Origin of the sequence: Streptomonospora halophila (assembly GCF_039542725.1) — a bacterium.
In the GTDB taxonomy this organism is placed as follows: domain Bacteria; phylum Actinomycetota; class Actinomycetes; order Streptosporangiales; family Streptosporangiaceae; genus Streptomonospora; species Streptomonospora halophila.
Map to the genome: position 1 here is coordinate 1 of NZ_BAABIK010000031.1, position 57093 is coordinate 57093.

General features: G+C 74.0%; 49 protein-coding genes, 1 tRNA gene and 1 pseudogene (1 of these 51 only partly in view). 16 read left to right on the forward strand and 35 right to left on the reverse strand.

Annotation, left to right across the window (positions count from 1 at the left end):
- The 7 genes from ABEA15_RS21325 to ABEA15_RS21355 all read right to left on the reverse strand — a co-directional run.
- Positions 1 to 1065, reverse strand: a 1065-nt coding sequence (locus ABEA15_RS21325; protein WP_345558559.1) for a DUF2157 domain-containing protein, incomplete at its 3' end; no start/stop codon positions are given.
- A 166-nt stretch (positions 1066 to 1231) separates the two neighbouring features.
- A complete protein-coding gene (locus ABEA15_RS21330; RefSeq protein WP_344146673.1) occupies positions 1232 to 2209 on the reverse strand; it encodes a fatty acid desaturase family protein in 978 nt (325 codons plus the stop codon).
- A gap of 421 nt (positions 2210 to 2630) precedes the next feature.
- Positions 2631 to 3674 carry a 4-hydroxythreonine-4-phosphate dehydrogenase PdxA gene (gene pdxA / locus ABEA15_RS21335; protein ID WP_345558561.1) on the reverse strand — a complete coding sequence of 348 codons (1044 nt, stop codon included), beginning with the start codon at positions 3672 to 3674 and terminating at the stop codon, positions 2631 to 2633.
- 95 nt (positions 3675 to 3769) lie between these two features.
- On the reverse strand, positions 3770 to 5158 hold the full coding sequence (locus ABEA15_RS21340; protein WP_345558563.1) for a four-carbon acid sugar kinase family protein: 1389 nt from the start codon (positions 5156 to 5158) through the stop codon (positions 3770 to 3772).
- A gap of 11 nt (positions 5159 to 5169) precedes the next feature.
- Entirely contained in the window at positions 5170 to 6579 is a 1410-nt protein-coding gene (locus ABEA15_RS21345; protein WP_345558565.1) for a GntP family permease, read from the reverse strand.
- Between the two features lie 19 nt (positions 6580 to 6598).
- Positions 6599 to 7384, reverse strand: coding sequence for a DeoR/GlpR family DNA-binding transcription regulator (locus tag ABEA15_RS21350; protein WP_345558567.1), 786 nt, complete (start codon positions 7382 to 7384; stop codon positions 6599 to 6601).
- Positions 7385 to 7788: 404 nt separating this feature from the next.
- Entirely contained in the window at positions 7789 to 8634 is an 846-nt protein-coding gene (locus ABEA15_RS21355) for a helix-turn-helix domain-containing protein (protein ID WP_345558569.1), read from the reverse strand.
- Between the two features lie 234 nt (positions 8635 to 8868).
- Here ABEA15_RS21355 and ABEA15_RS21360 point away from each other — a divergent pair, with 234 nt between their 5' ends.
- On the forward strand, positions 8869 to 9240 hold the full coding sequence (locus tag ABEA15_RS21360; RefSeq protein ID WP_345558571.1) for a nuclear transport factor 2 family protein: 372 nt from the start codon (positions 8869 to 8871) through the stop codon (positions 9238 to 9240).
- Positions 9241 to 9400: 160 nt separating this feature from the next.
- Here the strand turns inward: ABEA15_RS21360 and ispH are convergent, their stop codons facing one another.
- From ispH to ABEA15_RS21390, 6 genes are all read right to left on the reverse strand, one after another.
- Positions 9401 to 10744 (reverse strand): 4-hydroxy-3-methylbut-2-enyl diphosphate reductase, encoded by a 1344-nt coding sequence (ispH, locus tag ABEA15_RS21365; protein WP_345558573.1) that lies wholly within the window; start codon positions 10742 to 10744, stop codon positions 9401 to 9403.
- Positions 10745 to 10773: 29 nt separating this feature from the next.
- Entirely contained in the window at positions 10774 to 11814 is a 1041-nt protein-coding gene (locus ABEA15_RS21370; RefSeq protein ID WP_345558575.1) for a family 2 encapsulin nanocompartment cargo protein polyprenyl transferase, read from the reverse strand.
- A gap of 36 nt (positions 11815 to 11850) precedes the next feature.
- Positions 11851 to 13245 carry a family 2B encapsulin nanocompartment shell protein gene (locus ABEA15_RS21375; protein WP_345558577.1) on the reverse strand — a complete coding sequence of 465 codons (1395 nt, stop codon included), beginning with the start codon at positions 13243 to 13245 and terminating at the stop codon, positions 11851 to 11853.
- A 240-nt stretch (positions 13246 to 13485) separates the two neighbouring features.
- On the reverse strand, positions 13486 to 14886 hold the full coding sequence (locus tag ABEA15_RS21380) for a family 2B encapsulin nanocompartment shell protein (RefSeq protein ID WP_345558579.1): 1401 nt from the start codon (positions 14884 to 14886) through the stop codon (positions 13486 to 13488).
- Between the two features lie 740 nt (positions 14887 to 15626).
- Positions 15627 to 17489, reverse strand: coding sequence for a transketolase (locus ABEA15_RS21385; protein WP_425579431.1), 1863 nt, complete (start codon positions 17487 to 17489; stop codon positions 15627 to 15629).
- 53 nt (positions 17490 to 17542) lie between these two features.
- Positions 17543 to 18691, reverse strand: a complete 1149-nt coding sequence (locus ABEA15_RS21390) for a carboxylate-amine ligase (protein ID WP_345558629.1) — start codon at positions 18689 to 18691, stop codon at positions 17543 to 17545.
- Between the two features lie 413 nt (positions 18692 to 19104).
- Between ABEA15_RS21390 and ABEA15_RS21395 the strand changes: the two genes are divergently transcribed.
- The 3 genes from ABEA15_RS21395 to ABEA15_RS21405 all read left to right on the forward strand — a co-directional run bounded on the left by ABEA15_RS21395 (position 19105) and on the right by ABEA15_RS21405 (position 23182).
- Positions 19105 to 19779, forward strand: coding sequence for a phosphoribosyltransferase (locus ABEA15_RS21395; protein WP_345558583.1), 675 nt, complete (start codon positions 19105 to 19107; stop codon positions 19777 to 19779).
- A 25-nt stretch (positions 19780 to 19804) separates the two neighbouring features.
- The gene (locus ABEA15_RS21400; protein ID WP_345558585.1) at positions 19805 to 20581 is read left to right on the forward strand and encodes a maleylpyruvate isomerase family mycothiol-dependent enzyme; all 777 of its coding nucleotides are present in this window, start codon (positions 19805 to 19807) and stop codon (positions 20579 to 20581) included.
- A gap of 357 nt (positions 20582 to 20938) precedes the next feature.
- The gene (locus ABEA15_RS21405; protein WP_345558587.1) at positions 20939 to 23182 is read left to right on the forward strand and encodes a rhamnogalacturonan lyase family protein; all 2244 of its coding nucleotides are present in this window, start codon (positions 20939 to 20941) and stop codon (positions 23180 to 23182) included.
- A gap of 187 nt (positions 23183 to 23369) precedes the next feature.
- Here the strand turns inward: ABEA15_RS21405 and ABEA15_RS21410 are convergent, their stop codons facing one another.
- The 5 genes from ABEA15_RS21410 to ABEA15_RS21430 form a co-directional block, all read right to left on the reverse strand.
- Positions 23370 to 23876: a MarR family winged helix-turn-helix transcriptional regulator gene (locus tag ABEA15_RS21410; protein ID WP_345558589.1), complete on the reverse strand. Its 507-nt coding sequence runs from the start codon at positions 23874 to 23876 to the stop codon at positions 23370 to 23372.
- A 309-nt stretch (positions 23877 to 24185) separates the two neighbouring features.
- Positions 24186 to 24258, reverse strand: a tRNA-Val gene (locus ABEA15_RS21415).
- A gap of 75 nt (positions 24259 to 24333) precedes the next feature.
- A complete protein-coding gene (locus tag ABEA15_RS21420; protein ID WP_345558591.1) occupies positions 24334 to 24795 on the reverse strand; it encodes a peroxiredoxin in 462 nt (153 codons plus the stop codon).
- A 127-nt stretch (positions 24796 to 24922) separates the two neighbouring features.
- The gene (locus ABEA15_RS21425; protein WP_344146482.1) at positions 24923 to 25354 is read right to left on the reverse strand and encodes a DUF3052 domain-containing protein; all 432 of its coding nucleotides are present in this window, start codon (positions 25352 to 25354) and stop codon (positions 24923 to 24925) included.
- Between the two features lie 182 nt (positions 25355 to 25536).
- Positions 25537 to 25950: a YjbQ family protein gene (locus tag ABEA15_RS21430; protein ID WP_345558593.1), complete on the reverse strand. Its 414-nt coding sequence runs from the start codon at positions 25948 to 25950 to the stop codon at positions 25537 to 25539.
- Between the two features lie 159 nt (positions 25951 to 26109).
- On the opposite strand from ABEA15_RS21430, the gene ABEA15_RS21435 reads away from it, so the two are divergent.
- Positions 26110 to 28149 (forward strand): DUF7800 domain-containing protein, encoded by a 2040-nt coding sequence (locus ABEA15_RS21435; protein ID WP_345558595.1) that lies wholly within the window; start codon positions 26110 to 26112, stop codon positions 28147 to 28149.
- 53 nt (positions 28150 to 28202) lie between these two features.
- On the opposite strand, the gene ABEA15_RS21440 is transcribed toward ABEA15_RS21435, so the two are convergent.
- From ABEA15_RS21440 to ABEA15_RS21460, 5 genes and pseudogenes are all read right to left on the reverse strand, one after another.
- A complete protein-coding gene (locus ABEA15_RS21440; protein ID WP_345558597.1) occupies positions 28203 to 29027 on the reverse strand; it encodes a putative hydro-lyase in 825 nt (274 codons plus the stop codon).
- Positions 29028 to 29153: 126 nt separating this feature from the next.
- A complete protein-coding gene (locus tag ABEA15_RS21445) occupies positions 29154 to 30008 on the reverse strand; it encodes a 5-oxoprolinase subunit C family protein (RefSeq protein WP_345558599.1) in 855 nt (284 codons plus the stop codon).
- Positions 30009 to 30144: 136 nt separating this feature from the next.
- A pseudogene (locus ABEA15_RS21450) lies at positions 30145 to 30747 on the reverse strand (5-oxoprolinase subunit B family protein); the annotation flags it as partial.
- A gap of 97 nt (positions 30748 to 30844) precedes the next feature.
- The gene (locus tag ABEA15_RS21455) at positions 30845 to 31627 is read right to left on the reverse strand and encodes a LamB/YcsF family protein (RefSeq protein ID WP_345558601.1); all 783 of its coding nucleotides are present in this window, start codon (positions 31625 to 31627) and stop codon (positions 30845 to 30847) included.
- Between the two features lie 159 nt (positions 31628 to 31786).
- The gene (locus ABEA15_RS21460) at positions 31787 to 33034 is read right to left on the reverse strand and encodes an NRAMP family divalent metal transporter (RefSeq protein ID WP_345558603.1); all 1248 of its coding nucleotides are present in this window, start codon (positions 33032 to 33034) and stop codon (positions 31787 to 31789) included.
- 249 nt (positions 33035 to 33283) lie between these two features.
- Here ABEA15_RS21460 and ABEA15_RS21465 point away from each other — a divergent pair, with 249 nt between their 5' ends.
- Complete coding sequence (locus ABEA15_RS21465; RefSeq protein WP_345558605.1) at positions 33284 to 33985, forward strand: GntR family transcriptional regulator; 702 nt, start codon at positions 33284 to 33286, stop codon at positions 33983 to 33985.
- A gap of 155 nt (positions 33986 to 34140) precedes the next feature.
- Here ABEA15_RS21465 and ABEA15_RS21470 read toward each other — a convergent pair whose 3' ends face one another.
- The gene (locus ABEA15_RS21470) at positions 34141 to 34929 is read right to left on the reverse strand and encodes a hypothetical protein (protein WP_345558631.1); all 789 of its coding nucleotides are present in this window, start codon (positions 34927 to 34929) and stop codon (positions 34141 to 34143) included.
- An 899-nt stretch (positions 34930 to 35828) separates the two neighbouring features.
- The gene (locus ABEA15_RS21475; RefSeq protein WP_345558606.1) at positions 35829 to 37052 is read right to left on the reverse strand and encodes a PucR family transcriptional regulator; all 1224 of its coding nucleotides are present in this window, start codon (positions 37050 to 37052) and stop codon (positions 35829 to 35831) included.
- A gap of 221 nt (positions 37053 to 37273) precedes the next feature.
- On the opposite strand from ABEA15_RS21475, the gene ABEA15_RS21480 reads away from it, so the two are divergent.
- The 5 genes from ABEA15_RS21480 to ABEA15_RS21500 all read left to right on the forward strand — a co-directional run bounded on the left by ABEA15_RS21480 (position 37274) and on the right by ABEA15_RS21500 (position 42496).
- The gene (locus ABEA15_RS21480; protein WP_345558608.1) at positions 37274 to 38233 is read left to right on the forward strand and encodes an ACP S-malonyltransferase; all 960 of its coding nucleotides are present in this window, start codon (positions 37274 to 37276) and stop codon (positions 38231 to 38233) included.
- Positions 38233 to 39186, forward strand: a complete 954-nt coding sequence (locus tag ABEA15_RS21485; protein WP_344146455.1) for a beta-ketoacyl-ACP synthase III — start codon at positions 38233 to 38235, stop codon at positions 39184 to 39186. The genes ABEA15_RS21480 and ABEA15_RS21485 overlap by 1 nt, the downstream gene beginning before the upstream one ends.
- Positions 39187 to 39269: 83 nt before the next feature.
- Positions 39270 to 39509 (forward strand): acyl carrier protein, encoded by a 240-nt coding sequence (locus tag ABEA15_RS21490; RefSeq protein ID WP_311546008.1) that lies wholly within the window; start codon positions 39270 to 39272, stop codon positions 39507 to 39509.
- A 110-nt stretch (positions 39510 to 39619) separates the two neighbouring features.
- Positions 39620 to 40858, forward strand: a complete 1239-nt coding sequence (fabF, locus tag ABEA15_RS21495; RefSeq protein ID WP_344146451.1) for a beta-ketoacyl-ACP synthase II — start codon at positions 39620 to 39622, stop codon at positions 40856 to 40858.
- A gap of 483 nt (positions 40859 to 41341) precedes the next feature.
- Positions 41342 to 42496: an EAL domain-containing protein gene (locus ABEA15_RS21500; RefSeq protein WP_345558633.1), complete on the forward strand. Its 1155-nt coding sequence runs from the start codon at positions 41342 to 41344 to the stop codon at positions 42494 to 42496.
- Between the two features lie 97 nt (positions 42497 to 42593).
- Here the strand turns inward: ABEA15_RS21500 and ABEA15_RS21505 are convergent, their stop codons facing one another.
- Positions 42594 to 43568 carry an SGNH/GDSL hydrolase family protein gene (locus ABEA15_RS21505; RefSeq protein ID WP_425579432.1) on the reverse strand — a complete coding sequence of 325 codons (975 nt, stop codon included), beginning with the start codon at positions 43566 to 43568 and terminating at the stop codon, positions 42594 to 42596.
- A gap of 281 nt (positions 43569 to 43849) precedes the next feature.
- Here ABEA15_RS21505 and ABEA15_RS21510 point away from each other — a divergent pair, with 281 nt between their 5' ends.
- Together ABEA15_RS21510 and ABEA15_RS21515 are read left to right on the forward strand one after the other, a co-directional pair.
- Complete coding sequence (locus ABEA15_RS21510) at positions 43850 to 44287, forward strand: SseB family protein (protein ID WP_344146448.1); 438 nt, start codon at positions 43850 to 43852, stop codon at positions 44285 to 44287.
- A gap of 435 nt (positions 44288 to 44722) precedes the next feature.
- The gene (locus tag ABEA15_RS21515; protein ID WP_345558611.1) at positions 44723 to 46864 is read left to right on the forward strand and encodes a hypothetical protein; all 2142 of its coding nucleotides are present in this window, start codon (positions 44723 to 44725) and stop codon (positions 46862 to 46864) included.
- 187 nt (positions 46865 to 47051) lie between these two features.
- On the opposite strand, the gene ABEA15_RS21520 is transcribed toward ABEA15_RS21515, so the two are convergent.
- The 8 genes from ABEA15_RS21520 to ABEA15_RS21555 are packed head-to-tail and all read right to left on the reverse strand — an operon-like array spanning position 47052 to position 53726.
- Positions 47052 to 47405, reverse strand: a complete 354-nt coding sequence (locus ABEA15_RS21520; protein WP_344146443.1) for a metal-sulfur cluster assembly factor — start codon at positions 47403 to 47405, stop codon at positions 47052 to 47054.
- Entirely contained in the window at positions 47402 to 47887 is a 486-nt protein-coding gene (gene sufU / locus ABEA15_RS21525) for a Fe-S cluster assembly sulfur transfer protein SufU (RefSeq protein ID WP_344146440.1), read from the reverse strand. Before sufU ends, ABEA15_RS21520 begins: the two co-directional genes overlap by 4 nt.
- 23 nt (positions 47888 to 47910) lie before the next feature.
- The gene (locus tag ABEA15_RS21530; RefSeq protein WP_344146438.1) at positions 47911 to 49200 is read right to left on the reverse strand and encodes a cysteine desulfurase; all 1290 of its coding nucleotides are present in this window, start codon (positions 49198 to 49200) and stop codon (positions 47911 to 47913) included.
- Positions 49197 to 49964: a Fe-S cluster assembly ATPase SufC gene (sufC, locus tag ABEA15_RS21535; protein ID WP_311546019.1), complete on the reverse strand. Its 768-nt coding sequence runs from the start codon at positions 49962 to 49964 to the stop codon at positions 49197 to 49199. Before sufC ends, ABEA15_RS21530 begins: the two co-directional genes overlap by 4 nt.
- A 7-nt stretch (positions 49965 to 49971) precedes the next feature.
- Positions 49972 to 50304, reverse strand: coding sequence for a non-heme iron oxygenase ferredoxin subunit (locus tag ABEA15_RS21540; protein WP_344146434.1), 333 nt, complete (start codon positions 50302 to 50304; stop codon positions 49972 to 49974).
- On the reverse strand, positions 50297 to 51466 hold the full coding sequence (gene sufD, locus ABEA15_RS21545; RefSeq protein WP_344146431.1) for a Fe-S cluster assembly protein SufD: 1170 nt from the start codon (positions 51464 to 51466) through the stop codon (positions 50297 to 50299). Before sufD ends, ABEA15_RS21540 begins: the two co-directional genes overlap by 8 nt.
- 2 nt (positions 51467 to 51468) lie before the next feature.
- Positions 51469 to 52881 carry a Fe-S cluster assembly protein SufB gene (sufB, locus tag ABEA15_RS21550; RefSeq protein WP_344146428.1) on the reverse strand — a complete coding sequence of 471 codons (1413 nt, stop codon included), beginning with the start codon at positions 52879 to 52881 and terminating at the stop codon, positions 51469 to 51471.
- On the reverse strand, positions 52881 to 53726 hold the full coding sequence (locus ABEA15_RS21555) for a helix-turn-helix transcriptional regulator (RefSeq protein WP_345558615.1): 846 nt from the start codon (positions 53724 to 53726) through the stop codon (positions 52881 to 52883). Before ABEA15_RS21555 ends, sufB begins: the two co-directional genes overlap by 1 nt.
- Before the next feature lie 444 nt (positions 53727 to 54170).
- Here ABEA15_RS21555 and ABEA15_RS21560 point away from each other — a divergent pair, with 444 nt between their 5' ends.
- The 3 genes from ABEA15_RS21560 (at position 54171) to ABEA15_RS21570 (ending at position 56462) form a co-directional block, all read left to right on the forward strand.
- On the forward strand, positions 54171 to 55148 hold the full coding sequence (locus ABEA15_RS21560; protein ID WP_344146422.1) for an ABC transporter ATP-binding protein: 978 nt from the start codon (positions 54171 to 54173) through the stop codon (positions 55146 to 55148).
- On the forward strand, positions 55145 to 55942 hold the full coding sequence (locus ABEA15_RS21565) for an ABC transporter permease (RefSeq protein ID WP_345558617.1): 798 nt from the start codon (positions 55145 to 55147) through the stop codon (positions 55940 to 55942). The genes ABEA15_RS21560 and ABEA15_RS21565 overlap by 4 nt, the downstream gene beginning before the upstream one ends.
- 85 nt (positions 55943 to 56027) lie before the next feature.
- A complete protein-coding gene (locus tag ABEA15_RS21570) occupies positions 56028 to 56462 on the forward strand; it encodes a hypothetical protein (protein ID WP_345558619.1) in 435 nt (144 codons plus the stop codon).
- 61 nt (positions 56463 to 56523) lie between these two features.
- Here ABEA15_RS21570 and ABEA15_RS21575 read toward each other — a convergent pair whose 3' ends face one another.
- Positions 56524 to 57093: the end of an arginine deiminase gene (locus tag ABEA15_RS21575; protein WP_345558621.1), read on the reverse strand. Its footprint extends 660 nt past the window's final position; 570 of the gene's 1230 nt are visible here — the last part of the coding sequence; its start codon lies beyond the right edge, outside the window; its stop codon occupies positions 56524 to 56526.

Here is a 57093-nt window from a genome sequence, read left to right on the forward strand (position 1 = left end):
GGCGCCGGCGGGGTCGGCCGGGACGGGACCGCCGTCGGCCGGGCGGGCGCCGGCGCCGGGCGCTCCCCCGCCCTCCGGCCCGGCCCGGCCGTCGGCCTCGTTGCGGCGCCGGTGCACGAGCAGCCCGGTCCAGCTGGCCGCCAGCAGGACCGCCCCCGCGATCAGCAGCACCGTCGCCGTGCCGATCGCGCCGTCGGTCAGGTCCCAGACCATCTCCGGCACGCCGACCGTGACCCCGATGACGCCCATGACCAGGAGCACGGCAGTGCGGTCGAGGAAGTAGTAGGCGATGCACGCCGCCGCAACCAGCAGGGTGGCGGCGTACCCCCATGCGTTCTCGTCGGTCCAGGACAGCAGGGTCTGGCCGGCCGCCAGCGCCAGGCCGGCCCCCAGCCCCAGCCCCAGCCGGCGCTCGGCGGCGGCGCCCAGGGCCGACAGCACCGCCCACACCACGCCCAGCGCCAGCCAGCTTCCTCCCAGCAGGAGGGTGTCGTCGCCGGAGGCGAACTCCTCGACGAGCGTTCCGACCACGCCGACGCTCATCCCCCACACCGCGACCTGGCCCACGGCCGAGGGCAGTGCGGCATAGCCGGCGGCGGCGACGGCCAGCCCGACCAGGGGCGGCAGGTAGGCGGGGTCGCCGTCCTCCGCGACGTCGACCGCCACCGCCACCGCGAAGGCCGCCAGGACGGCGGCCAGCGCCAGGAGCACCCCGGCGATCCGGCGCCGGACGTCGGGCACCCGGTTGCGGCGCCCGAGCATCTCCTGCGGGCCGCCGCTCATGAGCATCGCGCCGCCCGCTGCCGCGGCCGCCAGCACCGCCAGAAGGGTGATGCGGGCGTCGTCGCCCAGTTCCTGCCAGGAGGCGGCCGCCAGCGCGACCGCTCCGGCCAGCACCAGGCCGCCGCCGATGTAGCCGACGATCTCCATCCAGCGCACGCGCCCGGGCGCGGGTTCGGCCGCGGCCAGCGCCATCCGCACCTGGTCGGCCTGCCAGGCCGAGATGACGCCGCGCTCGACCAGACCGCTCAGGGCCGTGTCGCGGGACGGCTTCGACTCGCTCACCTGTGTCCTCCTCCCGCACTCGCAAAGCCGCCGGCGGACTTCGCCGGACGCCTCCATCCCATCGTGCCGGGGCCGGGAGGACCTGAGTACCGGTACTCAACGCGCACGGGGGGCGACCGTGCCGCGGTGGGACACGCGGGGGCGGCGCGGGAGCGCGGGGCCGCCGTCACCGGCCGCCGGGAGCGGCGGCCTCGGAGGTCCGGCCCGGGCGGCGCAGAGGCGCTCCGGCGCGGTGCATGTGGGTCAGCGCCTCGACGTGCGAGCGCACGAAACCGGTCTCGTGGTAGGACAGCCCGATCTCGGCGCAGTAGGCGCGCACGATGGGGCGGGCGCGGCGCAGGTGGGGAGAGGGCATGCTCGGGAAGAGGTGGTGCTCGATCTGGTAGTTGAGCCCGCCAAGGGCGAGGTCGGTGAACACGCCGCCGGTGACGTTGCGGGAGGTCAGCACCTGCTTGCGGAGGAAGTCGGGCTTGTCGCCGCCGGTGAGGGTGGGCATGCCCTTGTGGTTGGGCGCGAAGACGCTGCCCAGGTACACGCCGAACAGGCCCTGGTGGACGGCCAGGAACAGCAGCGCCTTGCCCGGGGAGAGCACGGTGAACAGGGCGCCGAGGTAGAGGGCGAAGTGCGCGGCCAGCAGCGCCGCCTCCAGCCACCGCAGGCGCAGGCGGGGGCGCAGCAGCGAGCGGACGCTCTGCACGTGCAGGTTCAGGCCTTCGAGGGTGAGCAGCGGGTAGAAGAGCACGGCCTGCCACCCGCCGATGATCCGCGCCGGCCCCGACGCGCGCTCGGCCTGGTCGTGCGACCAGACCAGCAGGTCGGGGGCGACGTCGGGGTCGAGGTCCTCGTGGTTGGGGTTGGCGTGGTGCCTGGTGTGCTTGTCCTGCCACCAGCCGTACCCCATGCCGATCCCGAGGTTGCCGACGATCCGCCCGGCCGCCTCGCTGGGGCCGCGCGTGCGGAAGACCTGGCGGTGGGCGAGGTCGTGCGCCGCCAGTGCCACCTGGCCGAAGACGGCGGCGAGGTAGACCGCCACCGCCATCTGCCACCAGGAGTCCCCGATCAGCACAAACGCCGCCCACCCGGCGATGAAGAGGACGGCGAGCGCGCTCAGCCGCACCGCGTAGTACACGGGTCGGCGGCGCATCAGCCCCGCCTGCTCGATCCGCCGCGTCAGTGCCGCGAAGTCGCTGGGGGTGCGGGACGCACCCCTGCGCCCGCCCCCGCGCGGCGCTCCGCGCTCCGCGCTCGATCCTGTCGTGGTCATGCTGGCTCCTCCACGCGTCGATCCGCTGCCGGAACCCTCGCCCGACAGGGCTCAGCGTGGTGCAGGGCTGACCGTCCGCCATCGCGTCGACCGGGGGATACGCCGCGCACCGCGCTCCGCCCGGTTGCGGCGGAGGTCGGAACCGCTGCCGAACCGGTTCCTTCAACCTAGGCGATACCGGAAGCCGCCACGATGGTGCGGGCTTGCTAACCGAAGGTGGAGCCCGCACCACCCCCTGCACTACCACAAAGCGCCCGCCCTCGGGCAACGGGGCGAATGCGCGCCGTCCGGTGACGCGACATCAAGAACCGTACTCGGCGCGGATGCGCTCCGCGAAGTGGGAAAACTCGCATCCGTGCAGGAACGCGGACCGCATCGTGCCCGGGTCGGCGGCGCCGGAGCCGGCGATGTCGAAGGCCGTTCCGTGGTCGACCGAGGTGCGCAGGATCGGCAGCCCCACGGTCACCGAGATCGTACCGTCGAAGTCGAACGTCTTCGCGGCGATGTGCCCCTGGTCGTGGTACTGGGAGAGGACACCGTCGTAGCGGTCCTGCAGGAGCTGGTGGAACACGGAGTCGGCGGGCACCGGGCCGGCAACGTCGGCGCCGGAGCCCCGCACCCGCTCGACGGCGGGGGCGAGGTGGTCGATCTCCTCGGTGCCGAACGCGCCGTTCTCGCCGCCGTGCGGGTTGATGGCGGCCACGGCCAGGCGCGGCTCGTCGTGGCCGAAGACCCGCAGGGCCGTGAGCGCCTCCTCGATCGCGGCGACCTGGTGGTCGGCGCCGACCTGGTCCAGCGCCGTGCGCAGCGACACGTGGCGGGTGGCGAAGAAGATCTTCTTGCCGCGCACCACGAACATGGTGTTCTGCCGGGTGACCCCGGTGAGCGCGCCCAGCATCTCGGTGTGGCCCAGGTGCTCGCTGCCGGCGGCCCAGATGGCCTCCTTGTTGATGGGGCCGGTGACGACGCCCGCCACGCGGCGGTCCATCGCCGCGCGGGTGGCGACCTCGACGGCGCGCACGGCGGCCGCGCCGGCGCGCGCGTCCACCCGCCCCCAGGGCAGCTCGGTCTCGCCCAGCTCGCCGATGTCGAAGCAGTCGAGGACCCCTTCGCGCTCGGCGGGCAGATCCCAGGAGTCCAGCGCGCGGACCTCCACGTCCAGGCCGCACACGGCGGCCGCGCGCCGCAGCACGGCGGGGTCGGCGACCACCACGCCCCGGGCGGAGGCGGTGCCGCCGACCTCGCTGAGCGTGCGCACGGTGATCTCGGGCCCGATCCCCACGGGGTCGCCGACGGTGACGGCGAGGGCCGGACGGCCGGTCGCGGTGTGGGCGGTCTCGGACAATTGGCTTCCCTCCCAGGATGCGCCGGCCGCGGCGGATAGCGCGGCCGGGCTGTTCGGATTCGTCTGCCGCGGCGCCGGAGGTCCCCGGCGCGCGGTCACACCCGCGGCGGTGTGCGCAGCGGGCCGGGGGGATCGGGCGCCTGCGGGGCGTTGGGAGCGTGCGGGGCGTGGTGCTCGGGCACCTCGGCCGGGACCGTGCGCATGCGGGCCTGCACCGCGCGGCGCAGCTCGCCCAGGCACGCGACCAGGGTGGAGTCGTCGCCCACCAGGCCGCCCTTGGTCACCACCGGAACTCCGTCGAGTGCTCCACCGCTGAGCCTGCCGTGCACGGCCAGCGGCACCACCTCTCCGTCCACCTCGAAGGCGCGCACCTCCAACGCGTCGAGGACCGCCGAGGTGACTTCGCCGCCGCTGGTGTAGAGGCCGCTCGGCGCAGCGCCGCCGATCCCCCGCACCGCCTCGGCGACCAGTCCGGCGAGCAGTCCGGGCAAGGCGAGCTTGGCGGCTTCGGGCAGTTCGACGACGTCGCGGGCCGCCCCGGAAGTCCGCAGCACCACGGGTTCGGGGAAGGCGCCCGCGGCGAGGGTGTCGGCGAGCTCGCCGGCGAGCCCCGCGCGGTAGCCGGGCTCGTCGCGGGCCAGGCGGGCGGCGTCGGCCTCGACGAACCGCACGGGGCCGCTGCGGGCGGCCGCGTCGAGCTGGCGACGGGTCAGCTCGGTGGCGCTGCCGACCACGCCCAGCAGGGGACCCGCCGCGGCCGCGCTCCCGCGCAGCCCGAGCGCCTCGGCCAGCAGCGCTCCGGCGGGCCCCGGGTCGACGGCCACCCATACGGTGCCGTGGTCGCGGTGCGCACGGGCGGCGGCCCGGGCGATGTCGGCCAGGTGCTGCTCGGTGAGCGCGTCGCAGAGCACGACGGGTTCCGCGCCCGCCGCCAGTTCCGCGTCGAGCGGCCCCTGCGCGACGCTGCGCAGCGGGACGTGGCGCAGCGGTAGGGCCGTCTGCTCGGCGAGCAGGTCGGCCACGACGCTGGTGCGCATCGGGCTGAGCGGGTCCAGCGCGAGCTCGGTGCGCTCCAGCGGGACGCCGTCGAGCAGCTGGACGCCGTCGACGGTGACCCGCCCGGAGGCCGGGAACGCGGGCGCGAGCAGGGCCCGCACCGGGGTGGGCTCGGCGACCCGCGCGCGCACCCGGCGCCACGCCGCCTCCAGCTCCGCGCCGACGTTGCCCCGCAGGGTGGTGTCGGTGCGCTTGACCACCAGCGCCACCGGCCAGACCGCGTCGATCGCGGCGGCGACCGCTTCGGCGGCCCGGCCCGGTGGCATATGGCGGCTGTCGAGGTTGACCACGACGGCGTCGTAGTCGCGGGCCGCGCGCGGGGCCTGCTCGGGTGTGACCGTGGCCACGCGCATCCCGGCGCGCGCGAACCGGGCGCCGGTGGCGTTGGCGCCGGTGAGGTCGTCGGCGACGACGAGTACCTGGGCCACGGTGGTCTCTCCTATCCCAGAACGAGGGCGGCGATACCCAGCAGCGGGATGCTGGCCAGCCACAGTGTCGTGGTGGCGCCGGTCCACATCTTCATCGCCGGAGCGCCGGAGAGCCCGGTGAAACGGGTGACGACCCAGAAGAAGGAGTCGTTGACGTAGGAGAAGACGAAGGAGCCGGAGCACGCGGAAAGAACGGCGAGCGTGGGATCCACCCCCGCCGACTGCACCAGCGGCGCGCCGAGCGTGGCGGCGGTGATGATGGCGACGGTGCCCGAGCCCTGGGCGATGCGCACGAAGGTGGCGATGAGGAAGGGCATCAGGAACAGCGGGACGGGCCAGGTCGAGACCTCCTCGGCCAGGGCGTCGCCCACGCGGGACTGGCGCAGCACCTCGCCGAAGGCGCCTCCCGCGCCGGTGATGAAGACGATCATGCCGGCGGAGGCGGCCGCGGAGGTGAGCCAGCCCACGACGGTCGTGCGTTCGATGTCGAGGCGCGGCAGCAGGTAGACGGCGATGACCAGGCCGATCAGCAGTGCGACGGCGGGTTCGCCGATGAAGGCGAACACGTCGGCGACACGGCTTCCCTCGGCGGCGGCGCCGCTGACGGTGTTGCCGACGATGAGCAGGAGCGGCAGGAGCAGCGGGATCGCCGCCAGCGCCGGGTGCACCCGCGGCTTGGCGTCGTGGCCGGGTCCGTCGGCGGCCGCATCCGCGGGGCTCCCCGCCGACGCGGAGCCGCCCGGCGCCCCGCCGGAGGCCGCGGCGCCGGCGGCCGCCGGCTCGGGCAGCAGCTCGGGGTCGAGGTGGCGCTCCAGGCGCTGACCCATGATGCGGGCGTAGGCGACAACGACGGGCACCAGGATCACGGCCATCACCAGGCCGGCCACGACGACGGTGCCCAGGTCGGCGCCCAGCAGCCCCACCGCGGCCAGCGGCCCGGGCGTGGGCGGGACCAGGTGGTGGGTGACCGCCAGACCGCCGGCGAGCGCGAGGGAGACGCCCACCAGGGGCTTGCCGTAGCGCCGGGCCAGCGAACGGGCGAGCGGGTGCAGGATGACGAACCCGGAGTCGCAGAAGACCGGGACCGAGACGACCGCGCCGGTGGCGGTCATGGCCACGTCCTCGCGGCCCTTGCCGAAGGCGCGGACGAACATCCGCGCCAGGGCGTCGGCGCCGCCGCTCTCCTCCAGGACCTTACCGATCATGACGCCGAGTGCGATGACGATACCGATCCCGGCGAGGGTGTCGCCGAACCCGGAGGTGATGTAGCCGATCAGGTCGTTGATGGGGACTCCGGCGACCACGCCGGTGACCAGCGCGCCGGCCAGCAGGCCGACGAACGCGTCCAGTCGCGACCACACGATGATCGCGACGACAGCGGCGACGCCGAGGACCAGCGCCGCGAGCAGCTGCACATCCATGTCCGCCCCTTTCGTGGGGTCAATCGGTTGCCGCAGGCGTGATGGGGCCGCCTGCGGTCGCTGCGACGCGGAGCCGGCAGGAGGGGTCCGCGTCGAACGCGCGGGCGTCCTCGTCGCTGATGCCGTCGTCGGTGACGAGGACGTGGGGGCCGGGCACGACCGCCCAGTAGGGGTGCTCGCCGGTGTGGAGCTTGCTGGAGTCGGCGACCACGACGACCTCGCGGGCGCTGCGCATCTGCAGCTCCTTGACCGCCGCCAGTTCGGGGCTGGGGCAGTTGACGCCGCGGCCGGGGAGCAGCCCGTCCGCGCCGATGAAGGCGATGTCGGCGGTGATCCGGTCGAGGACGCCGCGCGCGTAGTCGCCCACGATGGAGCCGCGCCGCCGCCGCACCCGCCCGCCGACGACGATCAGCTCGACGCCTTCCGCGTCGTGCAGGGCGGTCATCGGCCCCAGCCCGCTGGTGACCACGGTGGGACCCGAGCGGGCGGCCAGCCGCTCGGCGATGAAGGTCGTGGTGCTGCCCGCGTCGAGCAGCACCACGTGGTCGTCCTCGACGAGGTCGGCCGCCAACGCCGCGATCCGCCGCTTGGCGGCGGCGTTGCGCTGGCTCTTCTGCGCCCAGGACAGCTCACCGCCCCCGGGCGAGGGCACGGCGCCGCCGTGCGTGCGCACGATCTTGCCGGCCTGCTCCAGCTCGGTCAGGCCGCGACGCACCGTCGACGGGCTGATCCCCAGCGCACGGGCGAGGTCCTCGACCCGGTGGACGCCGTCGACGACCGCGTCCAGGAGCTCCTGATGGCGCACGCGGCACTCCCGATTGCTTGCTCATTTCACGCAGATGAACGGCATAATAATGACTCAAATGAGCATTACAAGCAACAGGTAGACCAGATCGTGACTGAACTGCGCAATTTCACCTGGGACCCGGCGGGGGCGCCGAGCGCACCGGCCCTGTTGGACCAAGCCGCCGAAGGGGCCTCGGGCGTGTTGGCGGGTCCGTCCGGAGGGTGCGCACGCGGGCGCGCCCCGCTCCCGGGCGCGAAACGCCGCTCCTCCGGCGCGGGGCGGTCGGCGCTGCGGCAGGGACCGGTGCCGCTCCCGCGCGGCCGGGGGAAGGGGCCGGGGCGGGTCCCGGCCGACAGGACGGGAACGCGGCGGGAGCGGTGCCGGGGCGCCGCGCAGGAGGACGGCGACCCGGCGAGCACGCCTCAGCCCGCGGGCGGGGCGGCGACGGCGCCCGTGCGGCCGCGGGCGGCCAGGAATTCGGCGGTGCCGGCGTCGGCGGGGAAGAAGGACTCGACGACGAGCTCGGCGAGGGTGACGTCCACGGGTGTGCCGAGTGTGGCCACCGTGCTGAAGAACGAGAGCTCACGGTCGCCGTGGCGCAGGCGCAGCGGCACGACGAAGTCGCCGGGGCCGCCAGGACCGCCCGGGGCGCTCTCGGCCGCGGAGCCGTCGTCGCCGGGATAGGAGCGCAGCTCGGCGTAGAGCTCGCGCAGGTCGGCCGCGTCGGTGACCTCCGCCTGGCGCCGCAGGCGCCCGAGCAGGTGCGCCCGCCACTCGCCCAGGTTGGCGATCCGCGGCGCCATCCCCTCGGGGTGGAGACTGGCCCGCAGCACGTTGACGGGCGGGCTCAGCAGGTGGTCGGCGACGGTCTCGGTGAGCAGGGCGATGCCGGCGTTGGCGTCGAGCAGGTCCCACCGCCGGTCCACGACCACCGCGGGGTAGGGCTCGTGGCCGGTGAGCATCCTGCCCACGGCCGTGCGGACCTCCGCCATCCGCGGGTCGTCCAGTGAGGTCTCCGGGTAGGCGGGCGCGTAGCCGGCGGCGAGCAGCACCCGGTTCCGTTCGCGCAGCTCCAGGTCCAGGTGGTCGCACAGGCGCAGGACGAGGTCGCGGCTGGGCCCCGAGCGCCCGGTCTCGACGAAGCTCAAGTGCCGGGTGGACACCCCGGTCAGGCCGGAGAGCGCGAGCTGGCTGAGGCCGCGCCGCGCGCGCCAGTGCCGCAGCAGGGCGCCGACGGGCTCTGCCGTACGCGCCGACACCATCACCATTGCGCCGCCTCCTCTGGTCGGGCCGAACGCTCCCGCGCCTCGCCTGCCCCGCCACGATGCCCGCATTGTGCGGCCGTGTCCATTACCCGCCGGGTAACGCCCGCGGACGCCGGCCCGCCGCTACCTCGCGCGTAATCGACGGGCGCGGTGTCCCGTGACAGCTTTCTCGGCACCGGCCGGGGCGATCGACGCAGTCTGCGCCCCGCACTCGGACCCGACTATGGAGGACACACCATGCAGGACTTCGACGACCTGGTGAAACGCTACATCGCCGCATGGAACGAGGCCGACCCCACCGCCCGGGCCGACGCGGTCGCCCGACTGTGGACCGAGGACGGCCGCTACACCGACCCGCTGGCCGACGCCTCCGGGCACGAGGCGATCGCCGCGGTCATCGCCCAGGTGCAGGAGCTCTTCCCCGGCCACGTCTTCCGCGCCCTGCCGGAGGTGGACGCCCACCACCACGTCGCCCGGTTCGGCTGGGAGCTCGTACCCGAAGGCGGGGGTGAGCCCGTCGCGGTCGGCTTCGACGTCGCCGAAGCGGCCGACGACGGGCGGATCAGCGCCGTCTACGGCTTTCTCGACAAGGCGCCCGCGATGGGGTGACCGGCGCCCCGGCCGCTCCGGCCCGCAGGGGGCGTTGCCATCCGGGCGGGAGCGGCCGGCGCTCGGCCACGGGGCGTCGGCGGTCCGGCCGCCCCCTCTCGGCCGGGCCGCGCCGCCCGCGTCGCCGAAGCGGCCGGCGACGCGGTGCCGGCGGCGGCCTTCAGGACCGCCGCGCCGCCGAGGGCAGCGCGAAGTGGACGGTCTCGCGGGTGACCTCGCGCTCGTGCACGGTGACCGGCCCCAGCCCGCCGAGCGCGGCGACCACCTCATCGACGAGCCCGGGCGGCGCCGATGCGCCGGCGGTCAGCCCGACCGTTCGCACGCCCGCGAGCCACTCCGGCCGGATCTCGCCCGTGTCGTCGACCAGATGGGCCGGGACGCCGCGGCGCTGGGCAAGCTCCACCAGCCGCACGGAGTTGGAGGAGTTGGCCGAGCCGACCACCAGCACAACGTCGGACTCCCCGGCGATCGCGGCCAGCGCGTCCTGGCGGTTAGTGGTGGCGTAGCAGATGTCCTCGGAGGCGGGCCCGCGCAGCGACGGGAAGCGGGCCCGCAGCGCGTCGACGACCTCGGCGGTCTCGTCGACGGCGAGGGTGGTCTGGGTCAGATAGGCGACCCGCTCGGGGTCGGCGACCTCCAAGGCCGCGACGTCCTCGGGCGCCTCGACCAGGACCGTGCGCGCGGGCGCCTGTCCGAGGGTGCCCTCCACCTCCTCGTGGCCGCCGTGGCCGATGAGCACCACGGTGTCGCCGCGGGACGCGAACCGGCGCGCCTCGGTGTGCACCTTGGTGACGAGCGGGCATGCGGCGTCGACGACGTGCAGACCCCGCTCGGCCGCCTGCCGGTGCACCTGCGGCGAGACGCCGTGCGCGGAGAAGACCACGGCGGCCCCCTCGGGGACCTCGTCGAGCTCGTCGACGAACACGGCCCCGCGCGCTTCGAGCCCGGCCACGACGTGGGAGTTGTGCACGATCTGCTTGCGCACGTAGACGGGTCCGCCGCGCTGCTGGAGCACCTGCTCCACCACCTCGATGGCGCGCTCGACCCCGGCGCAGAAGGACTGGGGAGCGGCGAGCAGGACGGTGCGCGCCGCTCCCGCGACGGCGAGCCAGGCGTCGACGGCCTCGCGGAGGGCACTCTCGCCCGCCTGCCCCGGCACCGTCGCCGCGGTGGGGGCCGCGCCGAACCCGCGCGGCGGGTCGGACCCCGGGACCACGGCGGTGTAGCCGCCGCCGTGGACCGCGCCGGCCGCGCCTTCGCCGCCGCTCGGCGGGGTTACTCCTCCCCCGGCGGCCGGGCGGCGGCTTCCGGGCAGCCGCAGTGCGCCCCGGACCGGGCGGGCGCCGCGGCGGCTCAGTTCGCCGGCGACCAGGTCGGCAGCAGGGCAGGGGACGTCGGGACCGTGCGGGGGGACGAGGCGGTCGGCGACCAGGACCTCGCCCAGGGGCGGGTCCCCGCCGCCGGGCGCCGTGGCCGGTGCTGCAGTCTGAGGGGTCCGGGACATGGCTGTGTGCCTCCTCGGCTCGGCCGTGGTCAGTGGTCGCGGCGGACGGCCAGGCGGGCCAGCTCCGCCAGTTCGGCGGCGGGGGCCGCCGCCGCGGCCGCGGAGCGCAGATGCTCCAGCGCGCTCTCCAGCAGGGCGGCGGTCTCGCGCTCGGCCCAGGAGCGCCCTCCCGCCAGCTCGACCAGCTCGGCGGCGCGGACCAGGTCGGGGCCCTCCAGAGGCCGGCTGCGGGCGAACAGGGCCGCCAACTCGCCCGACTCCGCGGTGCCGGCGGCCAGCGCGGCCACGACGGGCAGCGACTTCTTGCGGTTGCGCAGGTCGGAGTGGACGGGTTTGCCGGTGGTCGCCGGATCGCCCCAGATGCCCAGCAGGTCGTCGGCGATCTGGAAGGCGAGGCCGAGCAGCTCGCCGAAGCGGTGCATCCCTTCGGCCCGCCCCGGCGCGGCTCCGCCGAGGGAGGCACCGAGGCCGCAGGCGCAGCCGAGCAGCGCGCCGGTCTTGGCCTCGGCCATCGCGCGGCATTCCGCGGGGGCGATGTCGGCGCGCCGCTCGAAGTCCATGTCGGCGCTCTGGCCGGCGATGAGCCGCTGGACCGTGCTGTTGAGCCGCCGCACCGTGTCGCTGCCGGCGGGGTCGCCGCCCGCGGCCAGGGTGTCGAACGCCAGCGACAGCAGCGCATCACCGGCGAGGACGGCGCCGCCGGTCCCGAAGACGCGCCAGGCGGTGGCCCGATGCCTGCGGGTGGCGTCGCCGTCCATGACGTCGTCGTGCAGGAGCGAAAAGTTGTGCACCAGCTCGACGGCCACCGCCGCCGGGACCGCGCCCTCCCCGGAGCCCCCGGCCGCCCGGGCGCTGAGCAGCGCCAGCGCGGCGCGGAACAGCTTGCCGCCCGCACCGCCCACCGGGTTGCCGTGCTCGTCGCACCAGCCGAAGTGGTACTCGGCGATCGCTCGCGGCGCGGAAGGAAGGGTCGCGACCGCCGCCCGCAGTGCGGGGTCGACGACGTCGCGGACGCCGGCGAGCACATCGGCGGCCGGTCGGCCGCCCGTCGTCTCCTCGATTGCCACCATGGTCGCAAGTCCCTTCTGTGCGTAGCGCCGATCGGGTCAGCGTCCGGTCTCGACGTGCTCCAGAATCCCGAGGGCGTCGGGGACCGGCACGGCGGCCGAGTAGTAGGTGCTGACCAGGTAGGACATCAGGGCCTTGTCGTCGATGCCCATGAACCGCATCGACAGCCCGGGCTCGTACTCGTCGGGCAGGCCGATGTGGTGGAGGCCGACGACGCCCTGGTCGTCCTCGCCGGTGCGCATCGCGAGGACGGAGGTCGTCCCCGCGCCCGTGACGGGGATCTTGTCGCAGGGCAGGATCGGGATCCCGCGCCAGCCGGCGACCGCGTGGCCCTGGTGTTCGACGGTGTCGGGGTAGACGCCGCGGCGGCTGCACTCGCGGCCGAACGCGGCGATCGCGCGGGGGTGCGCCAGGATGACGCGGGTCTTGCGCCGCCGGGAGACGAGGTCGTCGAGGTCGTCGGGGGTGGGCGGACCGCTGCGCGTGGGAATCCGCTGCCGCAGATCCGCATTGTGCAGCAACCCGAAATCGCGGTTGTTCACCATCTCGTGCTCCTGGCGCTCCCGCAGCGCCTCCACCGTCAACCGCAGCTGCTCCTCCAACTGGTTCATCGGCTGGTTGTACAGATCCGCCACCCGCGTATGAACCCGCAGCACCGTCTGCGCCACACTCAGCTCGTACTCCCGCGGCGCCGCCTCATAATCCACGAACGTCCCCGGCAGCGACGGCTCACCCGCATGCCCCGACGCCACCGCGATGTCGGCTTCGCCGTACTTGTTGGCGGGACGGAAGGCGCGCCCGCGCGCCTGCTCGATGTGCGTGCGCAGCGCGGCGGAGGCGTCTGCGGTCTGCAGGAAGCGCTCGCGGCTCAGTGCGAGCACGGTGCAGGCGGTCCTGGCCCTGACGGTCTCGCCCCAGGTGCCGGGCGCGGCCTCCAGCGCGGCGCCGCCGAAGTGGTCCCCGTCGGCCAGCTGGTCCACCACCGCGTCGTCGCCGTAGTCGCCGGTGCGCAGCACCGCGGCCTTTCCGTGCGCCATCAGGTACACGTGGTCGACGGGGTCGCCGGCGGCGGCGACGACGTCGCCGGGACCGTACTCGCGCTGCTCGAAGCGGTCGGCGAGCGCCTCCAGGACGCCCTGGTCGCCGAAGCCGCGCAGCGCGGGCAGCTCGGCGAGCTCGGGCGGCAGCACCCGGACGTCGGCGCCGGTCGAGACGAAACTGACCCGCCCGTCGCCGACAGTGCAGGTCAGTCGGCGGTTCACCCGGTAGGCGCCGCCGTCGACCTGCACCCAGGGCAGGGACCGCAGCAGCCAGCGGGAGGTGATCCCCTGCATCTGCGGGGGAGTCTTGGTCGTCGTCGCGAGGTTGCGCGCCGCCGCGGTACCGAGGCTCCGCTGCTCGGGCCGCTCGTTCTCGACGCTTGGGTCCGTCATCGGGTGCACCACCTGACTCGGTTCGTGTTTCTCGGGTTCGTGCCGGGGCCGCGGGGGTCGCGGTCCGTCCGGCGGTCGCGGCCGGGCCGCCACCGGGCGGGGTCGCCGTCGGCGCTCCACCCGGCGCCGGCGGGTCCGTGCGGGCGGAAGGGGGCGGGGAGCCTCGATGCGGTCGGCGCCCGTGCGGCCGGATCGGGGCTGCGGGGGGTGCCGCACGGGCGGGTCCGCGGGGCGGGAGCCTCAGTCCTCGCGTCCGACCTCGACGTTCTCCAGAATCCCGAGGGCGTCGGGGACCAGCACGGCGGCCGAGTAGTAGGTGCTGACCAGGTAGGACATCAGGGCCTTGTCGTCGATGCCCATGAACCGCACCGACAGCCCCGGCTGGTACTCGTCGGGCAGACCGGTCTGGTGGAGGCCGATGACGCCCTGCTTCTCCTGGCCGGTGCGCATGAGCATGATCGAGGTGCTGCGGGTGTCGCTCACCGGGATCTTGTTGCAGGGGAACATGGGCACGCCACGCCAGGCGGGCACGCGGTGCCCCTCGATGTCGGCGCTTTGGGGATAGACGCCGCGGCGGCTGCACTCGCGGCCGAACGCGGCGATCGCGCGGGGGTGGGCGAGCAGGAAGTCCGGCTGCTTCCACACCGTGGCCAGCAGCTCGTCGAGGTCGTCGGGGGTGGGCGGACCGCTGCGCGTGGGAATCCGCTGCCGCAGATCCGCATTGTGCAGCAACCCGAAATCGCGGTTGTTCACCATCTCGTGCTCCTGGCGCTCCCGCAGCGCCTCCACCGTCAACCGCAGCTGCTCCTCCAACTGGTTCATCGGCTGGTTGTACAGATCCGCCACCCGCGTATGAACCCGCAGCACCGTCTGCGCCACACTCAGCTCGTACTCCCGCGGCGCCGCCTCATAATCCACGAACGTCCCCGGCAGCGACGGCTCACCCGCATGCCCCGACGCCACCGCGATCGCCGCCTCGCCGCCGGGGTCCGCCTGGGGCACGTCCCGGGAGCCGATCTCCGCCAGATGCGCACGCAGCGCCTCGGAGCGCCCGGCGACCTCCTCGAACTCCGACCGCCGCAGGGTGAGCACGGTGCAGGGGGTTAGCGCCTTGGCCGTGGCGTCCCAGGTGCCCTGGTCCTCGACCAGGGCGGCCGCACCGAAGTGGTCGCCGTCGATCATGGTCCCCAGGACCGCATCGTCGCCGTACTCGCCGCTGCCCAGTCGGCTCACCTTGCCGTGGGCGATCAGGCACACCCGGTCGGCCGGGGAGCCGCGCTCGACGATGACGTCGCCGGGCGCGTATTCCTCCTGGGTGAAGCGCTCGGCCAGCGCCTCCAGCGCGGCTTCGTCGCCGAAGTCGCGCAGCAGCGACAGCTCGCACAGCTCGTGCGGGATCACCCGCACGTCGGCGCCGGTCGAGACGAAGCTGACCCGCCCGTCGCCGACGGTGTAGGTGAGCCGGCGGTTCACGCGGTAGGAGCCGCCGGCGGCCTCGATCCAGGGAAGCAGGCGCAGCAGCCAGCGGGAGGTGATCCCCTGCATCTGCGGGGGAGTCTTGGTCGTCGTCGCGAGGTTCCGCGCGGCCTCGGTTCCCAGGCTCAGCCGCTGCTGCCCGTTATCCACACCGGACTCGGTCATGGAGTTTCCACCCAATCCTTGCTGAGGGTTGATTCTGTGCCGATTGTTCGTCGACCGGCGATCCCGGCACACGGAATCCGACCGGCGCCCGGATCAACGGTGGACGTTCGTTATCCGAGCACCATTCGTGCGCGGATGTCGGGGAAATCCGATCTCGCCTTCCACGGGGATGCTCGGACCGTCGTCCGCCGCGGGGGACGGGAGACGCACCGGAGAACTCCGCTTCGCACGCCGCTTTGTCGGGACCGGCTTCTTCGGCGGTCACGTTCGGTGTCCGGTCGATCGCACACCTGGTCGGCACCTCACGTACCCGGCGATCCTGCGCGCATGCGCCTCGAACACCGACTTCCACCACGGACGCCTATCGCGCGCTCATAGACCCCGAATTCGGTTCGCACGGAACAGCGGCGGCGATTACCGCGCCGAACCCCTTACCTGCGACCAAGCAAGGCGCCACCGCGTTCAGGACCGCGCGTATCCCGGTACGAAGAAATCCGCCGGAATAGCGGAACAGGCCCCGGAGGACCGAATCCGGGCATTCGGTAACCATAATGAAGGCATGCCTGCAACCGGGCTCGCGGGCCGCGGTTCGCCTCACCATAGAGGATAAATCAGACCAAGCAATAAAAGCAGTCCGGATACACCGAACTGCTCATACCGACTCGATCTCCATTTTCCGCCTGGGGTGCGGCCGGCGGGCCGGCGCAGCGGGTGCCCGCTGCGCCGGCCCGCCGGGCCCATCAGCCGCCCGCCGCGGCGGGCTCGTGCTCCTGGCGCAGGATGCCGCGCACCGCCGCCTCGACGGCCCCGGCGTCGATCCCGGCCTCGCGCCGCTGCTCCTCGGGTGTGGCCGAGCCCGGCATCCCCGTCACCGCGAGCTTCATCGTGCGCGGCGTGGAACGGGTGTCGGCGAACACGTCCAGCACGGCGTCCCCCAGCCCGCCTTCGGGCCAGTGGTCCTCGACCGTGACGATGCGCCCCGTCTCCTCGGCCGCGGTGCGCAGCGTCGGGGCGTCCACCGGCTTGATCGAATAGGCGTCGATCACGCGCACGCCGATCCCCTCGCCGGCGAGCGCATCGGCCGCGGCCAGCGCCTCGTACACCGTCGCGCCGGCGGCCACGACCGTCACCCGGTCGTCGGCCGAGGAGCGCAGCACCTTGCTGCCGCCGATCTCGAAGCCCTCGTCGGGCCCGTAGAGCACCGGCGTCTTGCCGCGCAGCGTCCGCAGGTAGCTCACCCCGTCGTGCTCGGCCATCCCGGCGGTCAGGCGCGCGGCGGAGTTGGCGTCGCAGGGGTGCAGCACCACGCTGTTGTGCACGGCGCGCAGGGCCGCGATGTCCTCCAGCCCCATCTGGGAGGGGCCGTCCTCCCCGATGGACACACCGGCGTGTGACCCGACGAGGTTGATGTCCGCGCGGCTGACCGCCGCCATCCGGACGAAGTCGTAGGCGCGGGTGAGGAAGGCCGCGAAGGTCGCCGCGTAGGGCGTCCACCCGCGTACCTGCAGCCCCACCGCCGCGGCGATCATCTGCTGCTCGGCGATGTAGAACTCGAAGAAGCGGTCCGGGAGCTGCTCGGCGAAGAACTTGGCGCGCGTGGAGTCGGCGACCTCGCCGTCCAGCACGACCGTGTCGGGGCGCGCGGTGCCGAGCGCCGCCACCGCCCGCCCGAAGGCGTCGCGGGTGGCCTCCTCATCGCCCACGGCGTAGGTCGGCAGGTCCACCCGGGAACCGCCGGGACGCTGGCGCACTCCCCCGCTGTCGGGCAGCGCCACGTCGATGCGCAGGTCGCGCCGCCCGCCCAGCTCGGAGATCGCCTGCTCGGCGTCGCTCAGCGGCTTGCCGTGCGCGCCCTCCTGGTCGGCGACGGCGCTGACGCCGGCCCCCTTGACGGTGCGGGCGATGATCGCGGTGGGGCGCTCGGCCTCCTCGCGCGCCCGGCGGTAGGCCGAGTCGATCTCGTCGACGTCGTGCCCGTCGATCTCGACCGTGTGCCAGCCGAACGCCTCCACGCGGCGGCGGTAGGCGTCCAGGTCCCAGCCGAGCCGGGTCGGGCCGCGCTGCCCCAGCCGGTTGATGTCCAAGACAGCGGTCAGGTTGGCCAGGCCCGCCTGTCCGGCGTACTCCATGGCCTCCCACACCGAGCCCTCGGCGAGCTCGCTGTCGCCGCAGAGGACCCAGACGCGGTACGGGAGGCGGTCCAGGCTCGCGCCCGCCAGGGCCACGCCCGCTCCGATCGGCAGGCCCTGCCCGAGGGACCCGGTGGCCACGTCGACCCACGGCAGCCGCGGCGTGGGGTGGCCCTCAAGCGGGCTGCCCAGCTTGCGGTAGCGCAGCAGCTCCTCGTCGGAGATCGCGCCGCAGGCCTTGTACAGGGCGTACAGCAGCGGCGACGCGTGCCCCTTGGAGAAGATCAGGTGGTCGTTGCCCGAATGGGCGGGCTCGTCGAAGTCGTAGCGGAGATGGTCCGAGGCGAGCACGGCCATGAGGTCCGCCGCCGACATCGACGAGGTCGGGTGCCCCGAACCCGCGGCGTCGGCGGCGCGGACCGCGTCGACGCGCAGCTGCTGTCCCAGCTCCTTGAGCCGTTGCCGGTCGGTCATCGTGTTCTTCCTCCTCATATGGCATAGCGCCGCGGAACGGCAGCCCGGGCCCGCTACCCGCCAAAGGGCCGCGCATGCGCCGGCGGCGGTTCACCGGGCGCGGGCGCCCGCCGGTCGTGCAGCCCCTGCACGGTGGCCCCGGCCAGGTAGTCGACGACGTCGGCGGCGCTGGACCGGCGGGCGTGGGCGGCGCGCTGGCGTGCGGCGCCGCCGCCGCGCGTGCGCAGCTCGGCCAGCGCCTCCAGCGCGTACCCGAGGTCGCCGGAGCGGGCGAGGTAGGGCCGCAGGTGCTCGACGGCCCCGGCGAGGACGGAGTGGACCGGACGCAGCCGGCCGCCGCCCAGGGGATCGGGGCAGCTGCCCTCCAGCCCGTCGCGCGCGGCGCGCCACAGGTCGCCGCGCAGCACCGCCGGGTCGCGCCGCGCGGGCGTCCGGCCGGCGGCGGCGTCGTCCAGCGCGGCGCTGACCAGGGCGCGCACCAGGACCGCGAGCAGGGCCGACTCCTCGGGGGTGGAGGGAACGTCGCACACCCGGATCTCGACCGTCGGGTTGTAATCGGAGAGCCGGATGTCCCAGTAGACCATCCGGCGGTCCAGCGCGGCGCCCGACTCCAGCAGCGCCGCGACGCAGGTCTCGTAGTGCTCGGCCGACTCCATGGGGGGCGGCGGCCCCCCGGTGGGCCAGCGCGACCAGCGGGGCTGGCGCCAGCTGGCGTAGCCGGTGTCGGCTCCCTCGCAGACCGGGGAGTTGGCGCTCAGCGCCAGCAGGACCGGCAACCACGGCCGCAGGCGGTTGCTGGCCGCCACCCCGCTGTCGCGGTCGGGAACGCCCACGTGCACATGGCAGCCGCAGTTGGTGCCCGCCGCTGCGGCCACGGCGCCGAAGCGCTCGGCGATGCGCCGGTAGCGCGATCCCGGGTTGAGCCGCTGGGGGCCGCTCTCGGCCATGATCGGCACGCCCGCGGCCACCACCCGCACGCCCTGGCCGGCGGCGGCTTCGGCCAGCCGCCGGCGCGCGGCGCGCAGTCCGCCGAGCAGCTCGTCAACCCGGGTGCAGACCGGGCCGGCCGACTCGACCTGGCTCCGGGTGAACTCGCCGAGCAGCGCGCTCGCCCCCGGTGCGGCGGAGTCCAAGACCTCGACACTGCGCGGGGCGAGCGCCCCCGACGCGTCGACCAGGAAGAACTCCTCTTCGACACCCATCGTGGGCACGCCGGCGCCTCCGCGCCGGAGCGACCGGGAGACGACCATGGATCACCGCCCTCCGCGATTGCGCCCCCGGCCGCCGGCGGCACCGCGCGGGGACAGGCGTCCGTCCTCGGTGGTCGGCTCGCCGGGAACCCGAGACTGGTTGCGATGGTGGGGCGGCGCCGCCCGGGGCCGCTGCCCGCGGGACGGCGCGGCGGCGGCCGCGCGGCGCGCCCCGAAGGCGGACCGCTCGGTGTCCGCCTACCCCGCCGGTGCGGACGGTAACCGCTGACTTGCCCGGATACCGCCCACTGCAGGACGCGGGCCGGCCGGTTCGCGGCGCACGGTCCGCCCGCGCGGTGCCCGTCCTCTCCTTCGGGGCGGTCGGGGGACGGTTTCCGCAGGCGGCCAGGGGGGTAGCCGGGGGCGTGACGCTCCACGACGGCGTGGCGGAGGTGGTCCGCATGCAGGTCTTTCGCGACCGCGACGACGGCGGGCGGCGGCTGGCCGACCGTCTCCTCGCACTGCGGCTGCGCGATCCCGTAGTGCTGACGCTGCCCCGCGGCGGCGTGCCCGTGGGCCGCGTGGTCGCCGAGCGGCTGGGCGCCCCGCTGGACGTGACCGTCGTACGCAAGATCACCAGCCCCGACTTCCCGGAGACCGCGGTGGGCGCCGTCACGGCCGAAGGCGCGCCGATCATCAACGACCGGCTCAAGCGCATGGTCCACCCCGATCCCGACGTACTGGCGGACAGCATCGAGAAGGAGCGCGCCGAGGCCAGGCGCAGGGTCGAGGCCTACCGCGGCGCGCGCCCCGCACCGCGGGTCGCCGGGCGCGACGTGGTGGTCGTCGACGACGGCCTCGCCACGGGCATGAGCGCCCGGGCGGCGCTGTCGGCGCTGCGCGAGCAGGGGCCGGCGTCGCTGACACTGGCGGTACCGGTGTGCTCCCCCGAGGCCGCCGACGCCCTGGGGGACGTGTGCGACCGCGTGGTGTGCGTGCTGTGCCCGCCGCGGTTCCAGGCGGTCAGCCTGTGGTACGAGAGCTTCCCGCAGGTCGACGACGCCGAGGTCCAGCGCATGCTGGCCGGCGCCGGGGCCTGAGCCCCGGTGCCTCTACGATGTCGCCATGCCGGCGCATCTCGAACTCCAGGACTACGTTTCCGCGATCACGCGAAGCGGCGAAGTGTTCCGCGGCGCGGCCGAGCGCGCCGGCCCTGCGGCGCGCGTGCCGACGTGCCCGGACTGGACGGTCGCCGAACTTGTCGCCCACCAGGGCATGGTGCACCGGTGGGCCGCCGCCGTCCTCCGCGGGGACGGCGACCACGACACCGAGCGCTCCCACGCCGAGGGAGCGGCGGCGCCGGACCCCTTGGCCTGGTTCTCCGCCGGTCTCGCCGACCTGGTCGAGACGCTGCGCGCGGCCCCGGACGACGCGGAGGCCCCGGTGTTCTTGAAGAACGCGCCGCGGCCGCGGCTGTTCTGGGCTCGCAGGCAGGCGCACGAGACCGCGGTGCACAGCGTCGACGCGCTCTCCGCGGCTCTGGGCGCGCCGCCGCCGACCGCCGACGCGCCGGTCACGCCGGCCCTGGCGGCGGACGGGATCGACGAGCTGCTCTGCGGCTTTCTGCCGCGGCGGAAGAGCAGGCTGCGGTCTGCCCAGCCCCGCACCCTCCTGGTGCGGTGCGACGACACCGGCCACTCCTGGTCGCTGCGCATCAGTGAGGAGCCCGTCGTCGCGGTAGCCGGCGCCCCGGCCGCAGCGGGACCCCCCGACGCGGTGTTCAGCGGCACGGCGGTGCAGCTCTACCTCGCCCTGTGGAACCGCGGCCGCGAGGTCGCGGTCGACGGCCTCCCGGAGCTCGTCGAGCAGTGGCGCGCGCAGGCGCGCGTCGAATGGGGGTGAGCCCCGCGCACCGCCGCACCGAGCGGCGCGCGGGGCGCGGGACGCGATCGGCAAAGGGATCTTGAATCGATTTTATCGAATCCCTTCCCGACTTCTCCCGACCGTGTTATGTTCGTTCGCCCAGAGGCAATTGAAAGCGCTTTCAACTGTAAACGGAGCGGCCAGGATTCCCGTGGCCGGGGAGGTTTCGCCGAACGCCCTCGCACCACCACCCGCTTCGAGACCGCACCCGGGAAATCCGGACCGACGACCGATCAAGCCCCATCCCCCACCGATCCCCAGCGCCGGTCCGCGGCAGGCGGAGCCCGCCTCCGTGCTTTTCCGTGCGGCGGCGCTCGGGGAGCGAGGAGCACTCGGATGACAGACGGAATCCCCCCGACCCGCGGCCGGGGCAGAACCCGGCTGCACGCGGCCGCCGCGGCGGCGGCCGCGTGGGCCATGGGCGCGGCCCTCCTGGCGGCCCCGCCGGCGAGCGCGGCGGCCGGCTGCAGCGTCGACTACACCGTCAACCAGTGGAACAACGGCTTCACGGCCCAGGTGGCGATCACCAACCTCGGCGACCCGATCGACGGCTGGACGCTGGAATGGGAGTTCGCCGACGGCCAGGCCGTCACCGGGTCCTGGAACGGCGAGGCCACCCAGTCGGGGTCGAGTGTGCGCGTGGACAACGCCGCATACAACGCAGCGATCGCCACCGGCGGCACCGTCGAGTTCGGCTTCCAGGCCACCCACAGCGGAACCAACGACGCTCCCCGGGCCTTCACCCTCAACGGCACGGTCTGCGACGGCTCCACCGGCGGCGGGGACGACGGCGGCGGAGATGACGGCGACGACGACGCCTCGGGCCGCCAGGTCGAGGCCCTCGACCGCGGTCCGGTCAGTGTGCGCAGCGGCGACGGCAACCTGGTGAGCTGGCGGATGCTGGCGACCGACCCCGGCGGCGTCGCCTTCAACGTCTACCGCGGCGGCACCCGGGTGAACTCCGAGCCCCTCACCGGCGCGACCTCCTACCTGGACTCCCCGGCCCCCTCCGGCGCGGAGTACACCGTACGGCCCGTCGTCGACGGCCGGGAGCAGGAGGCCTCGCGCTCGGCTCTGCGGTTCGGCCGGGGCTATCTGGACGTCCCGCTGCAGCGGCCCGCGGGCGGCAGCACCCCCGACGGCTCCTACAGCTACTCGGCCAACGACGCCAGTGTCGGCGACCTCGACGGCGACGGCGCCTACGAGATCGTGCTCAAGTGGCAGCCCGACAATGCCAAGGACAACTCCCAGTCCGGCTACACGGGCAACACAATCGTCGACGCCTACGAACTCGACGGCACCCGCCTGTGGCGCATCGACCTGGGCCGCAACATCCGCGCCGGCGCCCACTACACCCAGTTCGCGGTCTACGACCTGGACGGCGACGGCGCGGCCGAGGTCGCCATGAAGACCGCCGACGGCACCGTCGACGGCCGGGGCGAGGCCATCGGCGACGCGGACGCCGACCACCGCAACAGCGGCGGCTACATCCTCTCGGGGCCGGAGTACCTCACGGTCTTCGAGGGCGCCGATGGCGCCGAACTGAGCACCGTCGACTACCTCCCCCCGCGCGGCAACGTGGCGGACTGGGGCGACGACTACGGCAACCGGGTCGACCGGTTCCTGGCCGGAGTGGCCTACCTCGACGGCGAGCGGCCGAGCCTGATCATGGCGCGCGGCTACTACACCCGCTCGGTGATCGTCGCCTGGGACTGGCGCGACGGCAGGCTCACCGAGCGCTGGACCTTCGACAGCGACGAAGCCGGCTCCGCCTGGGCGGGCCAGGGCAACCACCAGCTGAGCATCGCCGACGCCGACGGCGACGGCCGCGACGAGGTGGTCTACGGCGCGATGGCCGTGGACGACGACGGCAGCGGCCTGTGGAACACCGGCTACGGCCACGGCGACGCCCTGCACGTGGGCGACTTCCTGCCCGAGCGCGGCGGACTGGAGGTGTTCGACATCCAGGAGCGCACCGGAGGCGAGGCGGGCGCCCACCTGAACGACGCCGCGACCGGCGAGACCCTGTGGCGCAAACCCACGGCCGACGGCCAGGAGGGCCCCGGACGCGGCGTGGCCGCCGACGTGTGGGCCGGCAACCCCGGCGCGGAGTTCTGGGCGACCGGCGGCGGGATCAGCGGCCTGTTCGACGGCCGGGGGAACAACGTCGGCCGCACGCCGTCCTCGGCGAACTTCGCGGCCTGGTGGGACGGCGATCCGGTGCGCGAACTGCTCGACGGCACGCACATCGACTCCTACGGCCCCGACGGCGACGAGCGCCTGCTGACCGGCGAGAACGTGGCCTCCAACAACGGGACGAAGGCCACTCCGGCGCTGAGCGGCGACATCCTCGGTGACTGGCGCGAGGAGGTGGTCTGGCGCACCGAGGACAGCAGCGCCCTGCGCATCTACTCCACGCCGCACCCGACGAACGTCCGGATGCCCACGCTGATGCACGACACCCAGTACCGGGTGGCCGTGGCCTGGCAGAACACCGCCTACAACCAGCCGCCGCACCCGAGCTTCTTCCTCGGCGACGGCATGGACGCGGCTCCCCTGCCCGACGTCCACACCCCCTGACCCGCCCTTCGCGGAAGCGCGCGGCCCGCCGGCACCGGTGCCGGCGGGCCGCGCCGCGCTCGTGCCCGGCGGAAGGCCGAAAGCCGTGCCTCGGCAAAGGCGGCCGCGGCAAGGCGAGGGGCCGGTCGGCGCGCGAGGGACCGGCCGTAGGGCGGAACGGGCAGCGGCGGCGGAGGCCTCAGGCCTCTCAGGTCCGCAGGGCGCCCAGGTGCTCCACGAGGCCGGCCAGCTCGGGGTCGGCGGCACTGAGGTCGAGGGCCTCGGCGAGGACGGACTCGTAGACCGGCACGGCCCGGCGGAACACGTCCATGCCGTGCTCGGTGATCCCGGTGTAGACCCCGCGCCGGTCGTGCTCGCAGTTGCGGCGCTCGGTCAGGCCGGTGCGCTCCAGGCGGGTCACCATGCGGCTGACCGAGCTCTGGTTGAGATTGACGGCGTCGGTGAGGTCCTGCATGCGCATCTCGCCGTCGGGGGCGCCCGCGCACGCCGACAGCGCGAGGAACTCCGAGAGCCCGATGCCGAACCCGCGGTGCAGGGCGCGCTCCACGAGTGCGTCGACCCGGCTGTGCAAAGCGACCAGGCGCGTCCACAGCGCACCGGTCGCCGACAGCTCCGCCGGCGCAGCGGGCGGAGTGGTCCGGGGACTCTGCTCAGCGGTGATGACCGGCCTCCTCGTACTCTTCGCCGCCGGCACCGGCCGATCGGCGCGGAGGCGGCGATGCCCAGCATATTCGATGCACCATCGATGCAGACCGATACACCGGCGGCACTCAGGGCGTGCGTCCCGACGCCACGTGCCTTGTGGGAGAGGAGGAGCGCGCCAAGAAGCAGATCGAAGAGGCGTACCGACGCCACGGCGGCTAGCGACGCCCGCCAACGTGGCCGTGTATTGGCCGCAGATCCTCACCGACGCCCCGGTCCGCCCACCGGCAGCCACCGACGCATGACTAAGCCTCCTGGCCTGTAACCGCAGGCCGGGGGCTTTTTCCATGTTCAGGAAGGGTGGGCGCGAGAGGACTCGAACCTCCGACCACCCGCTTGTAAGGCGGGGGCTCTGCCAACTGAGCTACACGCCCGGATTGCGGTGCCGATCCGGTGACAGGGAAATCGTACCGGCTCCGCGGGGCGGCGGGGCCGGTTGCGGGCCGCGGTCAGGCGAGGTCGGCGAGCGCCTTGCGGTAGTCGTCGACGTCGCGCGGCTCGGAGATCGGGTTGACGACCTTCCATCGGACGGCGCCGGACTTGTCGATGACGAAGGTCGCGCGCAGCGCCACTCCGCGGGTCTCGTCGAAGACGCCGTAGGCCCGCGCGGTGCCGCCGTGCGGCCAGAAGTCCGACAGCAGCGGGAACTCCAGGCCCTCCCGGTCGGCCCAGGCCCGGTGGGCGAACATGGAGTCGACCGAGACCGTCAACAGCTGCACCCGGTCGTTGACCAGGTCGCCGGACGCCTCGCGCAGCGCGGTCAGCTCGCCCTGGCACACTCCGGAGAACGCCAGGGGGTAGAAGACCAGCACGACGTTCCTGCGGTCGGCGAAGTCGGCGAGGCGCACGGTCTGGCCGTGCTGGTCCGACAGCTCGAAGTGCGGCGCGGCCTCGCCCGGCTCGATCGACATGGGCCCTCCTGCGAACGTGCGGACACGGGGCGAGTGCCGCCCGCCGATGCCGACGGACGGCACACCCGCGGGTCACCCTATGGCAATCCGCTCCGCAGACGCCGTCCCGGCCGGGAACGGGAGCCGCTCAGCGCTGCACCTTCGGCGCGACGAGGCGTGTCCCCGACCAGTTCGCGCCGGCGCTCACCGCGCTGGTCTGCGACAGTCCGGCCGTGGTGGACGCCTCGGCGACCTCGCTCGGCGCGACGTGCCCCTCGCGCCCGGGCTTGGGGGTCAGCACGAGGATGATGCCCCCGCCCTCCACCGCGCCGAGAACGTCGACCAGGACATCGGTGAGGTCGTCCTCCTCGTCGCTCCGCCACCACAGCAGCGCGGCGTCGACGACGCCGTCGTAATCCTCGTCGACCAGCTCCTCGCCGGTTCGCTCGGCGATCGAGGCGCGCAGCTCCTCGTCCACGTCGTCGTCGAACAAGAATTCCTGCACCACCTGACCCGGTTTGAATCCGAGTCGGTCGGCCAGGCCACGTTCGCTTTGTGCCTGGCCCGCGGTCGCGCTCACGAAAGTCCTCCTCCACAAGTTCTGCTCTTCGCGCCGATCCCGCAGATGTTCCGGCGGGCCGACCGTGCGCGGTCCCGTATCACCGGGGCGACCCCGCTGTTGAGGGCTAAGTTCACACGCTGGGGACCTGATCCGTCAACGCGCCTGCGCCCTGAGGTGTACTGCACTTACCATCCTGTCCGCTATCCGGCGCCCGTCAAGAACGAGAGGCGGACTTGCCTGGTCGGATTGTCGATATTGGTGTCGACGAACGCGATGGACTGCCAGGTTCCCAGCTCAAGGCGGCCGCCGACCACGGGTATCGTGGCCTGGGGCGGAATGAGCGCGGGGAGCACGTGGTCGCGGCCGTGGCCGTAGGAGCCGTGGCGGTGCCGCCACCGGTCGTCCTTGGGCAGCAGGTCGCCGAGCAGCGCGAGCAGGTCGTCGTCGGAGCCGGCACCGAGCTCCATGATGCCCACGCCGGCCGTGGCGTGGGGCACGAAGACGTTCAGAAGGCCGTCCCCGCCGGTCTCGGCCACGAAGTCCCTGCACAGGCCCGTGATGTCGGTGATGCTCTCGGACCCTCCGGTGCGCAGGTCGAGAAGTTTTGTCCGCATGCGGCAACGCGTACCCAGTGAGGCGCCCCCTGCAACCTCCACAGGGACCGGATCGACGGTGGCCGCCGGGGCCTCCGGCGGCCATACTCGGATGCACAAGATCCGGGCGGCCCGTTGCCGTTCGGATACCGCCGACCGACATCCAGGGAAGGGGGGCGTGTGGGCAACGGCCTGCGCCTCGGCCCGCTGCTGCGGCACGTGACGGAGACGACGGCGACCATCTGGGTGGAGACCGAGGCGCCGTGCGAGGTCGCCGTCACCGCCGGCGGGTACACGGCCCGCTCCGGGACGTTCACCGTGCACGGGCACCACTACGCGCTCTGCGACCTGCGCGGCCTGCCGCCCGGTGCGGCGCTGCCGTACGAGGTGCGGCTGAACGGCGAGACCGCCTGGCCGCAGCAGGGCGCCGGCCGCCCGCCGAGCGTGGTGCACACCCTCGACGCCGCCGCTCCCGCCCGCGTGCTCTTCGGCTCCTGCCACACCCCCACCGAGCACTCCCGCGCCAGCGTCCTGCGCTACGGCGTCGACATGCTGCGCGCCTACGCGCTGCGGCTGGCGGCCGCGCGCAGCGGCGCCCCGAGGGCGGAGGGCTCCGCACAGAGCGGGTCCGGCGCCGGGGCCGCGGCAGCCCTCCCGGAGGGCGGCGAGAACGAGCCCTCGCTGCTGCTGCTCATCGGCGACCAGGTCTACGCCGACGAGCTCCAGCCGGGCATGACCGACTACCTCGCGCGCCGCCGGGCGCACGCCCGCGCGCGGGGGCAGGGGGCGGCCGGCTCCCGGCCCCCCGACGAGGTGGTCTCCTTCGACGAGTACGCCGAGCTGTACCGCCAGTCCTGGTCGGACCCCGACATCCGGTGGCTGCTGTCGACGGTTCCCACGCTGATGCTGTTCGACGACCACGACATCCGCGACGACTGGAACACGTCGGGCACCTGGCGGCGCCAGATGGAGCAGAACCCGTGGTGGCGGCCGCGCATCACGGCCGGGCTCGGCGCCTACTGGATCTACCAGCACCTGGGCAACCTCGCGCCGGACGAGCGCGCGGCCGACCCGGTCTTCGCCGAGGTCCTCCGCGCGTCTGCGCCGGCCGGCCCCGCATCCGGCCCCTCCCCCGCCGCGGCGGAGGCCGGACGCGCTCCCGCCGGTACGGCCGCGCACGGCGCCGCCGCGGACGCCGACGCCGAGGGCACCGGCGCCCTCCGCCGCGAGGCCCCGGCCTCCGGCGGCGGTCCCGCGCAACCGGCCGGTGCCCCCTTCCCCACCGCGGAGGGGGACGCCCCGGCCGCCGCCGACGCCCCCGGTCCCGCGGAGAAGGCCGCCGCCGGGACCTCCGACGCGGCCGCCGTCGTCGACGCCTTCGCCTGGCGGTCCCACCAGGAGGCCGACAGCTACCGGTGGAGCTTCCGCTTCGACATCGGCCGCGACCGCCTGCTGATGGTCGACACCCGGTGCGGTCGCGTCGTCAACGACGACACCCGGCGCAGCATGCTCGACCCCGTCGGCGCCGCGTGGCTGGACGAGCAGCTCACCGGCGACGTGGACCACCTCGTCGTCGCCAGCACCCTGCCGTTCCTGCTGCCGGCGGGCGTCCACCACCTCGAATCCTGGAACGAGGCCGTGTGCGCCGGCGCCTGGGGCCAAGCCATGCGCCGTCCCGCCGAGAAGGTGCGCCAGGAGATCGACCTGGAGCACTGGGCGGCCTTCCAGTCCTCGTTCCGGTCGGTCGCCGACACCGTGCTGCGGGTGGCCGCGGGCGAGCGCGGCGCGCCGCCCGCCAGCGTGCTGTTCCTCGGCGGCGACGTGCACTTCTCCTACCTGGCGCGCGCCCGGGCCGCCGGCGCGGCCGCCGATCCGGCCGGCGGCGGCACCCGCATCGCCCAGCTCGTGTGCTCGCCCACGTGCAACCGGATGCCGGCGGCGCTGCGCGAGATGACCTGGCTGAGCGTCCGCGGAATCGTCGCCGCGATCGGCTCGCTGATGGCCCGCGCCGCGGGAGTGCCCCGGTCCCCGCTGCACTGGCGCATCGAGGGCGGCCCCTGGTACGACAACTCCCTGGCCGCCCTGGTGCTGGACGGCCGCAGCGCCGAGGTGGTGTGGTCGCACTCGCCGGTGGCCAGGCGCACCGTCAAGCGGCTCACCCCCAACGAGTCCCCGCGTCCCGACGTGCGCGAACTGGCGCACCACGTACTCGCGCCCTGACGCCCGCGGGGCCCGACCGCGCCGGTCCGCGCGGCCGCCGGCGCCCCGGGCCGTCAGGGCACCCGGTAGTCGTGGTCGCGGGCGTCGGTGATCGCCATGTGCCCGGGAGCGTGGGCGATGGCGAACTCCGGCGCCGAGTCCGCCACCGCCGCCTGCGGCGTGACCCCGCACGCCCAGAACACCGGGACCTCGCCGGGGCGGACCTCCACCGGATCGCCGAAATCGGGGGCGTCCAGGTCGGCCACGCCCAGCCCCGCGGGATCGCCCACGTGCACCGGCGCACCGTGCACCGACGGGTACCGCGCGGTGATGCGCACGGCGTCGGCGACCCGCTCTGCCGGAATCGGCCGCATCGACACCACCAGCGGCCCCGCCAGCCGCCCGGCGGAGCGGCACGGGCGGTCGGTGGTGTACATCGCGACGTTGCGCCCGGTCTCGATGTGGCGCAGGGGGATGCCCGCCTCCAGCATCGGCGCCTCGAACGTGAAGCTGCACCCGATCAGGAACGCGACGAGGTCCGGACGCCAGTAGGCGGTCGCGTCGGCCGTCTCGGCGACCAGGCGGCCGTGCTCGTAGACCCGGTAGGCCGGCAGGTCGCTGCGCAGGTCGCCGGCGAAGACCGGCGCCGACACCTCCCCGGGCTCGGTGACCTCCAGCACCGGGCACGCCTTGGGGTTGCGCTGGGCGAACAGCAGGAAGTCGAAGGCGAGGTCCCGCGGCAGGGCGATCAGGTTCGCCTGGGTGTAGCCGGCGCAGTAGCCCGCGGTGGGCACGCGGAGGCCGGCGCGGAACCGCTCGCGCGCCTCTCCGGGCGCCAGGCGCGCCGGGAGCGCGGGCGCCGCGCGGGGCGCGCCGGGGTCGGCTGCGGCATCGGACATGTCAGGACCTCCGTATCCTGCTCAGGAACGCGGGGCGGACGCCTCCGCCGGGCCGGCGAACGGCGGGCCGACGAACGCCGGGCGGCCGCGCCCACGGCGACGGCCCGGTGCGGGGCGCCGGCGCGCTCACCGGTGGAACCTCAGCGCGGTGCCGGGTCGGGCCTGGGCCGCGCGGGAGACGTCGGCGGCGACCACGACCGCGATGACCGGGTAGCCGCCCGTGACAGGGTGATCGGCCAGGAACAGCACGGGGCGCCCCTCCGGGGGCACCTGCAGCGACCCCGGTACCATCCCCTCGCTGGGCAGCTCGCCGCCGCCGCGCCGGGACAGGGCCGGGCCGGACAGGCGCGCGCCGACCCGGTCGCTGCGGGAGGTGACCTCGTAGGCCGAGGAGAGCAGGACGCCCAGGGCGCCGTCGTCGAACCAGTCGTCGCGCGGGCCCGGAACGACCCGCAGGCTCAGCTCCCGCTCCGGGAACGGGCGAGCCGGCACCCAGTCGACCGCCGGCAGGTCGCGCGGCGGGGGGCCGACCGGCAGCACCGTTCCCTCCTGGGGCGGCGGCGGACCGAGGCCGGCCAGGGTGTCGGTGCTGCGCGAGCCCAGAACGGGCGCCACGTCGAATCCCCCGCGCACCGCGACGTAGCTGCGCAGCCCGCTCGGCGGGGCCCCCAGGTGCAGCTCGGCCCCGTCGGGCAGGTGCAGGACGGTGTCGGCGGCCGCTCCGCGGCCGTCGACCTCGACGGGGCAGGGGGCGCCGGTGACGGCGGCGGTCACGGCACCGCGCGCCCGCAGCACCAGGCCGCCCATGGTCGCTTCAAGCGCCGCGGCGCCCTCGGGGTTGGCCAGCAGCCGGTTGGCCAGCGCGTAGGAGGTCCGGTCGGCGGCCCCCGAGCCGCCCACGCCCAGCGCCGCGTGCCCGCGGCGCCCGCTGTCCTGCACGGTGCTCAGGGCGCCTGTGCGCACGACTTCAACTGCCGGCATCGGCGCGGCCGCCCCCTTCGCTCCGCCCGCTTCTGCGCCCGTTGACCTGCTGAGCGCCCTGCTCCCCGTTCTGCGCGGCCGTCCGACACGGCGCGGCGGCCGAACCGGCGCCCCGGCGGCGCGCCGGAGGCGGCTCCTCGGTGAACCGCACCCGCACGCCGGGGCGCAGCAGCGCCGGCGGATCGCGCTCCAGGTCCCAGGTCACCACGTCGGTGCGGCCCAGGAGCCGCCACCCGCCCGGCGACGCACGCGGGTAGATGCCGGTGAACTCCCCTGCCAGCGCGACGGCGCCGGGCGGCACGCGGGCGCGCGCCTCGCCGCGGCGCGGCACGTGCAGCCGGGTGTCGTCGCACACCAGGTAGCCGAACCCCGGTGCGAAGCCGCAGAAGGCCACGGTCCACTCGGCGCCGGTGTGGACGGCGACCACGTCGCGCTCGCTGAGCCCGGTCAGCGCCGCGATGTCGGCGAGGTCCTCGCCGTCGTACTGGACGGGCACCTCCAGCTCGCCCGCTCGGGCGCGCTCGCCCCGCCGCGGCCGCAGCCGGCCCACCGCCTCCGCCACCGCATCCGCGTCGCCGCCGTCGGGATGCATCCGCAGCAGCACCGTACGGGCGGCAGGGACGATGTCGGTGACACCGCGGGGCGGGTCCTCGACGAGGGCCGCCTGCAGCGCCAGCGCCTCGTCGAGGTCGGCGACCTCCACCAGCACCCCGGAGTCGGCGCACCTCAGCACGCGCATGCTGCTGCTCCTTCTCCGCAGGCGCGTGCGGCGGCGCGCGCCCGTCCGGCCGCGCGCCGCCGGGCGAATCGGGCCGGCTCCCCTGCGGCGGGCCCCATCACGCGTCCCCGGCGGGCGCTGCGGACCCGGTGAAGGGTGCGAGCTCGACGCCCGCGCCGCGCAGCCGTTCGGCCACCGCGCGGGCGATCCCGACGGCGCCGGGGCTGTCGCCGTGCACGCACAGCGACTCGGCCTGGATCCGCACCGGCGTCCCGTCGACCGCCGCGACGGGTTCGCCGCGCACCATGTCCAGGCAGCGCCGGGCGATCTCCTCGGCGTCGTGCAGGACGGCGCCGGGCGCGCGCCGGGAGACGAGGGTGCCCTCGGGGGTGTAGGCGCGGTCGGCGAAGGCCTCGCGGACCGTGCGCAGCCCGGCCTGCTCGGCGCGGCGCAGCCACACCGATCCCGGCAGGCCGAGCACCGGCAGGCCGGGGTCGTAGAGCGCGACCGCCTCGGCGACCGCCGCCGCCTGGTCCTCGTGGTGCACGATGGCGTTGTAGAGCGCGCCGTGCGGCTTGACGTAGCGGACGCGCTCGCCGGCCGCGTGCGCCATGGCCTCCAGCGCGCCGATCTGGTAGAGCACGTCGTTCGTCAGCTCGGCCGGCGGCATGTCGATGTACCGGCGGCCGAATCCGGCGAGGTCGCGGTAGCCGACCTGGGCGCCGATGGCCACTCCCCGCTCGGCGGCGCCTGCGCACGCCTCGCGCAGCACCGTGGGATCTCCGGCGTGGAACCCGCACGCCACGTTGGCGCTGGTGACGACGGACAGCAGCGCGCCGTCGTCGCCCAGCCGCCAGTTGCCGAAGCTCTCTCCCAGGTCCGAGTTGAGGTCGATGCGCATCGTCTGGTCCCCGTTCCTCTCGATTGCCGTGCGGCGGCGCTGCCTGCCGCCGTCCCGGTGCCCCCGGCCTCCCCCGCTCGCCCGCGGCCCGCCGGCCCGCCGATCCGTCGGCGGGCCGGCGGCGGGCCGGCGGCGGGGCGCACGGTGCGCCCGAAGCCCCTACTGCCACAGGTCGGCGATGCCGCCCAGCGAGTTGGCCGCGATGTAGACGGTCACCAGCCAGGCCAGGACGCCGAGGCCCAGCAGCCAGGCCGGGTAGCGGTAGCCGTGCAGCAGGTCCGCCCGGCGGCGCGCGGCCACCCAGAGCATGATGCCCAGTCCCACCGGCAGGATCAGCCCGTTGAGGGCGCCCGCCAGGATGAGCAGGGTCGCCGGCGCCTGGCCCAGCCCCAGGAACAGCACGGTGCACAGCGCGATGAACGCGGCGACGAGCCAGTTGCGGTTGCGGGCCATCCCGGCCGAGAACGTCGAGATGAACGAGACGGAGGTGTAGGAGGCGCCGATGACGGAGCTGATCGCCGCGGCCCACATGATCAGCCCGAACAGCCGGCGCCCGGTCTCGCCCGCGGCGGCGGCGAAGGCGGCGGCCGGCGCGTTGGGCGAGTCGAGGATGGCCGCGCCGCCGGTGACCACGCCCAGCACCGCGAGGAACAGCAGCACCCGCATGACGCCGGTGACGATGATGCCCACGATCGAGGTCTGGGTGACGGCACCGACGTTGCGGATGCCGCCCAGGCCGTTGTCGACGAGGCGGTGGGCGCCCGCGTAGGTGATGTAGCCGCCCACGGTGCCGCCGATGAGGGTGACGGTGGCCAGGAACAGGTCGTCGGTGACCCGGCCGGGCAGCACCGCATGGCGTAGCGCGTCGCCGACCGGGGGTTGGGATACGAAGGTGACGTAGAGCGTCAGGCCGATCATCAGCACGCCCAGGGCCACCAGGATGCGGTCCAGGGCCACTCCCGCACCGCGCAGCACGAACAGCGCGACGGCGACGGCGGCCGAGAGCGCGCCCCCGAGCTTCATGTCGATGCCGGCCAGGGCGTCCAGGCCCAGAGCGGTGCCGGCGATGTTGCCGACGTTGAAGACGATGCCGCCGAAGACCACGAGCGCGGCCAGTACGTAGCCGGCGCCCGGCAGCACCTTGTTGGCCAGGTCCTGGGCTCGGGTCTCGGCCACGCCGATGACACGCCAGATGTTGAGCTGCACGGCGATGTCGACCAGGACCGAGACCAGGATCGCGAACGCGAACGCGGCGCCCAGGCGGGCGGTGAACTCGGTGGTCTGGGTGATGAAGCCGGGCCCGATGGCGCTGGTGGCCATCAGGAACATCGCGCCGAGCAGACCGCTGTTCAGCAGTACCCGCCGCGTGCGCGGCGGTTTGGGGGCGACCTCGGGGGTTTCACTCATGCGGTCCCTCCTGGGGGGTGGATGCCGAAGCGGTGAGGCGCTCACCGCTGCGTGAGACGCCCATCACAGGGATTGTTGAACAATACTTCAATACTCCAATTTCTGCCAGGTTTCCGGCCGGGTCACGGCGTGTAACGCATGCATTCCCCCGCTGCCGCTCCGCTCGCGGCGGCGGGCGCGGGTGTCGGGCGCTCGCGCCCATCGGGGAGAATGAAGCCGGGACCCGACGCAGTAGGAGAGGGAGCGCGCGTGACCGCCACCGGCGACTGGATCGACGATCTTCCCGACGCCGGGGACGACCTGGAGCGCTCCAGTACCGCCGAGCGCGTCGCCGACCTGCTGCGCGGCCACATCATCAACGGCGCCCTGGCGCCGGGCGCGCGGCTGTCGGAGGAGCGTCTGGGCCGCAAGTTCCGGGTCTCGCGCAACACCCTGCGCGAGGCGTTCCGGCTGCTGGGCCACGAACGGCTGCTCGTCCACGAGTTCAACCGCGGCGTGTTCGTCGCCAAGCCCGGCGCCGAGGACGTGGTCGACATGTTCCGGATGCGCCGGGCACTGGAGCTGGCGGCCGTCCGCTCGGGTCCGCAGGCACCCGCCGAGGCGGTCGGCACCGTGGGCGCCGCGGTCGAGCAGGGCGAGGGGGCGCGCGCCCAGGGCGACTGGGAGGGCATCGGCACCGCGAACATGGCCTACCACCGCGCGATCGGCGGCCTGCTGGGCAGCCCGCGCGTGGACGAGACGATGCGCCAGCTGCTCGCCGAACTGCGCCTGGCCTTCCACGTGATGGCGGCGCCGCGCGACTTCTACGCCCCCTACCTGGACCGCAACCGCGCGATCTACGAGCTGCTGGCCGCGGGCTCGTTCGACACCGCCGCCGAGGAGCTCGCGGGCTACTTCGACATCGCCGAGAACCAGCTCGTGCGCGCCTTCACCGCTCCACCGCGCGCCTGAACGCCGCCCCGGCCGCGGGGCACAGCGCGCGCACGCCCCGGCACCCGTGCACACGAAGGCGCCGCGCGCCGGCGGCACACCGCCCTGACGGGCGGGTCCGTCGGCGCGCGGCGCCGGGTGCGGTCGTCACGAAGCCTCGGCGAGGGGCCGAAGCCTCAGTTCTTGGCCTTGGGGCGGCTACCGCCCGGGCGCTGGGGCTGGCTCTTGCGCCGAGGGGGCCGCGGCTGGCGCGGCACCGGCCGCGGGCCGGTCGCGGCGCCGGATCCAGGGAAACCGGGAACGATGTCGCCCGACTCGGCGGGCCGCTGCTCGCCGGCCGCCTCCGACTGCTCGGGTTCCGCGCCCGAAGAGGGCGCCTCCTGCTCCGCGTGCCCGGTCTCGGCCGCGGTCTCGGCGCTCTCGGTCCCGGTGCCCGCCGGTGCCCGGCCGCCTTCGCGCTGCCGCTGCCATTCGCGGTAGCGCGCGGCCAGCGGCGTGGCGAGCGGCCATTCGACCGGGGCCGGCTGCGCCAGCGCGGCCCACAGGTAGGCCCGGGTGCCCCAGGCCTCCATGGCGCGGCGCGCACGGGTGATGGTGAAGAAGGTCGGCGACGCCAGCAGGAGCTGCGGCCACGCCAGCGCGAGCGCGGCGAACAGCGGGAACAGGCCGCCGCCCACGACAGCGGCCGCGGCGCCCACCGCCACCGGAGTGAGCGCCAGGCCGATGCGCAGGTTGGTGATCTGGCGGAAGCGGTGCATCGACCGGCGCACCGACGCCTCGGCCGAGAGCCCTTCGGGCAGCGGGGTCGGCTGGACCATCAGGGCCAGCAGCAAGGACGCCACGCCGACGGAGCCGGCGAGCAGAATGGTCCAGCCGGGCGCCGAGAGGCTGCCGCCCACCAGGAGTGCGACGATGCCGAGGGCGGGCAGCGGAGCGGGGATGAAGAACAGTACCTGGCGCAGCATCTGGCCTGACTCGGTCGGACGTCTCAGTGCCGCCGCCACCTTGCTCAGCTTCTTCCCGACGCGACCGATGATCACTGCTGTGCCACCCCCAAACTCGTACTGCGCTGTGCGAGTGGGACACCCGTCACTCGCAGCCCCGGTTCCGGAGACGCCGCGCGTCACGGCCTGTGTGGCGCTAACCGCTGTCGTTCCGGTCCGAGACGCCGCGTTGTAACGGTCTCCCGGCCGCGACCCGCCACCCCCCGCCCCGAAGCCGGGGCAGGCCGCCTCGACCCTGGACGGATCATCGCCAACCACCCGCCGGTTACACTATCCGTTTTTCGGGGGTCGAGCTCCCGAATGGTGCGGGAACTCCCCCGTTCAGGACGCGGGGGAAGGGCCGCGGGAGCACGCCCGCGGGCCGGCGTCCGGCCGACGGCTGAAAGCGGTTCTACGGCGATGACGAGGTCGGTCGGGAAGAACGTCCCTCTGTAACGACGATCGCCCCGATTCCTGCCCGAGATGCGGTGGATCAATCTCCGATATCCGAAACGATGCGGAATCGTCCGGCCACACCGCCCGAAACGCCTACGCCACGCCTGTGGCCGTCGCCGCGGTGCCGGAGGGGTGGTCCACCACGGAGCGCCGGCGGCCGCCGGCGCCGCTGCTATCGATGCGCACCGGACGACGGGAGTGCCGTCGTGCCGTCTCCCCCGGCGGCCCCGGTCCACGACCGGCAGTGTGCCGCCGGCGGTGCAGAACCCCGCCGTCCTCCTACTCGCCGCCGGCTCGTCGGTGCGACCGGCGGTGAACGCACGGGTGCAGGACGCGACGGGAAGGGCGGGCCGTCGACGGGGCCATGGCGCCTACGGCTTCTCGGCCGTCCTTCGCCGTGTCCGGGACGGCGGGCGCGGGCGCGGCTACGGCTCCCGTTCGGAGATCCGGCCCAGGGTGATGGCGATGCGCAGCACGAACGACCCCCGCCCGTCGGCGGGCACGTGGCCGGTCAGCTCGGCGATGCGGCTCAGCCGGTAGCGCACCGTGTTGGGGTGCACGAACAGCATCCGCGCCGTCGACTCCAGCGACGAGGCGTGCTCCAGGTAGACCGACAGGGTGTCCAGCAGCGGCGAGCCCGCGTTGCGCAGCGGCCGGTAGACCTCCTCCACCAGCTGCCGGCGTGCGGCGGTGTCGCCCTCCAGGGCGCGCTCGGGCAGCAGGTCCTCGGCGCGCACGGGCCGGGGGGCGTCCGGCCAGGCCACGGCGGCGCGCAGCCCGTTGACCGCCGCGCGCACCGAGTGGTTGGCCACGCGCAGGTCGCCGACCGCCGGCCCGACCACCACGGGGCCGGGTCCGAACAGCCCCGCCAGCGGCTCGGCCGCGGCGAGCACCGCCGAGTCGCCGCCGAGCTTCTCGCTGATGCCGATGACGGCGATGACGCGTTCGCCCTGCACACCCGCCAGGACGTCGTGCCCGGCCCGGCGGGCCGCCGACCGCAGGTCCTCCAGTGTGCTCTCCGAGTCGGCTTCGCCCAGGCTGCCCGCGAGCGCCAGCACCGGGGTGCGCGACCAGCCCAGCGCCGCGCCCCAGGTCTCCAGCCCCTCCTCGCGGTCGCCGTGCAGCAGCGCGTCGACCACCAGCGCCTCAAGCCGGGCGTCCCAGGCTCCGCGCGCCTCGGCGGCGCGTGCGTAGACCTTGGCGGAGCTGAAGGCGACCTCGCGCGTGTAGTGCAGCACCGCCTCGCGCAGCTGCTGCTCACCCCTGGGCGCCGCCAGCTCGTCGACCTGGTTCTCCACCACGTCGATCACGACGCGGATCATGTCGACCGTCTGCTGGAGGGTGACCGAGCGCGTCAGCTCGCGGGGTGCGGTGCCGAACACCTCGACGGTGATGGCGGGCTTGCCGCGCGCCGGGTTCTTGAACCACTCGACGAAGGCGGCCACACCCGACTGGGCGACCAGCCCCACCCACGAGCGGTCCTCGGCCGACATCCGCCGGAACCAGGACAGCCGGCTCTCCATGCGCGCGACCGCGGCGGTGCCCAGTGTGCCCATCGCGCGCTCCAGCCGCTGGACGGTGGCGGCGCGGACGGCGTCGTCGTCGCCCGGCGCCTGCTCGTCCGCTCGATCGGTGGAATCCGTGCTCACGCTCCTAGAGTGGCATCGACGGGGGTGCGCGCACGACACGGCGGCGGTCGGCCGGTGCCGCGAGCCCCGTTGCGGCCGGAGATCACGGCCGCCAGTGTGACCGGTACCGCTTTTCGCGTTCTCCTGCGCCCGCGGTTGTAGAACGGCGACAAACCCGGACCCCGTTTTTTCGTCTCGGTCCGCATCCGTTCGGTGGGGTCCCACAGGGCAGTGTTGGTGACGTGCTTGTCATCGCTGCTCCCGGCCAGGGCGCCCAGGTGCCCGGATTCCTCGCCCCCTGGCTCGAACTGCCCGGAACGGCCGAACTCCTCGAACGGTGGTCCGAGGCCGTCGGCCTGGACCTGAAGCGCTACGGGACCACCGCCGACGCCGAGGAGATCCGCGACACGGCGGTCGCCCAGCCGCTGCTGGTCGGCGCGGGCTTCGCCGCCGCCGCCGCGCTCTTCGGCGACCTCGACTCCGCCCCCGACTCGATCGACGCCGTCGCCGGCCACAGCGTCGGCGAGCTGACCGCCGCGGGCCTGGCCGGCGTGCTGCGCCCCGAGGACGCACTGGCCCTGGTGGCCGAACGCGGCCGGGGCATGGCCGAGGCCGCCGCCCGGACCGAGACCGGCATGACCGCGGTGCTCGGCGGCGACCGCGACGAGGTGCTGGCCGCACTGGAGTCCCACGGACTCACCCCCGCCAACGACAACGGCTCCGGCCAGATCGTGGCGGCCGGGACCACCGAGCAGCTCGCCGCGCTGGCGGAGGACCCTCCGCCGCGCGCCCGGCTGCGCTCCCTGTCGGTGGCCGGGGCCTTCCACACCCACCACATGGCCCCCGCCGCGGAGCGCGTGGAGCGGCTGGCCAAGTCCGTCGAGCCCGCCGACCCCCGCACCCGGCTGCTGTCCAACCGCGACGGCGCGGTGGTCGCCACCGGCGGCGAGTACCTCGACCGCCTCGTCCAGCAGATCAGCGCGCCGGTGCGCTGGGACTCCTGCACCGAGACGCTGGCCGGGCTGGGCGCCACCGCCCTCATCGAGCTTCCGCCCGCCGGCACCCTCACCGGGCTGGCCAAGCGCGGGCTGCCCGGTGTCGAGCGGCTGGCCGTCAAGACCCCCGACGACCTCGAACGCGCCCGCGAGCTCGTCCGCGAACACAGCCAGAGCACCGCAACCCGACAGGAAGGCCGCCCCTGATGAACCTCCTCCCCGCGGCGGCGGGAGCGCGCGTCCTCGCGCTGGGCGAGTACCAGCCGGCGAACGTCGTCACCAACGACGACCTCGCCAAGCGGGTCGAGACCAGCGACGAGTGGATCCAGAGCCGCGTCGGCATCAAGGAGCGGCGCATCGCCGGCCCCGACGACAGCGTCGTGTCGATGGGCGCGGCCGCCGGCGGCAAGGCGCTGGCGGCGAGCGGCCTCGCGCCCGCCGACATCGACCTGGTCATCGTCGCCACCTGCACTCTGGTCGACCAGATCCCGAATGCGGCCGCACGCGTCTCGGCCCGCCTGGGCATCGAGGCGCCGGGGGCCTTCGACGTCAACGCCGCCTGCGCCGGGTTCTGCTACGGCCTCGGGTTGGCCGCGGACTCCGTGCGCGCGGGGTCGGCGCGCAACGTGCTGGTCATCGGCTCGGAGAAGCTGTCGGACTGGCTCGACTGGGAAGACCGCTCCACCTGTGTGATCTTCGCCGACGGCGCCGGCGCCGCCGTCGTGAGCGCCGCCGAGACCCCCGGCATCGGCCCGGTGGTCTGGGGCAGCTCGGGCGACCGCGCCGACAAGATCTACCTGCGCGACGACAAGTACCTCCACCAGGAGGGCCAGGCGGTCTTCCGGTGGGCGACCACCGAACTCAACGCGGTCGCCGCGGAGGCGCTGCGCCGCGCGGGCGTCGAGCCCGAGCAGTTGACCGCTTTCGTGCCCCACCAGGCGAACCTGCGCATCGTCGAGGCGATCGCGCGCAAGCTGGGAGCGCCCCAGGCGATCATCGCCCGCGATATCGTCACGGCGGGCAACACCTCGTCGGCTTCGGTTCCGCTTGCGCTTGCGCGCATGTCCGGACGCGGCGAGCTGCCTTCGGGGAGCCTCGTGCTCACCATGGGATTCGGCGCGGGCCTGACCTACTCGGCCCAGGTGCTGGAGATTCCCTAGACATCCGCGGGCGCGGCCCTCTCCGGGGCCGGGCGCCGCGGCACGTATCGACCGACACGCAGTTCACTAAGGAGAACCCCGACATGGCTCACACCGAGCAGGAGATCCTCGACGGCCTCGGCGAGATCATCGACGAGATCGCAGGTGTCTCGGCGAGCGAGGTCACCCCGGAGAAGAGCTTCGTCGACGACCTGGACATCGACTCCCTGTCGATGGTGGAGATCGCCGTCGCCGCGCAGGACAAGTTCGGCGTCGAGATCCCCGACGACCAGCTCAAGGACCTCAAGACCGTCCAGGACGTCATCAACTTCATCCAGAAGTAGCGCACCGTGCCCGCCGGCCGCGCAGCCGGCCGGCGGGCCGGGCCCCCTGCCAGCCCGTCCGGGTACCGGCCGGGAGATCGACCACCCGATGTGAAGGGCGATTGGGAGCGATGAACACCACCGAAGTCGTCGTGACGGGACTCGGCGCCACAACCCCGCTGGGAGGTGATGTCGCCAGCACCTGGTCCGCACTTCTCGAAGGCCGGTCCGGTATCGACACGCTCCAGGAGGACTGGGTCCAGGACCTGCCGGTGCACTTCGCCGGCCGAATCGCCACGGAGCCCTCGGAGGTGCTCCCCCGGCAGCGCCTGCGGCGGCTGGACCGCACCCAGCAACTGGCGCTGATCGCGGCTCAGGAGGCCTGGGAGGACTCCGACTCCCCCGACGTCGACCCGTCCCGCCTGGGCGCCGTGGTCTCCAGCGGGATCGGCGGCATCCTGACGATCCTGGAGCAGTACGACACCTTCCGCGAGCGCGGCTGGAAGCGGGTCTCCCCGTTCACCGTCCCCATGCTGATGCCCAACGGCCCCGCCGCCGCCGTGTCGCTGGAGTACTCGGCCCGCGCCGGTGCGCACGCACCGGTGAGCGCGTGCGCCTCCAGCGCCGAGGCCGTGGCCGACGCCATCAACATGATCCGCAGCGGCCGCGCCGACGTGGTGATCGCCGGCGGCGTCGAGGCCGCCATCCATCCGCTGAACATGGCCTCGTTCGCGTCGATGCGCGCGCTGTCCACCCGCAACGACGACCCGCAGGGCGCGTCGCGCCCCTGGGACACCCAGCGCGACGGCTTCGTCATGGGCGAGGGCGCCGGCATCGTGGTCCTGGAGTCGGCCGAGCACGCCGCCGCGCGCGGTGCGCGGGTCTACGCCGTCGCCGCCGGCGCGGGCTACACCAACGACGCCCACGACATCGTGCTGCCCGACCCCGAGGGCCGGGGCCAGGCCCAGGCCATCCGCGCCGTGCTGGAGGACGCCGACCTGGCCCCCTCCGACATCGCCCACGTCAACGCACACGCCACCTCCACTCCGGCGGGCGACGTCGGCGAGAGCGTCGCCATCCGCGCCGCCCTGGGGGACGCGGCGGCGGACCGCGTGGCGGTGACCTCCACGAAGTCCATGACCGGGCACCTGCTCGGCGGCGCCGGCGCGGTGGAGTCCATCGCCACGATCCTGGCGCTGTACGAGGGGCGCATCCCGCCGACGATCAACATCGAGGAGCTCGACCCCGAGGTGCGGGTGGACATCGTGCGCGACAAGTCGCGCGACATGCCCGCCGAGGCTGTCGCCGCCCTCAACGAGTCCTTCGGCTTCGGCGGCCACAACGTCGCCGTCGCCTTCCGCCGCGCTTAGGGCGCCACGACGGCTTCGTCTGCAGCGGGCGGCGCACCGGGGTGCGCCCCGCAGGAGGACAGCGGCCCCTCGAACACGGCCCGGCACCCTCCCTCGGCCGCGACCACCGCGGCACCGCTCCCCCCGGCGCGGTGCCGCGGCCGGGCGGCCGCCGGGAGTCCGCGCCGGACGGGAGGGCCGCCCGGTTCGTTCGGATACGTCCCGGCCGGAGTGCGCGCCGGCGGGGCCGGCGGCGGATGCGCCGCCGCCGCGCGGGGCACGCACGGCGACATCCCGTTGCCGGACCTCCCCGCACCGCGGGCGGACGGGCCGGGCCCGTCCGCCCTTCCGCCTTCCCGGGGGCGGCCGCGGCCCGACGGAGAACATGAACGCCCCGCCTCCCTGCGGGGAATGGCGCTTGAACTCGTGTCCCCGGCCGCTGACAACACGCGCCCCCTCCGCGATGATTGCCGTGTGTCCCTTCAGTCCCCGGCGTTGAGCGATATGTATCCCGGTCCCGGAGACCACCGAAGCGACGCCGCCGACGGCGGCTCGGGCGAGGTCCCGGTCTACCGGCCCGTCGTCGATCTCGACTCCGGAGCGGTGCTCGCCGTGGACGCCGACATCCGCGCGGCGGACGGCAGGTCGCGGAGCGAGTGGCCCGGCGACCCCGCCTCGGCGGCCGAGCGGCTCTCCCGTCTCGTGCGCAGCGCGACCGCCCGCGAGTTGCTGCTCCCGCTCGTCGTCCCCCTGCCCGCGCAGGCCGTGACCGCCGAGCCCGAGGTGTTCCATCTGTTCGAGGACACGCTGCGCCGGAGCGGGCGGCGCCCGCGCGACGTCACCGTCATGCTCGGTCCCGACCTGCCCCGGGTCCCCCGCGAGCCGCTGGTGCGCGGGCTCGCCCGACTGCGGGAGCAGGGGTTCCGCTGCGGTCTGGGCACCGCCGCCGTGCCGCCGGACCTGCTGCTGGAGACCAGCCCGTTCCTGCTGCGCATCGATCCGGGAATCGTGGGCGGGCTGCCCGGCGACCAGCGCATGGGCGCCCTCGTCGACGGCCTGGTGCGCATCGGGCACGGCGGCGGCGTCTTCCCGATGGCCTCCGGGGTCACCTCCGACGAGCAGGTGAGCCGGTTGCGCGAGGCCGGCGTGCGGCTCGCCCAGGGGCCGCTGTTCGCCGACGACGACTGGCTGCCCGGCGAGCGCGTCGGCTCGGTGCCGGCGGCCCCGGTCGAGGCCGCCCAGGAGCGCCACGACTCCGGGCCTCCGGTCGCCGAGTTCATGCGGCCGCCGGTGGCCATGAACACCGATGCCACGGCCGAAGAGGTGCTGGACGCGTTCAGCGCCGACACCGCGCTGAACAGCGTCGTGCTGATCGACCACCGCGACCGCCCGATCGCGCACATCGACCGCGCGCGGTTCCTGCTCGCGGTCACCGGGCCCTACGGCCACGCGCTGCACGCGAAGCGGCCGGCGAGCCGGCTGGCCGACACGCCGCGGACGGTGCCCCGCAACGTCCGGGCGATGGCGGCGCTGCGGGCGGCCGGCCACGAGCGCGAGCGCGTCTACGACGACCTCGTCACCGTCAACGAGTTCGGCCAGTGCACGGGGATCGTGCACGTCGGCGACCTGATCCAGAGCCTGGCCGGCGAGGCCGAGTGATCGGGCGGGTCGGGCCGCGCCCGGGCGAGGGGGCCCGCGGGTCCCGCCGGTTCCGGTTGTGCCGCTCGGGCCGGGCGGATCGGTCCGGAGTCCCGGGTCAGCCGCGTCCGCTCCGGTGCCCGCGGCTGCGCGCCTGCCGCACGGCGCGGCCGTTCGCGGGCTCGTAACCGGCGGCTCCCCCGTCGGCGGGCGCACCGCGGTCGCGCTCCGCCGCCGTCGGCCCGACCCCGTTGGGCTCGGCCGGGCCCGGGGCGGTCGACAGCTCGATAAGCTGGGGGCGCTTGGGGTCGCGGCCGTCGCCCGAGGAGCGGCCCAGGGCGCGGCGGCTCAGCCACGGCACGAGGTGTTGGCGGGCCCAGCGCCAGTTCTCGCGGCGGCGCAGGATGCGCGGCAGCCGCTCGGGCGGGGTCTCCCACGGGCGCATCCAGGTCTCGCGCGGGCCCATCGGCTCGTCGAGCAGCTCGGCGATGCGGGCGGCGACGATCCGGTGGCCCTCGGCGTTGAAGTGCAGCCGGTCCACGCTCCAGGCGCGGGGGTCGTTCAGCGCACCCATCGACCACAGGTCGACGATGTCGCTGGCGGTGCGCTCGGCGACGGCGCGCAGGTGCATGCTGAACACCGCGATCCTGCCGCGGTACACGCGCAGGACGGGGATCCAGCCGGTGTCGTGCCCGGAGAGGATGACCACGCGGATTCCGGCGTCGCGCAGCCGCCGGACGCCGGTCTCGAACTCGGCGGCGAGGGCGTCGAGGTCGGTGTTGGGCCGCAGCACGTCGTTGCCTCCGGCGTGCACAGTGACCAGATCCGGCCCGAAACTCAGGGTCTGTTCGAGCTGCTCGCCGAAGATGTGGCGCATGCGGCGCCCGCGAACGGCGAGATTGGCGTAGCGGAAGCCCGGTGCCAAGGCGCTCAGGTGCTCGGCGAGGCGGTCGGCGAACCCGCGGTACCGTCCGTCGGACGCGAGGTCGTCGAGGCCTTCGGTCAGGCTGTCGCCGATGGCCACGTAGGAGCGGATGGCTGCGGGCGGCTGCGCCTGATCGCCCTCCGGGGGATTCGTCTCCAGGTCAGTCACATCAACCAATCATGCAGCTCGGCCACGGGCACCGTCGCAAGGGCCCACGGCGACGCGCGGGGAGCTCGACAACGGGGTGCGTCTCTCACACACGACACGGACGAGGATGTGTCAACAGGGAGAGGCAAGGGTAGGGCCTGCCCGACAAGCATACCTCCGACTACCGCCGACACGCCTGCACCAGGTCCGATCTCCGGGCGTCAGGTGCGTCGCCTCGGCAGCCGGCCGAACGGCGGCCGGAGGGTTACGCACGCGACTACGCAAGGAGCCGTTGCACCCGCATGAGCAACAGCGACGCCATTCCGGAGAACAGCGAGTCCGGCGAGCAGGCCGAGGCCTTCCCCGCCAACGACGTCGAGCAGGCGCTGCAGGACGCGCTGGCCCAGTCCGGCGCCGAGTCGCCCGATCCGGCTCCCGTGAGCGCCTTCATCTCCGCGCTGCGCGAAGGGCAGGTGTGGGTCCCGCTACCGCAGGGCTCGGGCACCCAGGACGACGGCTCGGTGGCGCTGCCGACCCTGGAGCTCGAAGGCGCGCCGTTCATCCCGGCGTTCACCTCCGAGGAGCAACTGGGGCTGCGCAGCGCCGAACTGCCCTACACGGTGCTGGCCGCGCGCGACCTCGCCGAGGCGATGCCCGACGGCGTCGGCTTGGCGCTGAACCCCGGCAACCCGGCCAGCGTCCCGATCTATCCCGACACCGTCGCGGCGCTGGCCACGTGACCGCGGCCGCTCTGCGGCGGGGGCGCGCCTCCGCCGCAGAGCGGGGTGCAGCCGTACCACACCGGCGCGACGGCGCCCAGGAGTGCTTTCGCGCCGAGAAGGCCCCGCGCACGTAACCTACGTCACAATACCGCGCATCCCCATCGAAACCGGCATTCCACCAAGCGGGACAGCATCCCGGGGTCAGGCCGTCAGCCCCGCCGCCACCTGCTCGGATCCGATCCGCCCCGGCACTGTTCAACCGCAGCACGCGCACGTACGATCACCCGAGGGTGCGCCGCTTCGACCTGTCGGGCACCGACCGCGCCTCCGGCGGCCGGGCACCGGGCGCCGGTCGAGTGGACGTACTGTGGTCCAGGAACGTATTTGCCCGCGGGGAACCGGTTCCGGCTTCCCGCCGCGGGCCGGACGCGCGGAGGTCGAGGTCTTCAGCAGATGAACGCCGTCTCCCCGATCTGCCTCACCGACCTCGTTCCCGCCCTGCGGTGGAGCGATCCCGCGATGGTGGGGCCGGTGTTGTGGCACGCCCGGCTGATCGAGGGCTGGTGGAACTCACTGCCGCTGCCCCGCGTCCTGGACATCGCCGGAACCACCTGGCTGTCGCACTCCCTCGCGCGCCTGGCCGCCGAGCAGTGGAGCCACCTCCCGCTGGGCGAGTTCCTGCCGTGCCTGCGCGCCGCCGACGTGGACCTCGACGACGTGGCCGAGCCCGTGCGGGGCGCCCTGCTGGCCACCGCCGGCAGCTGGGAGCGGCTGGTCTCGGCCAGCCCGGCCGCCATCGGCTCCTGGGGGCTGCCCGAAAGCTGCGGTCCGCTGGACCTCGTCGGCACCGCCACCTGGCGCGCGGTCGAGCCCCTGGCCGGCGAGCAGGGCCGCGCCGCCTCGCCCTCCCCCGGGCTGATGGTCGAGGCCGTCCGCACCCTGGCCAACTGGATGCCCGACTCGGCGCCCGACCACGTGCACAGCGCCCTGGCCTACCTCACCGCCGCCACCGGCGCCGGACCGGCCGAGGCGCCCGCCGAGCCCGATGAGGCGCCGAAAACGCAGAGCCCCGCCACCCGGGCGATCCGGACGCTGCGCGCGCTGCGGGCCCAGCGCGACGAGGAGACGCGGTCGCGGGCGGGCGCCGGCGCCGCATACGAGTCCGCCGCCGGGTCCGCAGCAGCCGAGGCCGCCGCGGGGCCGGTGCGCAGCTCGCTGCTGGGACCCGACCGCACGCTGCGCCGCCCCGCCTTCAGCCGGGTCCCGCAGCAGGACACCGCGGAGCCCGCGCCCGCGCCCGCCCCCGAGCTCGGCCGCCACCCCCTGGTGGACCTGCTCGAGGACTTCTTCCGCAACTGGACCGACGTCGAGCGCACCGTCGCCGCCGAGCGGCTGTTCGCCTCGGAGCCCGTCAGCATCCGGCTGCTGACCGACCAGCTCGGCGTGGACCTGCGCGACATCCGCAACGCCCAGCGCACCGTCGAGGAGCGGCTGCTGCAGTGGCTGGGCTCGCCCGCGGGCGGCCCGCTGACCAAGCACATGCGCGAGCTCTCCGACCACCTGGGCGCCGCCGCCACCGTCGACCACCTCATCACCGCCCATCCCGACCACCCGGTCGAGGTCCCGGCGCTGGGCACGCCGCTGTGGCGGGTGGTCATCACCCTCTTCACCGACCGCCGGCTGCACAACGGCTGGCTGGTGGCCGACGACCCGCACCGGATGCGCTGGCAGACCCGCGAGATGCTGGGCGACGCGCCCAGCACCTCCGACGCCGCGATCCGGCTGGCCCGGATCGGCATCCGCCAGCAGGCCGTGCGCGCGTGGCTGCTGAGCACACCGGGCGTGACCATCCGCGAGGGCCACGTCATGGTGGACCCCTCGATCCCGGTCGAGAACGCGCCCCCCGGCCCCGCCTACGGCAGCACCCCGCCCGACCCCGACGCCGAGGCCGAAGGCACCACCACCGCCAACGGGCTGCCCATCCGGCGGCGTCCCGGCGCCGAGGCGCCGCTGCAGGACCACGCCGAGCATCCCCGGCCGAGCGCGCCGCAGCCGCCGCGGGTGGCCGACTCGGCCCGCTGCTTCCGCGCGCCCGACGGCCGGTGGTGGCACCGGGTGGACGTCTCCGCCGACCACCTGCACGGTGCACCGGTCACCGTTCCGCCGGGCTATGCGACGCATCTGGGCCTGCAGCCGGGCCGCCTGCTGTGCCTGACGGCGCCCGGCGCCGACCTGCTGGTGCTGGTCTGGCGCGACCAGCCGGCGTTCGACTCGCTGCGTCCGCTGCTGCGCCGCCTCTCGGCGCAGCCCGGCGACCGGGTCTTCATCACCGTCAACGGCGACCGGCTGGACGCGCGCCGCCTGCCGGCCGCCGACATGAGCTCGCACGGCCCGACCAGCCGCGCGCTGCACCTGATCGGCTACACCGCACCCGCCGCCACCGAGGAGGCCCTCAAGATCATCGCGCGGCGCATCAGCGAGGACGGCTCCGACGACCGCGCCGCGGAGCCGCAGGCCCTGCTGGACAGCCTGACCGAACGCGGTGACACCGACATCGCCCACGAGCTCGGCCCAGGCCTCATCCCGGCGCATTGAGCCCACAGGCACGGCGCAGCGGTCATGACTGCGAACACCGTCGGCTTCGCCCCCTTCGACCACCTGGTCGAGATCGTCGCCCCCGCACCGCGGCAGGGCTGACCGCTCCGGCGCTGACGACGGGCCCCGCCGATGCTTCGGCGGGGCCCGTGCAAACGCCGGGGATCGCGCCTGCGGCGCACGGTTTTCAGACGTTGAAGCCGAGCATGCGCAGCTGGTCGCGGCCGTCGTCGGTGATCTTGTCCGGGCCCCACGGCGGCATCCAGACCCAGTTGATCTTGACCTCGCGCTCGAACTCGTCCAGCGCGGTGTTCGCCTGGTCCTCGATGACGTCGGTCAGCGGGCAGGCGGCGCTGGTGAGCGTCATGTCCAGGGTGATGACGTCCCCGTCGACGTTGACCCCGTAGAGCAGGCCGAGATCGACGACGTTGACCCCGAGCTCGGGGTCGATGACGTCCTTCAGCGCTTCGCCGATCTCCTCGGCCAGCGCCTCGCCGCCGGCGGGCTCCGGTACGGTCGCGGTGGAGTCCTGTTCGGTCATGAGGCGCCCTCCTTCTCCGTTTCCAGGGTCTGGGCGGTCGCGTCCTTCCACGCCATCCAGGCGAGCAGGGCGCACTTGATACGGGCAGGGTATTTCGAGACGCCGGCGAAGGCCACCGCGTCCTCCAGCACGTCCTCGTCGGGCTCGGCCTGGCCCTTGGAGTGCATGAGCTCGGTGAACTCGTCGAGCATGCGCATGCCGTCGTCGACGCTGCGCCCGATCAGCAGGTCGGTCAGCACCGACGCGCTGGCCTGGCTGATCGAGCAGCCCATGCTGTCGTAGGACACGTCGCTGACCGTCGCCCCGCCGTCGAGGCCGCCCCCCTCGGCGGCCGGCGTGAGCCGGACGCGCAGGGTGATCTCGTCGCCGCAGGTGGGGTTGATGTGGTGGGCCTCGCCGTCGTGCGGCTCACGCAGCCCCTTGTTGTGCGGGTTGCGGTAGTGGTCCAGGATGATCTCCTGGTACATGGAGTCGAGCTGCATAGTAGCGGCCTGTCCCCCCCTTCCTAGCGTGCAGCCGCGGTGCCGAAGAACCGCTGCGCGGCCCGGATTCCCTCGGCCAGGGCGTCGACTTCGGCGAACGTGTTGTACAGGTAGAACGACGCCCGCGTGGTGGCCACGGTCTCGTAGCAGCGGTGCAGGGGCCACGCGCAGTGGTGGCCCACACGCACCTCGACGCCGAGGTCGTCGAGGACCTGGCCCACGTCGTGCGGGTGGATGTCCTCGACCGTGAACGCGATCGCGCCGCCGCGGTCGACGGCGTCGGCCGGGCCGATGATGCGCACGCCCGGCACCTCGGCGACCCGCTTGAGCGCGTACTCGGTGAGGGCGTGCTCGTGGGCCTGCACCTTGTCCATACCCACCGCGCTGAGGTAGTCGCACGCGGCGGCCAGCCCCACGGCCTGCGCCGCCATGGGGGTCCCGGCCTCGAACCGCTGCGGCGGGTCGGCCCAGGTGGTGTGGTCCATGTAGACCACGCCGATCATGGACCCGCCGGAGATGAACGGCGGCATGGCCGCCAGCAGCTCCGAGCGCCCCCACAGCACGCCGATGCCGGTCGGCCCGAGCATCTTGTGCCCGGAGAACGCGAGGAAGTCCACGCCCAGCTCGGCGACGTCGACCGGCATGTGCGGCACCGACTGCGCGGCGTCGGCCAGCACCAGCGCGCCGTGGGCGTGGGCGCGCTCGGCGATGGCGGCGACCGGGTTGACGGTGCCCAGGACGTTGGACTGGTGGGCGATCGCGACGAGCTTGGTGCGGTCGTTGATCAGCTCGTCGATGCCGCTCAGGTCCAGCCGGCCCTCGGGGGTCACCGGGAACCACCGCAGCGTCGCGCCGGTGCGCTGGCACAGCTGCTGCCAGGGCACCAGGTTGCCGTGGTGCTCCATCTCGCTGACGAGGATCTCGTCGCCGGGGCCGACGACGAACCGGGCGTGGGCGTCGCCGCCGGTGGCGGCGTTGCTCATGGCGTAGGCCACCAGGTTGATGCCCTCGGTGGTGTTCTTGGTGAAGACGACCTCGCCGGGCTGGGCGCCCACGAACGCCGCGATGGTCGCGCGCGCGCTCTCGTAGGCGTCGGTGGCCTCCTCGGAGAGCTGGTGCGCGCCGCGGTGCACCGCCGCGTTGTGGCGTTCGTAGAAGACCCGTTCGGCCTCGACCACCTGGCGGGGCTTCTGCGATGTCGCTCCGGAATCGAGATACACCAGCGGGCGCTCGTCGCGGACGGTGCGGGCCAGGACCGGGAAGTCGGCCCGCACCGCCTCGACGTCGAGGCGCCCCAGCTCGCTCGTGGTCACTTCGCTGCGCCTGCCTTCGCGAAACGCTCGTAGCCCTCGGACTCCAGGGTGTCGGCCAGCTCGGGCCCGCCGGACTCGGCGACGCGGCCGCCGGCGAACACGTGCACGTGGTCGGCCTGGACGTAGTTGAGGATGCGGGTGTAGTGGGTGATGAGCATGACGCCCACGTCGCCGGTCTCGCGCGCCCGGTTGATCCCGGCCGAGACGACCTTCAGCGCGTCCACGTCGAGACCGGAGTCGGTCTCGTCGAGGATGGCCATGCGCGGCTTGAGCAGCTCCAGCTGGAGGATCTCGTGGCGCTTCTTCTCACCGCCGGAGAAGCCCTCGTTGACCCCGCGGGCGGCGAAGGAGGAGTCGATGGCCAGGTTGCCCATGGTCTCCTGCAGCTCCTTGGAGAAGGTGCGGAGCTTGGGCGCCTCGCCGCGCACGGCGGTGACCGAGCTGCGCAGGAAGTTGGACATGGACACGCCCGGAACCTCGACGGGGTACTGCATCGCCAGGAACAGGCCCGCGCGGGCGCGCTCGTCGACGCTCATCTCCAGCACGTTCTCGCCGTCGAGCAGCACCTCGCCGTCGGTGATCTCGTAGCGGGGGTGGCCGGCGATGGCGTAGGCGAGCGTGGACTTGCCGGAGCCGTTGGGGCCCATGATGGCGTGGGTCTCGCCGGAGTTGATGGTGAGGTCGACGCCCTTGAGGATCTCCTGGCGCTCCTCGGCGCCGATGAGGACGTCGGCGCGCACCCCGCGGATTTCGAACTTCGTCATATGCGATTCAGCCTTTTGAACTCTGGGTGTTGAGCGAGACGAGGACGTCGTCGCCGTCGATCTGCACTGCGTAGGTGGCGACCGGTTGGGTCGCCGGCGGGTTGATCGGCTTGCCCGAGCCGAGGTCGAAGCAGGACCCGTGCAGCCAGCACTCGACGGTCCCGTCCTCGACCTCGCCCTCGGACAGGTTCACCTCGGCGTGGGAGCAGATGTCGCTGATGGCGTAGATCTCGCCTTCGCTGCGCACCACCGCCACCGGCGTGTCGCCGATCTCCACGCCCAGCGCGCCCTCGTCGGGGACGTCGCTCAGCGAACACACCCGGGTGTATCCGTCACTCATGGAGGGCCAGCTTCTCCTCCACCTCGTCCATGATGCGCTCGCGCAGCTCGGGGACCGCGATGCGGCCGATGAGCTCCTGGAAGAACCCGCGGATGACCAGGCGCCGGGCCTCGTCCGCGGGGATGCCGCGCGACTGCAGGTAGAAGAGGTGGATGTCGTCGAGCCGGCCGCTTGCGCTGGCGTGGCCCGCGCCCTCGACCTCTCCGGTGAAGATCTCCAGGTTCGGCACGGAGTCGACCCGCGTGCCGTCGGTGAGCACCAGGTTGCGGTTGTGCTCGTAGGAGTCGGTGCCGGAGGTGCCCTCGCCGATGATGACGTCGCCGATCCACACCGCGTGGGCGTCCTCGCCGCTGAGCGCGCCCTTGTACTCGACGCGGCTGCGGGTGTTGGACTCGTTGTGGTCGATCAGCGAGCGGTGCTCGTGGTGCTGGGCGCGGCCGGTGAAGTACAGGCCGTGCAGCTCGGCGTCGCCGCCGGTGCCCTTGTAGCGGACGCTGGGCGACAGGCGGACCAGGTCGCCGCCGAGTGTGACCACGAAGCTGCGGAACCGGGCGTCGCGGCCCACCGTGGCGTACTGGTGGGAGACCTGGACGGCGTCGTCGTCCCAGTCCTGCAGGCTGATGACGGTCAGCGAGGCGCCGTCCTCGACGACGAACTCGACGTTGTCGGCGTAGACGGCCGAGCCGGCGTACTCCAGGACCACGGTGGCCGAGGAGTGCGGCTCGGCGCGCACCAGGACGTGGCCGTAGGCGTCGCCGTGCTCGGTACCGGTGATGTTGACGAACACCGTCTCGGACAGCTCGGTGTCCTTGGGCACGGTGACCACGGTGGCCGGGTTGAAGTCGGTGAAGCTCTCCCAGGCCAGCGCGCTGACGCGGTCGTTGGGCAGGAAGGACGCGCCGATGCGGGAGTCGTCGCGCCCGACGCGCTCGACGACGGCCTGCTCAGGGCCGGAGACCTCGACGGTGATGGTGCCGTCGGCGATCTCGCGGCCCTGGTGCAGGCCGCGCAGCCGGCGGAGCGGCGTGAAGCGCCACTCCTCCTCGCGCCCGTTGGGCACGGGGAAGCTCGCGGACTCGAAGGACCCGTGCACGTCCAGGCGCGAGATCGGGATGTCCCCGCCGTGCGAGTGCTCGCGGATTCCGAGATTGGGGCTGGCCATGCTTAACCGACCGCTCCTTCCATCTGCAGTTCGATCAGCCGGTTGAGTTCCAGCGCGTACTCCATGGGGAGCTCGCGCGCGATGGGCTCGACGAACCCGCGGACGATCATGGCCATGGCCTCGTCCTCGTCCAGACCGCGGCTCATCAGGTAGAAGAGCTGGTCCTCGCTGACCTTGGAGACGGTGGCCTCGTGGCCCATCTCCACGTCGTCCTCGCGGATGTCGTTGTAGGGGTAGGTGTCCGAGCGGCTCATGGTGTCGATGAGCAGCGCGTCGCACTTGACCGTGGACTTGGAGTGGTCGGCCCCCTCCTGCACCTGGATCAGCCCGCGGTAGGAGGCGCGGCCGCCGCCGCGCGCCACCGACTTGGACACGATGGTGGAAGAGGTGTTGGGCGCGCAGTGCACCATCTTGGAGCCGGTGTCCTGGTGCTGGCCCTCGCCGGCGAAGGCGACGGAGAGGGTCTCGCCCTTGGCGTGCTCGCCCATCAGGTAGACGGCCGGGTACTTCATCGTCACCTGGGAGCCGATGTTGCCGTCGATCCACTCCATGGTGGCGCCCTCGTAGGCGACGGCGCGCTTGGTGACCAGGTTGTAGACGTTGTTCGACCAGTTCTGGATGGTCGTGTAGCGGCAGCGGGCGTTCTTCTTGACGACGATCTCCACGACCGCGGAGTGCAGCGAGTCGGTCTTGTAGATCGGCGCGGTGCAGCCCTCGACGTAGTGGACGTAGGCGCCCTCGTCGACGATGATCAGCGTCCGCTCGAACTGGCCCATGTTCTCGGTGTTGATCCGGAAGTAGGCCTGCAGCGGAATCTCGACGTGCACGTTCGGCGGCACGTAGATGAACGACCCGCCGCTCCACACGGCGGTGTTGAGCGCCGAGAACTTGTTGTCGCCAGGCGGGATGACGGTGCCGAAGTACTCCTGGAAGAGCTCCGGGTGCTCCTTCAGCGCGGTGTCGGTGTCGAGGAAGATGACGCCCTGCTGCTCCAGGTCCTCGCGGATCTGGTGGTAGACGACCTCGGACTCGTACTGCGCGGCGACACCGGCGACCAGGCGCTGCTTCTCGGCCTCGGGGATGCCGAGCTTGTCGTAGGTGTTCTTGATGTCCTCGGGCAGCTCCTCCCAGGAGGCGGCCTGCTGCTCCGTGGACCGCACGAAGTACTTGATCTTCTCGAAGTCGATGCCCCCGAGGTCGGCGCCCCACTCGGGCAGCGGCTTCTTGCCGAAGAGGCGCAGCGACTTGAGACGGAGCTTCTCCATCCACTCCGGCTCGTCCTTCTTGCCGGAGATGTCGCGGACGACCTCTTCGTTCAGGCCGCGCCGAGCGGAGGCGCCGGCCTCGTCTCGGTCGGCCCAGCCGTACTCGTAGGTACCGAGCCCTTCGAGCTCGGGGTGCGCGGTAGACGTCATTACGCGGATCCTCCTGGACTCAGACGTCCTTCATCTGGCGTCGCCCGCCCTCTCGCCCCAGGACGGGCGGGCGTGTTCTCATCGGTGCGCGACTGGCCCGGGCTCCCGGCGGGACGGGGCTCGGCAGCGGCGATGTCGCGCGGGGTGACGTGCGTGGTGCACACGCCGTCGCCGTGGGCGATGGTGGCCAGCCGCCGCACCGGGGTCCCCAGCAGCCGTTCGAAGACCTCGACTTCGGCCTCGCACAGCTCGGGGAACTCCGTGGCGACGTGGGCCACCGGGCAGTGGTGCTGGCACAGCTGGTCGCCGCCGCCCGGGGCGGGGGCCTCACCGGCCGACGCCGCGTAGCCGTCGTTGGACAGCGCCTCGGCCAGCAGCCGGATGCGCTGCTGCGGCGGCGCCGCGGCGAGCATCGGGCGGTAGCGCCGTTCGAGGTCGGCCACCTGGCTCCGGGCGAACTCGGCCACGGCCTGGGACCCCGCCTTCTCGGCGAGGAACCGCAGCGCACTGGCGGCGAGGTCGTCGTAGCCGTGCACGAACGCGTCGCGCCCGGCATCGGTGATGGCGAAGACCCGGGCCGGCCTGCCGCGGCCGCGGCGCCCGCGGTCGCGGGAATCGCGGGCCTCGACCATGCCCTCGTTCATCAGGTTGTCAAGGTGGCGGCGGATCGCCGCCGGAGTGAGGCCGAGCCGCTCGCCGAGCATGGCGGCGGTGATGGGCCCGTGTTCGAGGATCAGCCGCGCCACGCGTGCGCGCGTACCGTTCTCGGCACCCCGCTCGGGGCCGTGAGCGGCCGCGGAGGCGCCGACGGCGGCGCTTCCCGCGGACTGCTGACGGTTCCCCATGTTTTTCACAACATCAGTGTGGCGTAAATAAGTCCCGGCGGGCAAACGCCGCCCGATGCGGTAAGTCACGCAGGTGAGGCTAACCTTGCCGGCTTTTGGTGGGGTGGGGCGGGGGTTTGGGGGTGGTGCTGGTTGCTGGGTGCTGATATTCGGCAACACGTGGTTGTGTGCGGTATTCCCGACCGTGCATGCGAGTTGTGCTCCGGACTGGGCCGGGGTCCTGTTTGAGGATGCACCGTGCGCTCGGCGGCAAGCCCGCCCACTCGCTGCGCGAGTGGCGCCCCATCGCCGCAGCCCACCCCCTCGAGAGCCCGATCCTGTAGGCGACCCAACCCCCACGGGGCGGGCGCTCCTGTACGTGACCGCACCCCGCGGGGCGGCCGGTCCTTCAGGGGGCCGGGGGCGGTGCGGGTAGTCGGCCGTCCCGCCATAGACTCGGGACCCATGGAGACAGCCGCGGTCGAGGCCACTGAACTGGTCAAGCGCTACGGCGCGACAACCGCCGTGGCGGGCCTGACGTTCTCCGCGGCCCGCGGCGCGGTCACCGCGCTGCTCGGCCCCAACGGCGCCGGCAAGACCAGCACGGTCGAGACCTGCGAGGGCTTCCGGCGCGCCGACGCCGGCCGGGTGCGCGTGCTGGGCCTGGACCCGGCCGCCGACGCCGCCGCGCTCAAACCGCGCGTCGGTGTGATGCTGCAGTCGGGCGGCGTGCCCACGGGCGCCCGGGCCGGCGAGTGGCTGCGCCTGGTGGCCTCCTTCCACGCCAGCCCGGTGCCGCCCGAGGTGCTGCTGGAGCGCCTGGGCCTGGTCTCCGCCGCCGCGACGCCGTTCCGCCGCCTCTCCGGCGGCCAGCAGCAGCGGCTGTCCCTGGCCGCCGCCGTGGTCGGCCGCCCGGAGCTGGTCTTCCTCGACGAGCCCACGGCCGGACTGGACCCCCAGGCGCGCCACGCCACCTGGGACCTCATCGCCGAGCTGCGCGACTCCGGGGTCGGCGTGGTGCTGACGACCCACTACATGGACGAGGCCGAGCGGCTCGCCGACCACGTGGTGATCATCGACCACGGCCGCACCGTCGCCTCCGGCGCGCCCGAGGAGCTGACCGAGTCCCGCCAGGAGCTGCGCTTCCGCGCCGGTGCGGACCTGGACACCGCCGGGCTGGGCGCGGCGCTGCCCGCCGCCGCGGCCGTCGAGCGGCGCGGCGACGGCGATCCGGGCCCCGGAGCGGGCCGCCGCGGCACCGCCGTGCTCACCGAGTACGCCGTCACCGCCGACGCCTGCGGAGGCATCGGCCCCGAGCTGGTGGCCACCGTGGGCGCCTGGTGCGCCGCCAACGGCATCTCCCCCGAAGGGCTGCGCGTGCAGCGGCGCAGCCTGGAGGACGTCTTCCTCGAACTCACCGGCCGAGACCTGCGCGAGCCATGACCGAACCACGTACCCGCACCGCACCCGGCCTCTTCGCTCCCGCGCCGGGGGCCGCGCCGCCACACCGCATGGTCGGCGCGCAGGCCGCCATGGAGCTGCGCATCATGCTGCGCAATGGCGAGCAGCTGCTGCTGACCATGGTGATTCCTATCCTGCTGCTGACGGGGTTCAGCCTGACGCCGGTGCTCGACCTGGGACCCGGCCCGCGCGTGGACTTCCTCGCGCCGGGCGTCCTGGCGCTGGCGGTGCTCTCCACCGCCTTCACAGGCCAGGCCATCGGCACCGGGTTCGAGCGCCGCTACGGGGTGCTCAAGCGCCTGGGCGCGACCCCGCTGCCGCGCGGCGGCCTGCTGGCGGCCAAGACCCTCGCGGTGCTGGGCGTCCAGCTCGTCCAGATCGTGCTCATCTGCGCCACCGCCGCGGCGCTGGGCTGGCGCCCCCATGCCGACGCGGCCGGCGTCGCCTACGCCGTGCTGCTGGTCCTGCTGGCCACCGCGTGCTTCACCGCGCTGGCGCTGCTGATGGCCGGGACGCTGCGGGCCGAGGCGACCCTGGCCGCGGCCAACCTGGTCTACGTGGTGCTTCTGGGCCTGGGCGGGGTCGTCTTCCCCGTCGACCGGCTGCCCGGGGCGGTGCGGACCGCGGTGGAGGCGCTGCCCATCACCGCCCTGACCGAGGGCCTGCGCGGTGTGCTCGCCGACGGCGCGGCGCCCTCTCTCGGCCCCGTGGCCGTGCTGGCCGCCTGGGCGGCCGTCGGCGCGGTGCTGGCCGCACGGCTGTTCCGCTGGGAGTAGCGCCCGCCGCACCGCGGTTCCGGCCGACCGGGGCGGCGCGCGGCGCGCGGACCCCCGCCCGGGCCCGGCCGTTAGGCTCGTGCGCGTGGAGTCCATCGGTGTGCCCCTGGTCGCGCTCATCCGATCGCTGGGGCCGCCGCTGGTGGTCCTCGCGGTCGGCGGGGTGCTGCTGGTGCGCCGCCGTCCGGTGCGGGCCCGGGTGATGTGGGCGGCACTGGCCGTGCAGCTGGCGGCGGCCGCGCTGCCCTACGCGTGGCTCTCGCTGCAGGCGGCGGCGGGACTGGGCCGGCACTACGCCGTCGCGCCGGTGATGATCCTGGTGCAGCCGGGCGCGGAGGCCCTCGCCTGGATCCTGGCGCTTGCAGCCGTGACCGCCACCGCTCCCCCGCACCGCGCTGGGCGGGAGCGGCCGGCCCCCGAGACGCGGAGCGCCGGCCCCGGCCGGAACGGCGCCTCCCCCGATCGGCACGGCCGCACCGACCGGGCCGTGCCGCAGGGCCCGCCCAGTACTCGGACGTAGCGGCGGCGCGCGGCCGCACCGCATCCGCCCGGCCCGGGCCCCGGGATTCCGGCGCGCGCTCCTACTCCTCGGCCTCGTCGCGCTCCAGGGGGCAGGTCATGCAGTGGGGGCCGCCGCGGCCGCGGCCGAGCTCGCTGCCGCTGATCTCCAGCACCTCGACCCCGCGGTCCCGCAGGTAGGCGTTGGACGCGGCGTTGCGCTCGTAGGCGACCACCGTGCCGGGCTCCAGCGCGAAGACGTTGCAGCCGTCGTCCCACTGCTCCCGCTCGGAGGAGAACACGTCCTGGGTAGGGGTCAGCACGGTGATGTCCTCCAGCCCGGCGGCGTCGGCGATGGCGGCGTGCATGCGCTCGGGCGGGTTGTCGGTGACCTTCAGCTCCTTGTCGGTGTCGCCGGGCTCGATGGTGTAAGAGGGCAGCATGCCCAGGCCCGCGTACTTGGTGAACACCCCGCGGTCCACGCACGTCATCACGGTGTCGAGGTGCATGATGGCGCGCGCCTTGGGCATCCACAGCCCCAGCAGGCGCTGCGCGCCGCCGCGGGCGAACAGCTCGTGGGCGAGCATCTCGACCGCCTGGGGCTGGGTGCGCTCGCTCAGCCCCACCAGCACCGACCCGTTGCCGATGGGCAT

Coding starts and splice junctions, on each gene's coding strand:
- ABEA15_RS21330 (WP_344146673.1), bottom strand. CDS start 2,209: ATGCGCCGCCGACCCGTGTACTACGCGGTGCGGCTGAGCGCGCTCGCC.
- ABEA15_RS21345 (WP_345558565.1), bottom strand. CDS start 6,579: ATGGATGTGCAGCTGCTCGCGGCGCTGGTCCTCGGCGTCGCCGCTGTC.
- ABEA15_RS21355 (WP_345558569.1), bottom strand. CDS start 8,634: ATGGTGATGGTGTCGGCGCGTACGGCAGAGCCCGTCGGCGCCCTGCTG.
- ABEA15_RS21360 (WP_345558571.1), top strand. CDS start 8,869: ATGCAGGACTTCGACGACCTGGTGAAACGCTACATCGCCGCATGGAAC.
- ispH (WP_345558573.1), bottom strand. CDS start 10,744: ATGTCCCGGACCCCTCAGACTGCAGCACCGGCCACGGCGCCCGGCGGC.
- ABEA15_RS21370 (WP_345558575.1), bottom strand. CDS start 11,814: ATGGTGGCAATCGAGGAGACGACGGGCGGCCGACCGGCCGCCGATGTG.
- ABEA15_RS21375 (WP_345558577.1), bottom strand. CDS start 13,245: ATGACGGACCCAAGCGTCGAGAACGAGCGGCCCGAGCAGCGGAGCCTC.
- ABEA15_RS21380 (WP_345558579.1), bottom strand. CDS start 14,886: ATGACCGAGTCCGGTGTGGATAACGGGCAGCAGCGGCTGAGCCTGGGA.
- ABEA15_RS21385 (WP_425579431.1), bottom strand. CDS start 17,489: ATGACCGACCGGCAACGGCTCAAGGAGCTGGGACAGCAGCTGCGCGTC.
- ABEA15_RS21390 (WP_345558629.1), bottom strand. CDS start 18,691: ATGGGTGTCGAAGAGGAGTTCTTCCTGGTCGACGCGTCGGGGGCGCTC.
- ABEA15_RS21400 (WP_345558585.1), top strand. CDS start 19,805: ATGCCGGCGCATCTCGAACTCCAGGACTACGTTTCCGCGATCACGCGA.
- ABEA15_RS21405 (WP_345558587.1), top strand. CDS start 20,939: ATGACAGACGGAATCCCCCCGACCCGCGGCCGGGGCAGAACCCGGCTG.
- ABEA15_RS21420 (WP_345558591.1), bottom strand. CDS start 24,795: ATGTCGATCGAGCCGGGCGAGGCCGCGCCGCACTTCGAGCTGTCGGAC.
- ABEA15_RS21430 (WP_345558593.1), bottom strand. CDS start 25,950: ATGCGGACAAAACTTCTCGACCTGCGCACCGGAGGGTCCGAGAGCATC.
- ABEA15_RS21440 (WP_345558597.1), bottom strand. CDS start 29,027: ATGTCCGATGCCGCAGCCGACCCCGGCGCGCCCCGCGCGGCGCCCGCG.
- ABEA15_RS21445 (WP_345558599.1), bottom strand. CDS start 30,008: ATGCCGGCAGTTGAAGTCGTGCGCACAGGCGCCCTGAGCACCGTGCAG.
- ABEA15_RS21455 (WP_345558601.1), bottom strand. CDS start 31,627: ATGCGCATCGACCTCAACTCGGACCTGGGAGAGAGCTTCGGCAACTGG.
- ABEA15_RS21460 (WP_345558603.1), bottom strand. CDS start 33,034: ATGAGTGAAACCCCCGAGGTCGCCCCCAAACCGCCGCGCACGCGGCGG.
- ABEA15_RS21470 (WP_345558631.1), bottom strand. CDS start 34,929: ATGCTGCGCCAGGTACTGTTCTTCATCCCCGCTCCGCTGCCCGCCCTC.
- ABEA15_RS21485 (WP_344146455.1), top strand. CDS start 38,233: ATGAACCTCCTCCCCGCGGCGGCGGGAGCGCGCGTCCTCGCGCTGGGC.
- ABEA15_RS21490 (WP_311546008.1), top strand. CDS start 39,270: ATGGCTCACACCGAGCAGGAGATCCTCGACGGCCTCGGCGAGATCATC.
- fabF (WP_344146451.1), top strand. CDS start 39,620: ATGAACACCACCGAAGTCGTCGTGACGGGACTCGGCGCCACAACCCCG.
- ABEA15_RS21500 (WP_345558633.1), top strand. CDS start 41,342: ATGTATCCCGGTCCCGGAGACCACCGAAGCGACGCCGCCGACGGCGGC.
- ABEA15_RS21510 (WP_344146448.1), top strand. CDS start 43,850: ATGAGCAACAGCGACGCCATTCCGGAGAACAGCGAGTCCGGCGAGCAG.
- ABEA15_RS21515 (WP_345558611.1), top strand. CDS start 44,723: ATGAACGCCGTCTCCCCGATCTGCCTCACCGACCTCGTTCCCGCCCTG.
- ABEA15_RS21520 (WP_344146443.1), bottom strand. CDS start 47,405: ATGACCGAACAGGACTCCACCGCGACCGTACCGGAGCCCGCCGGCGGC.
- sufU (WP_344146440.1), bottom strand. CDS start 47,887: ATGCAGCTCGACTCCATGTACCAGGAGATCATCCTGGACCACTACCGC.
- sufC (WP_311546019.1), bottom strand. CDS start 49,964: ATGACGAAGTTCGAAATCCGCGGGGTGCGCGCCGACGTCCTCATCGGC.
- ABEA15_RS21540 (WP_344146434.1), bottom strand. CDS start 50,304: ATGAGTGACGGATACACCCGGGTGTGTTCGCTGAGCGACGTCCCCGAC.
- sufD (WP_344146431.1), bottom strand. CDS start 51,466: ATGGCCAGCCCCAATCTCGGAATCCGCGAGCACTCGCACGGCGGGGAC.
- sufB (WP_344146428.1), bottom strand. CDS start 52,881: ATGACGTCTACCGCGCACCCCGAGCTCGAAGGGCTCGGTACCTACGAG.
- ABEA15_RS21555 (WP_345558615.1), bottom strand. CDS start 53,726: ATGGGGAACCGTCAGCAGTCCGCGGGAAGCGCCGCCGTCGGCGCCTCC.
- ABEA15_RS21560 (WP_344146422.1), top strand. CDS start 54,171: ATGGAGACAGCCGCGGTCGAGGCCACTGAACTGGTCAAGCGCTACGGC.
- ABEA15_RS21565 (WP_345558617.1), top strand. CDS start 55,145: ATGACCGAACCACGTACCCGCACCGCACCCGGCCTCTTCGCTCCCGCG.